A 57671-nucleotide genomic window follows, 5' to 3' on the forward strand; every position below is an offset into this window, starting at 1 on the left:
CGCAAATGGGGGTCGAGATCATGGCGCCTCCTGGTATGGAAGAAATGACCAACCAACTTCAAGGTATGTTCCAGAACCTAGCGGGCGATACCAAGAAGAAGCGCAAGCTGAAAATCAAAGACGCGATGAAAGCCCTTGCCGAAGAAGAAGCAGCGAAGCTTGTGAATCAGGAAGAGCTAAAAGAAGCAGCGATTTACAACGTTGAAAACAACGGTATCGTCTTCATTGATGAGATCGACAAGATCTGTAAACGTGGTGAGAGCTCTGGCCCTGACGTCTCTCGTGAAGGTGTTCAGCGTGACCTGCTACCTCTGATTGAAGGCAGCACTGTTTCAACCAAACACGGCATGGTAAAAACAGACCATATCTTATTTGTGGCTTCTGGTGCATTCCAGGTCGCGAAGCCTTCTGACCTTATCCCAGAGCTGCAAGGCCGTCTGCCAATTCGTGTTGAACTTGAAGCACTAAGCAGTAACGACTTCAAACGTATTCTGACCGAACCTAAAGCGTCATTGACTGAGCAATACATCGCGTTGATGAAGACAGAAGATGTAGACATTGAATTTACTGAAGACGGTATCACGCGAATTGCTGAAGCCGCATGGACAGTAAATGAAACCACCGAAAACATCGGTGCTCGTCGTCTGCATACCGTTATGGAACGTCTGATGGACGAAATCTCTTACGATGCAGCAGAGCAATCTGGCGCTAAGTTTGTGATTGACGCAGCCTACGTGCAAGCTCGTCTGGGCGATACCATTGAAGATGAAGATCTAAGCCGCTTTATTCTTTAATAAGCACCCTAATCAACAAAGCCCAGAGATTCCGTCTCTGGGCTTTTTAGTTCTGCATAGACAATTCAACATCAGTGTATTTGTGCAATCGCCGGGCAATCGTACTTGAAATGCTATTCTCATACTTCAAAGTCCAGAACCTCGCTTTTCAACCAACCCTCCACTTCCTGACTCTCTTTGACTTGCTTTAGGTCAATAGCGCATCTGCTTCTTTATGCTTATACTGGACACATCGGTTACTAGCACGAAATATCCATGAAACAATCTTTACAGATCTGGCTCGACGCCGCTCGTCCCAAAACATTACCACTGGCATTAGTCTCTATTCTTACTGGTAGTGTGCTTGCGTATGCTGCGGGTCAATTTTCTCTGCCTATTTCCTTGATGGCGTTTATCACCGCGACTCTGTTACAGATCCTTTCCAATCTGGCCAACGATTATGGTGACGCAGTAAAAGGAACCGACAATGAAAAACGTCTCGGTCCACTGCGTGCTTTACAGTCTGGCGCAGTAACGAAAGAGCAAATGAAGCAGGCAATTGGCTTCAACATCGTGCTCACCGTCATTTCCGGCCTGATCTTGGTGTTTTACTCTTTGAGCTCTCTTGAAAGTATTCTCACCTTCATCGGATTGGGTATTCTTGCCATCCTCGCCGCCATTGCCTACACCATGGGCAGTAAACCGTACGGTTATGTCGGACTGGGTGATATTTCTGTATTTCTGTTTTTTGGCTTGCTTGGCGTATCCGGCACCTATTTTCTGCATACCGGACATGTCGATACCACCCTATTCTTACCCGCTTTAGGGTGCGGCTTACTGGCCGTCGCAGTGCTGAATATCAATAACATGCGTGATATTGATAACGACCGTGAGTGTGGAAAACGAACCGTAGCCGTGCGTTTAGGGCAACAGAAGGCCAAACAGTACCATTTCATCTTATTAGGTGGCGCTATTCTCGCTTTCGCTGTTTACCTGCTTATTCAGGACAAACCGGTTTGGATCAGTCTGCCATTCTTATTGAGCATTTATTTTGTCGCCCACCATGGCAAAGCCGTTTGGGAAACCGAAAAGCCTGCACAGATCGCACCTATGATGCCAGTGATCGTAAAATGCTCGCTGGTTACCAACGTTTTATTTGCAACAATTGTGGTAGCTCAAACTCTGGTAAGTTAAAAAAGGATTGTCATTGCATTGACTTAATGCCCAGATATACTCAAAGACAACCAGTTTCTGTTTAGAAAGGTACGCTATGGAATACAATACCTCAGCACTCTGTGATATTTACCTCGAGCAGGTAGATGTGGTTGAACCAATGTTCAGTAACTTTGGCGGTCGCGCTTCCTTTGCCGGACAAATCACCACCATCAAGTGTTTTGAAGACAATTCTCTGATCCGTGAAACGTTAGAGCAAGATGGCCTAGGTCGCGTGCTGCTAATTGACGGTGGTGGTTCCTTACGCAAAGCCCTTGTCGACGCAGAAATCGCAACCATCGCAGAAGAAAATGAGTGGGAAGGCATTGTCGTATATGGCTGCGTTCGTGAAGTCGACGAACTCGAAGATATGAACCTTGGCATTCAGGCTCTCGCCTCTATTCCTGTCGGCGCATCTAGCCAGGGTATAGGTGAATTCGACGTACCTGTGAACTTTGGCGGCGTTAGCTTTCTACCAGAAGACTACATTTACGCGGACAGCACTGGCATCATTCTGTCTCCAGAACCGCTCAATATCGACCTAGAACTGGACGAGGAAGTTGAGGAAGAAGAGTTAGAGGAACAAGATCCTAGGCTTTAGCGCTTTTCCCTACACCAAATACACAAACACCCGCTTATAGCGGGTGTTTTCAATTCTGGACAGAAAAGTAGAATTATTCCACTTCTTCCATTTTGCCAAGTAGTGCACGAATGCGCTCTTGCCACTGCGCGTGCTCTTGCTGTGCTTGCTCAGCTTTTTGCTCAAGCTCTTCGCGCTGCGTACGAAGCTCGTTTGCTTGTGCTTCTAGCTTTACTTTATCTTCTTTCAGCTCTTCAACTTCCATTTGAAGAAGAGTGATTGTGTCAACTGCAGTTTGAATTTTAGATTCTAGTTGTGCTAATACTTCAAAAGACATCTTGGCCTACCTATGTTGTTCCGTTGGGATGATGCACGAGACAGGCGCGCACCTTACCTATATGAGGTTCATTCTACTCAGCGTTGCGACGAGAAACACTCACTATATTCGATATTTTGCATCATTCGGTTAAAAAACCGGCGCAATCTCACTAAATGCTGACTTTTCTGATCACCGAAGCATTTTTGAGCAAGGTATTTGCCTCTCGCCACGAGAAAAACGCACTCAGTATTGATCAAATTCAACTTAACCAAAGTAAAAGCTCGGCAAAAACGCAAACGTTTAACACTCGTTATGGTAAAATCGCCGCGCAAATTCTTCTTCCCTCTTGCTTACTTGGAGACATCATGAAACGTGATTTAGCAATGGCATTTTCCCGTGTTACTGAAGGTGCAGCACTGGCTGGTTATAAATGGCTTGGTCGCGGCGATAAAAACGCAGCGGACGGTGCAGCCGTTGAGGTTATGCGCACACTACTGAACAAAACAGAAATCAGCGGTGAAATTGTTATTGGCGAAGGTGAAATCGATGATGCACCAATGCTGTACATCGGTGAGCAAGTGGGTATTGGTGGCGATGAAGTCGATATTGCGGTCGATCCTATTGAAGGCACACGCATGACAGCCATGGGTCAATCAAATGCTTTAGCGGTTCTTGCGGCCGGTGAAAAAGGCAGCTTCCTTAAAGCACCTGACATGTACATGGAAAAACTCGTGGTTGGCCCAGGTGCAAAAGGCGTTATCGATTTGGAGAAGCCTCTAAAAGAAAACCTAGAGAACATCGCCAATGCGCTGAACAAAACTCTAGACACTTTAGTTGTGATCACGCTGGCTAAGCCTCGTCACGACAAAGTGATCGCAGAAATGCAGGCAATGGGCGTACGTGTATTTGCTGTGCCAGACGGTGACGTAGCCGCTTCAATCCTGACTTGTATGCCAGACAGCGAAGTGGACGTCATGTACTGCATTGGCGGTGCACCAGAAGGCGTAGTTTCTGCGGCGGTAATTCGTGCACTGGATGGTGACATGCATGGCCGTCTACTTCCTCGTCATGAAGTGAAAGGCAATACAGAAGAAAACCGCATCTACGGTGCAGCAGAACTAAAACGCTGTGAAGAGATGGGTGTGAAAGCAAACGTCGTGTTGAAAATGGACGACATGGCACGCAGCGACAACGTTGTTTTCTCAGCAACCGGCATTACCAAAGGTGACCTGTTAGAAGGTATTACTCGCCAGGGCAATATCGCGACAACCGAAACGCTACTTATTCGTGGTCGCTGCCGTACCATTCGTCGCATCAAGTCGATCCATTACTTAGAACGTAAAGATCAAGAAGTGCGCGATATTATTCTTTAATAAATATCAGAGATTTTAGGGCCTGGATAAACGGCCCTAAAATCTCGCTTCTCTCGCCAAAACTAAGTCAACACTTTTCTTTACAAAACCTATCGCGCATAATATGTCATGACATATAAATGGTGGGAATATGAAAACCGTAGATAGGATATTGCAAATCGTTAAGCGTGACGGCTCTGTCACGGCAAAACAACTCTCTTCTGAACTTGGAATGACCACCATGGGTGCACGTCAGCATCTGCAAGGTTTAGAAGATGATGGCATCCTGTCTATCTACGACGTCAAAGTCAAAGTCGGTCGCCCGACCAGACACTGGGCTCTTACTCAAAAAGGCCATGAGCAATTTGCCGATCGCCATGGTGAACTTACCGTACAATTCATCGAAGCCGTCGAACACATCTTTGGTAAAGATGGCCTCGAGAAAGTGACCTCTGAGCGCGAAAAGCTCACGTTACAAAACTATCGCCAACATCTTGAGCAATGCGACACGCTGGAAAGCAAATTGAAAACGCTCGTCTCATTACGAGAACAAGAAGGCTACATGGCAGAACTTGAGCAAGATGAGCACGGTTTTATCTTAATTGAGAACCACTGCCCTATTTGTAAAGCTGCTACACGTTGTCCTAGTCTCTGCCAGTCAGAACTGAGTGTGTTCCAAGCACTACTTGGCGATGAAACTCGTGTGGAACGCACTGAGCATATCATTAGCGGCCAGCGACGTTGCGTATACCGTATTCAAGCGTAGGCAATGATTAGAATCACGCAGTTCCTTCCTAGAACTTATCTATAAAACCGCACTCTTATATCTGAGACTAAAGAGTCATTTCGCCGTTCTCCCCTTCTCCGTGATATACGCTTTTAATATCGAAGTGTAACTATCCGTATGGATTGGGAGACAAACGATGGCCAATCTGCGTACTCACAAACCGCAACCTCTGCCCTCTTTCGACGAACTGATGAAAATGGCACAAGATGACCCGGAAGCTTTTGAGCAATTCCGACAAGATAAGGCCCGCGAAATGATAGAAGGCGCATCAGAAAGCATGCAGCCACGACTTTGGGCGCAGCAGAGCCATATAGACAGAGTGATCAACAACTGTAAAAACCCAAACCATGTCAACGTGGTATTGATGAATGAACTACAGAAACAAGTGATGAAGTTCAGAGAAGCGTTGCAAGGAACACCACAACCTGAAAAGACACGTAATGTGGTTCAGTTCAGCTCGCTGAGGGACAATGACGATTATTGTTGATGACTCTCGGATCCTGCAATAATCGCCCTTAAACTTACCAATCCGCTCACTGTCGCCCTAGCGAGCGGCATCATTTATCCAACAGGATCAGGGCCGTACTGATTAGGGCCTTTCGTTCCTTTTAATAAACCACATTCAACCAAAATCCATACGCCACAAATTAAAGATATAGAAGCAATGAACAATTGCGGCGTAGCCGACTCTTGTGAAACTGGGCTCGTCATTGGTGTAGCGAGTCGGCCCAAAACCAAAGGAATATTCAGCGATAACCAATAAATCGATTTATCACGATCGTGCCAGCGCTTCGTTGTGATCGCGAGATCAGGAATAAGCATGACCAAGAGAAAAATAGGCAGCAGAAGGTGAGAAAACGCCGGAAACAGCTGATTGATACCCACACCAAAACCTAAGATAGAAACGTAATAGACAATGTTCCATATCCAAAACGTTTTACGCCCGATGCGCCCTCGAAAAGAAAACAATAACTCTTTAGTCAACATTCATAATTACCCCGAAAATAAAAACTCTAGATTAGCCGAGCCCGTTCACTTTAGGAAGGAACAACGTAAAACTAAAGACACGAGAAACAAGCTGTTACTATCAATTCACTACTTTCTGAAAACTCTCCACATCCATATCACGAATGTTCACCGTTAGGCTGTGAACATGGCTGGCTTGTTCTTGAAGTACAACCATTAAGTCTCGGGATAACGCGCGTTTTTGTTCTGACGTTCTTCCTTCCAGTAACTCAAAGTTTACATGGATAAAATCCAGACTGTCGCCTTCTTCACCTATTAGCCAGTTATGACAGCGGAGTGTTCTTGACTTCACTGATGCCATTTCAAAAAGGCCGCAATCCAACGCTGCTCGATGTAAATCTTCTAGTAAACCTTGAACGTTGACGCGCTCTTCCACTGAGTTCGAATACTCTAAAACCAAATTTGGCATTTTGATTCCTTTCTACAACATTAAAATCCAGTGCGTAGTAATACCAATCCAAGCTGCAATTTCCGAGGAATGAACTATCATTCTGTCTACGTGATCACCAATCGATTGCTTTTGATAGAACTGACAGAAACAAGTGCTACGCTGACCAGATGTACAAAGCCGAACAAGACATGATACCAATCATGATCTGTTCAAATTATTCTGTTATATTCTTTCGTAGATTTTTTACATTAATCATTAATAGATAATACGGAGATATTCCTATGCGTCGTCCTGTAGTTATGGGTAACTGGAAACTAAACGGCAGCAAAGCAATGGTAACTGAGCTGCTAACTGGTCTTAACGCTGAGCTTGAAGGCGTTGAAGGTGTTGACGTAGCAGTAGCTCCACCAGCACTTTACATCGATCTAGCTGAGCGCGTAATCGCAGAAGGCGGCAACAAGATCATTCTAGGTGCGCAAAACACTGACCTAAACAACAGCGGTGCTTTCACTGGCGACATGTCTCCAGAAATGTTGAAAGATTTCGGTGCTACTCACATCATCATCGGCCACTCTGAGCGTCGTGATTACCACAACGAATCAGACGAGTTTGTTGCTAAGAAATTCGCTTTCCTAAAAGAAAACGGCCTAACACCAGTTTTCTGTATCGGTGAATCAGAAGCTCAAAACGAAGCTGGTGAAACTGAAGCAGTATGTGCTCGTCAAATCAACGCAGTTATCGACGCATACGGCGTTGAAGCTCTAAATGGCGCAATCATCGCTTACGAACCAATCTGGGCAATCGGTACTGGTAAAGCAGCAACAGCTGAAGATGCACAACGCATCCACGCTTCTATCCGTGCACTAATCGCAGCGAAAGACGAAGCAGTTGCTGAGCAAGTAATCATCCAATACGGCGGTTCTGTTAAACCAGAAAACGCAGAAGCATACTTCTCACAACCAGACATCGATGGTGCTCTAGTTGGTGGTGCTTCTCTAGACGCGAAGAGCTTCGCAGCAATCGCTAAAGCAGCGGCAGCAGCAAAAGCTTAATCTTGTTTAAAACAAGACAAATAACAAAGGGATGCGTGATGCATCCCTTTTTGTATTTCAGGTGTAAAAACAACCTAAAGTAAAACACTATGCGCTTAAAAAGCACACCTCTCTCGCATTTCGGTACTTTTCCAACTTATTACATCTAATCTACTGAAGCATAAGCCTTACTCTTTCACAGCCTGCTCGCCTATGCTGAATAGATAAGGAGAAAGCATGACGACACCGATATCAGACATAGCCAGTGTGATCCATCATGGCGGAAAGCACACCGTTACTGGTTCCTGTCATGAGCTTAAGCTCTCCAATGGCAGTATTTTGATTGATTGTGGACTCTTTCAAGGCAAGGATCTCAGCTTTGGGGGACGCAATGCCTCACTGAATATCGAGTTTCCTACCGAGCAGATAAAGGCTCTTGTTCTTACTCACGCTCATATAGATCACATTGGCAGATTACCATGGTTACTGGCTGCTGGATTTAAAGGACCAATATATTGCACGCAAGCAACGGCGGAACTCGTTCCCCTAATGCTTGAAGACGGCTTGAAACTGCAACTCGGCTTAAACTACCACCAGCGACAACAAGTGCTAAGTATCATCAAGAAACAGCTCAAACCCTGCGCTTATAAGCAGTGGATAGAACTCCCTGCCCTAGCTGATGTTCGCTTTCAACCTGCAGGGCACATACTGGGTTCTGCGTATGTCGAATTTAAACTCTCAAATAATGAAGTTGTCGTTTTCTCCGGTGACTTAGGGCCATCGAATACGCCACTTTTGCCTGATCCACAATCGCCAGAGCGCGCGGACTACCTATTTATAGAATCCACCTACGGCGATAGACAACATGAAGACATTGCGACACGTACAAAGCGCTTAAACGACATCATTGATCATGCGTTAAAAGATGGCGGTGTAATTCTGATCCCTGCTTTTAGTGTCGGTCGAACACAAGAGCTGCTATTTGATATTGAGCAATTGATTAACCAGCATGAATTGGCATTGTCATTACCCATCATCCTAGACTCCCCTCTAGCAAAAGAAGTGACAAAAACGTATCGACGTTTTAAAACCTTATGGAGTCAGGAAGCAAAACAAAGATTAGATAATCAACGCCATCCACTCGCGTTCGATCAGTGTATTACTGTACAGAGCCACACCGAGCATAAAGCCTTAGTAAACCGACTCGCTTCAACTGATGAACCCGCCATTGTTGTGGCCGCTTCCGGAATGTGTGAAGGCGGTAGAATCGTCAATTATTTAAAAGCACTGCTTCCGGATAAAAGAAACGATGTGCTATTCGCTGGCTATCAAGCTCAAGGTACGTTGGGTGAGGCGATACAATCAGGTAATTCAGAGGTTGAGATAGATGCTCAAGAAATTCAAGTTAATGCTCAGATTCATACTATTTCTGGTTATTCCGCCCATGCAGACAAAAGTGATTTACTCAAGTTTATTACCGGCATTTCCACACAACCAAAAGCCATTCATTTAATTCATGGGGAAGACGAGGCTCGACAAGCATTAGGGAAGGAGTTAGAGAAGAAAGGATTTAAGGTGGTTTATTGATGGGGGAGGCTATAGAGCCTAGGATTCTAGTACCTAGGCCCTAACGTAATTAAGCCACTTTTACTGCGGGTACGTCTTCAACCTGATTTTTCGAAGGTTTTTTGTAAATATTCTCGAAGCAGTAATTTGTCGCCTCAATGTAACCTTCTACGCTACCACAATCGAAACGCTGACCTTTAAACTTGTACGCCAATACACAGCCGTTTTGTGCTTGCTGCATCAGCGCATCCGTAATTTGAATTTCACCACCTTTGCCCGGCTCAGTATTTTCAATTAATTCAAATATATCCGGAGTCAAAATATAACGACCAATGATCGCCAGATTACTTGGTGCGGTGCCCGGCTCTGGCTTTTCAACCATATTGTCGATGCGGAAGATGTCATCTTTGATCATCTCACCGGCAATGACACCGTACTTATGCGTCTCTGTTTCTGGGACTTCTTGCACTGCAACAATCGAACAGCGGAACTGCTTGTACAACTCAACCATCTGCGCCAGCACACCTTTGTCTTCGTTAACACACAGGTCGTCGGCCAATACCACGGCGAATGGTTCATCACCCACTAGCTCACGCCCCGTCAGAATAGCATGACCCAAGCCTTTCATTTCACGCTGACGAATATAGGTATAGCTCGCTGAATCAATCAAACTACGGATATCATCTAAAAGAACTTCTTTACTACTTCCGCTGATTTGATGCTCTAATTCGTAGTTTTTATCGAAGTGATCCATCAGCGAGTGCTTGCCACGGCCTGTCACAATACACATGCCGTCCATGCCTGCTTCAATGGCTTCTTCGACGCCATATTCGATGAGTGGTTTGTTCACCACTGGCATCATTTCTTTTGGCATAGATTTAGTAGCAGGCAAGAAACGCGTACCGTAACCCGCTGCTGGGAATAGACATTTTTTTATCATTTTTAATTACCAACTGAAAAAAAGGCTCCTTTTAAGGAGCCCTTAGCGTTAAACAAAATTGAATTAATCGCTACCAAACAGATCACGTGTATAAACTTTATCAGCGACGTCAGCCAGTTCTTCTACCATACGGTTTGAAACGATCACATCAGCAGTCTGTTTGAACTCATTCAAGTCTTTTACGACACGAGAGTTGAAGAACTCCTCTTCTTGCAGAACAGGCTCATACACTACGACGTCAATGCCTTTTGCTTTGATGCGTTTCATGATCCCCTGAATAGAAGAAGCACGGAAGTTATCAGAGCCAGCCTTCATGATCAGACGGTAAATACCGACGACCTTTGGCTGACGCTTGATGATCGACTCTGCAATAAAGTCTTTGCGCGTGCGGTTTGCATCTACAATTGCGCCAATGATGTTATTTGGTACATCTTGATAGTTTGCAAGAAGCTGCTTGGTGTCTTTTGGCAAACAGTAACCACCGTAACCAAACGATGGATTGTTGTAGTGATTGCCAATGCGAGGGTCTAAACCCACACCTTCGATAATTTGACGTGCGTCTAAGCCATGCGCTTCCGCATAAGAATCAAGCTCATTGAAATACGCAACACGCATCGCTAAATAAGTGTTTGAGAAAAGTTTAACCGCTTCTGCTTCTGTTGAATCAGTAAACAGTACTTGAATGTCTTCTTTTACCGCACCCTCGACCAATAAACTTGCGAAAGTCTCGGCACGTTCACTTCGCTCACCGACAATAATACGAGATGGGTGTAGGTTGTCGTAAAGCGCTTTACCCTCGCGTAAAAACTCTGGTGAGAAGATAATGTTCTCGCAGCCTAGCTCTTGCTTAATACGAGCAGTGTAACCCACCGGTACCGTCGACTTAATGACCATCACGGCATCTGGATTAATCGACATCACGTCTTTAATCACGGCTTCTACCGAAGAGGTATTAAAGTAGTTCGTCGTCGGGTCGTAATCAGTTGGTGTGGCAATCACAACATATTGAGCACCACTGTAGGCCCACTCTCTATCTGTCGTAGCGACAAAATTTAACTGTTTGTTTTGAAGGAAGTGTTCTATTTCCGCATCCACAATCGGGGATTGCTTGTTGTTTAGCAACTCAACCTTTTCTGAAATGATATCCAACGCGACAACTTCGTGGTTCTGCGCTAGCAGCATGGCGTTGGAAAGCCCTACATAGCCGGTACCCGCAACTGCAATTTTCATTGATAAATCCTTGGTTTCTTTTTCTTCTTGGAGAATATCAGAATTTGAAAAGTTGGACTAGCCTGAAACTCTTTAGCGTAAATGATATAAATGTCAAGATCGAAACTGTCAAAAAATGACCAGTAAAGTGTCAAATCTTCTTTAGTCTACGTACTGTTTGAAGTAAAATCACACAATCAAAAAAAACAAAACCTATTAAACAAACGTTGGCTAAATCATGTTGTTAGAACTAAGTGCTATCTTCTTCTCTTCATTTGTCACCCTTTTCTTAATGCGGAAACTCGCCAAAAGGATCGGTTTGGTGGATAGACCGAACAAAAGAAAGCTCCACAATGGAGCAATCCCCTTGGTTGGTGGCATTTCAATTTGTCTCGTTTTAGCGCAGTACTTAGCGTTTCGGCCTGAAGCAGTTCAACACAGCGGGGTTTACTTAGCTTGTATTGCGATACTGACTTTGATTGGCGCAATAGACGATAAAATAGACTTAAACTTTAAAGCTCGAATGTTCGTACAGGCCGTCCTTTCGGTGATAATGATGTACGTTTACGGTATTGACCTACACAGCTTGGGCAATATGTTTGGCTTTGGCGACGTGTCTTTAGGCATCGTAAGCCCTGTGATTACCATTTTGGCAGTGATCGGCGCTATTAATGCCTTTAATATGGTGGACGGTATTGATGGTCTGTTAGGCGGGCTCTCTATTGTTTCTTTAGCTTCCATCGCCTTTCTATTGCAAGTCAATGGCCACCACAGCTTAGGCTATTTCTGCCTTGTGCTGATGGTTACTACGTTACCTTATATTATGATGAATCTCGGTATTTTTGGCCGTAAACGCAAAGTATTTATGGGAGACGCCGGCAGTATGCTGATGGGCTTTACCATCATTTGGCTCCTACTCGCTGCCAGCCAAACCCGCTCTGAGCCATTGATCCGCCCTGTCACAGCTCTATGGCTCATTGGCTTCCCACTGATGGATATGGTCGCCATTATGGTTCGCCGCATTCGCCGTGGAGACTCACCATTCAAACCTGACCGAGAGCACCTTCACCACATATTCCAACGTATTGGGTTTAACTCACGCCAGACGCTTGCCGCGATTTGTTTACTGGCGTCTCTGTTTGCCTTGTTTGGTATTTATGGTGAATTTAAGAACATCAGTGAGCCGGTGATGTTCTATTCGTTTATCGCACTCTTTGCCGTTTATTTCTATGTTCTGACGCACATTTGGCGCGTGACTAGTATGGTTCGCCGTATGATAGGGAAAAAAGAGCTCGAAATGGCTCATGATGTAAACGCACCATAACTTCTCTCATACCATTAGTGGGCATTATTTAATAAATACAGAGACGGCCAGCAATAAGGTCGTCTCCCATTTCCATCTAACTCGGTTTGTTTAACCAACATAAAGATAGAGTAAAAAACGTCACTTCCTAATACCGTACACTTGGCCTACAAAAATAAACTAAGCAGTATTACACTCATTTTTTCCTTCATCTATTTTTTACCTGTCGCCTTCTGCAGCCTTGCTCGCACCAACTTCGATGTGATACTGCTCTGTTTCATGAATTCAATGACCGCATTTTTTAGCTCTTAGAGCCATTGCTATTTTGACTTTGAGTTACACCGCCGCTATTCGGACCTACCGTTGATTAAATCTTGGCTTGCGTCGGCATCATGTTGCTGCCGAGAATATCCGGTTAATCAGGGAGACTTGTGGCTACAACACCTTCGATTGGCCCAGACCATGTGTCTTGCAATTAAGCCACTGTCTTATAGTCCAGATAATTTCGCTGGGTATTGCGAACAATTAGTCCTGCTCATGCATGTTGAAACTTAGTAGATTGCGATTTGCAGTGACAATCCATTTTTTCCGTTCAAGGCATTGGGGTGTCAATTTTGGCATTATTGCTATCCCTCATAAAACTGAGGTGACCGTGCGATAAGAAGTGCAGCGAGATACGATGGACAACAAAAAGGGAGGAAGGAGATAAAGAAGAAAGAGCACCAACCATTAAGTCGGTGCTCTGAATAGAATTAGGCGATTTCAGCCTCAAGCACCTTTTGCTCAGTTTTCTGAGACGTCATTGCCGAAGGCTGCTTGTAAATGTTTTCATAGCAATAATTGGTGGCTTCAATATAGCCTTCCACACTACCACAATCGAAACGTTGACCTGTAAATTTATACGCCAACACACAGCCAGATTTCGCCTGTTTCAGCAGCGCATCCGTAATTTGGATTTCACCACCCTTGCCAGGTTCGGTTTGTTCGATCAGATCAAAAATATCAGGCGTTAAAATATAGCGACCGATGATCGCCAAATTACTCGGTGCCGTCCCGGCTTCCGGTTTTTCGACCATGTCATCCACACGGAATAAATCGTCTTTGATCATTTCACCAGAAATCACACCGTATTTATGGGTTTCAGATTCTGGTACTTCTTGTACAGCAACGATTGAGCAGCGGAACTGATTGTACAGCGCCTTCATTTGAGCCAAAACACCTTGGTCTGGATTGACACAGAGATCATCCGCCAAGACTACGGCAAATGGATTATCACCGACTAATGGACGCCCCGTTAAAATCGCGTGGCCTAACCCTTTCATTTCACTTTGACGAATGTAAGTAAAGCTTGCCGTATCAATCAGTGAACGAATATCCGTTAGCAGGGATTCTTTGCTGGTACCGCTAATTTGATGCTCGAGTTCATAGTTCTTATCGAAGTGATCCATCAACGCATGCTTACCGCGACCGGTAACCACGCACATATCGGTCATACCCGCTTGAATCGCTTCTTCCACACCGTATTCAATCAGCGGCTTGTTCACCACTGGCATCATTTCCTTTGGCATGGATTTCGTCGCAGGAAGAAAGCGAGTCCCATATCCGGCGGCTGGGAATAGACATTTTTTAATCATAATTTTTTCTAGCCAATTGTTTGTTTTTTGTATTAGTCGTTGCCAAATAAGTCGCGAGTATAAACCTTCTCTGCGACATCGCTGATTTCATCCACCATACGGTTAGATACAATCACATCACAAGCCGACTTAAATTGCTCCAGATCGGTAAGAACCAGCGAGTTGAAAAACGTTATTTCTTTCAGTACTGGCTCATAAACCACCACTTCAATGCCTTTCGCTTTCAGACGCTTCATCACCCCTTGAATCGAAGATGCACGGAAATTATCAGACCCCGCTTTCATAACAAGACGATAAATACCGACACGTTGAGGGTTACGTTTTATAATAGAATCCGCGATGAAATCCTTACGGGTGGTATTCGCATCAACAATCGCGCCTATAATATTGTTTGGCACTTCCGCGTAATTAGCGCGCAACTGCTTAGTATCTTTGGGTAAACAATAGCCGCCGTAGCCAAACGATGGATTGTTATAGTGGTTACCAATACGCGGATCTAAGCTCACCCCTTCAATAATTTGGCGGGCATTAAGACCGTGTGTTTCAGCATAAGAATCTAACTCATTGAAGTAAGCCACACGTAGAGCTAAGTAGGTATTAGAAAACAACTTAACCGCTTCTGCTTCAGTTGAATCCGTGAATAGAACTTCAATATTCTCTTTCACCGCACCTTCAACTAATAAACCTGCGAAAGCCTTAGCACGCTCACTTCTTTCACCTACGATTATTCGAGAAGGATAAAGATTGTCATATAATGCGCGGCCTTCACGCAAAAACTCCGGAGAAAACAGCAAGTTTTCACAACCCAACTCCTCTTTAATGCGAGCCGTGTAACCGACCGGAACCGTCGATTTAATCACCATTACCGCGTCAGGGTTAATTTCCATCACATCTTTAATCACTGATTCGACTGACGAGGTATTAAAGTAGTTGGTTTTAACGTCATAATCGGTTGGCGTTGCAATCACGACAAAATCCGCATTTTTATACGCTAGCTCTTTATCCAGAGTAGCGTAAAAGTTGAGCGGCTTATTCGCTAAAAAGTCTTCAATCTCAACATCCACAATTGGAGATATCTTGTCGTTTAATAGTTGTACTTTTTCTTGAATAACATCTAAAGCAACGACTTCATGATGCTGCGCGAGTAACATCGCGTTTGATAAACCTACATAGCCTGTACCGGCAATAGCGATTTTCATTTTTCCTAGTCCAGTCCTATTTAATTTCTATATTATTTTTCTATGAGATGTATTGGGATCTCTTAATACCGATGGGATAACGTTTTGAGGATTATGATTACAACGCGCATTGAGATTAACAATAAATGATGATGGGCTTCGTGTTCCGCCAGAAATCAATCGCTGCTGCAATGACCTATTGGAGAACAACAACCACAGAAAAGTATCTCAACATCATCTTAGTCTGAGAGACTCTTACGCATAAATAACTGTTTATTCGCAACTAAAAGCTCATAATGGGCATATGAATAATATGCGGGGGCCTGTTGTTATTCTGGCTATCTTAACGTTTTGTATGCCCATTTTTTGATTGATGCCGGAGCTATTCTTAGCAAAAACAAACTAATAGTATGAATAATATTACTTAGGTTAAATACATCCAATTTTTTAAAAGCATAAATTCTTGAATTCAAATCGTTCATCGCTTTCTTAAAACCCCGTCTCGAATGAAAAGACTCGTTAATTCTAAACATTAAAAGTGGCTCGTTTATGTTAGCAAACATCTTCCCTGCGGCGAGTAAATCCACCCACAAGTAATAATCTTGTGTATTCATTAACTCAGATTTATAGCGAAAACCATCTTCAAATACAGACATCCTAAACATTACCGATGGGTGGTTAAATGGGCACCTCTTAATTATTTTTCTTTTAATAATATCATGTGAGGCATCCATTTTCTTATGGAATAACTCGTCACCAGATTCAGAAATCTCAAGTACATCAGAACCAACAACTGCAACCGTTGGATTGTTAATCAGAAAGTCGACTTGTTTAAAAAAACGTTCTGGTAAACAGATATCATCTGCATCCATCCTAGCCAAAAAACTATATTTACCCGCAAGTAAAGACTTTACAACAACATCATTCAATCGCGTTGCCAAGCCATTATTATCGTTATTAAAATTAACAAAAACATTGTCAACTTTTGAATAATCAACTAACAAACTATTTAAGCCTTCTCGTACTGGTCCATCTACTTCTATAAAAAGATCAAAATTTTCATACGATTGATTGAGGATACTTTCAATTGCTTGAGTAACGAATTCCACTGTATCTGCTTTGTAAATAGACATCGCAACGGCTATTTTATTATTCACTTTCTGCAACCTTTATATACTCATTAGACATAGCTAAATCACTAAAATATTTTTCAGCAACTTCTTGATTTTTATTTACCAAAGAAAAATCAAGAGCCTCAATTTCTCTCTTTAGACTATCGACATTTCCGACATCAAAAATAGACATTGAGATATTAGGAATATTTTTTAATTCCTTGAATATAGGAATATTTGAGCATATTGGATGCAAATTGGAAAATAATGCTTCAATAAATGCCATGGGCATACCTTCTGTTAAAGAAGGCATGATAAAATAATCAGACACCGCCATGTAGTCTGAAACATTAATAACTCGACCTTTTATGATTAAATTATCATGCTGAATATCCACATTTTTCATCGTGTCCATCAACGGGCCATCGCCTAAGATGACAAATTCATAATCTGGAAAAAATCTTGAGACTTCCTTTATTAATAAAGGTTGTTTTATTTCAGTGAGATGTCCACAGAAAACAAATCTCTTCTTTCCGTGTGATAAACCTAACTTAGTTTCTACTATTTCTCGCTGTTCATTCGAATTATAAAAGCTATCACCTATTACGCCATTATAAACCGCCGATATGTTTTTTGCGCCTTTACTAACTAAGCAAGTCTTAACATTATTTGAAACAGCCACTTTTGCTATATGAACACTTTTAAATACTTTGCTATGGAGAAACAACATAGTTTTCGCAACAAATGAGCTATACCTAGATGCATAATCCTCATAAGGCACATTATGTATAGTTGATATTATTTTTTTATCTAAGAATCTATTTAATAGAAATAGAGAAAAATCAGCTCGAATACCATGGGTATTTATAACATCAGGATTATTTTTATTTATGACTTTTTTGATAAACCTAAGTAAAGTATCACCTTTCCTCATATATTCGACTTTAGCACCTAATGACTCAAGTTTTTCAATATACGAAGTATCAACACGCGGTCTTAAGCTACAAACGACCACATCGACATCCATCTTACAAAGTCCACTAACAAGGGAAAGTATTACATTATTAGGCCCTGATGTTTTAAATTCAGAAGTTATTATCAAAAATCTCATAAAAATATTTTCTCTAAACGCCACTTTATAATATTGAAAAAAACATTAATGACTTCTAAAAGTTTAAAGTTACCAAATAGTAAAAATTTGAAAAACAAATTTATTTTTTTCGTAATCATACAAGCACTAAATATATTTTTTGACACATAAGAAATCTGCGACTCTTTAGTCATATATTTCTTATATTCATTAAACCAACAGATAAAAAATTCGGGTGACGCTTTTTTCTTCAAGAACCTATTAGAACTAGCATCCTCCACCCTCCAGAATGATACAGGCTTATCATCTTGAATAATTTTATACCCCAAGCATTCAGCTCTAAGCAAAAAATCATAATCCTGATGACGCGGTAACTTAGGGTTGAACAAAATATCTAATGCAATTTTTTTTGACATGAAAAAGGTACTAGTTTGAATCAGTTTGTTAGATAAAAACAACGCATCTGATACGTACTCGTTTTCTTTTTTAGAAAGTAAAGGCAATATTGTTCCACAATTAATATTTTTTCCCTTTATAACCTTCCCTGTTAATACTGAACTTTCATTATATATTTTTAACTGATGACTAATTTTATCACAAAGCCAAATATCATCAGAGTCTAAAAAAGAAACATAATCACCACTTGATTCTTTTATTCCTATATTCCTTGCTTCTCCACCACCTACATTTTCAGGCAAATAAATATCGACAATATTTACATTTGAATTTGTGCATTTAAAGTTTTTAATTTTTTCATTTAAACACTCTTGGTCTTTTGAACCATCATCTATAATTACTATCTCTATATATACATTATTCGTATCAAATTGTTGTTCGATGACACTTTGTAATGCTTCAGATATAGTAGATGATGAATTATATGTGGGAATCACTACAGATATTGTTATATTATTCATTTGAAAACCTTTTAAAAAAACCAACAAAAAGCAATAGAACGTACATAACAACTAATGCTTGGATAAATATAATATAATCATTAAACCAACCATGACCCATATATAGGATAGTTAAAATCCAAGACATCTCCAACAGCCCTTTGTTACTTGTAAAGTGTTGAGATATAAAAACCAACAAGAACATTAACGCCACTGAATATAAATAATAAAAAATCATTCCTTCTGGATTAATGATAGGCCATCCAAAATACCCTATATGTGTTTGCCAAACATAATAAGGATTATAAAATCCAGCAATATATCTCTGAGCATAAACCTGCGTAATATCATATATCGAATTGTAAGAAAGAATCTTTTCTAAAGTCTGAGGTATCCAATGATATAAATAAAATGGCAAAAAATTATGATCTTCATACATAGTTGATAATATATCTTTATTATCAACTATGTAGTACGTGGCAGATACTGACTCAAAACGCTCAAAGGTCCTAAGTAAAAAGTCTATATATAGTGAAAAATTAGAATCACCATTCCGATTGCTAATAATTATTTGCATAGATTCAGCCATACTAGCATCATCAGAACCAATACTATATAAAACCACGTTTTTCAAAAGCCTAACTAGAGGTGATATTAACAATAAAAATACCAACAAAAAAATCATTTTCCAACTAATAGACTTTCCAGAAGATAAAATCCTAAAAACCCATAAAAACCCGATAACCAAGATAATAAAAGTATAACCTTTATAAAAGTTAAATAGTACGAAGACCAGAAGGTTAACAAAATAAATTATTCTTTTACTATCATAGAAAATGGCTATGTAACAGTATAATAAATATTGTGGCACTAAAAATTTATTAAACAAAGAAACAAAACTAGGAGCTAATGAGTTTTCATTTCCGACCCGACCATACCCATAAACTATAGAGAAAGTAAAAGCTATCGATAATATAATAAAAATAAAATAATGAATAACAGTTGAGTCAGTACTAACTTTATAACTCTTAGCCATGTTTATTTTTTCAAAAAATTTAAAAACAGCATGAAGAATAAAGAATGATGAGAGGACCAGCACTAAACAATACAAAAGCGTGTAAGGAAAATAAACTATATAACCATCATAATCACTACCCAAGCTTCCAGAAAAAAAATAAACAAAACAAAATAAGATATTAGATAAAGAGTAAAGCCATAATATCATGCTTCTTGGAATATGTTTTATATTAAGCATTTTACCACACTCCTTTTAAAGCATATTAAAGAGAGTAGTGAAATGAATAAATTAGAAAAGAGTAAAACAATCTCTCCAGATATGATTATATTTAAAAAATATGATAAAACACAGTACATTAATATTATTGGTAATATGTTAACAACAACCTCACCTAACCCTTTATAAAAATCAAATGATGATTCTAAAAACCCATACTTAAATAACAATACATATGTAATGAAAAAATTAATAGTAAATGAAATAACCAACATTTTTGCCACATAAATAGCATCACCAAGCATCACACCAAGAACGATAAAAGACACATTAATAATTGCCGATAAAACTCCAGACAAAAATAATAGTTTAGGTTTATTCACCACTTGAAAAAACGCTCCACTAGTAGATAATACCGCCTGAACAGGGATAATAAATGAAAACACTTTAATATACTGAGAAACCTCTAACCAGTCTGAACCAAATAAAGTAAAAACTATCGACTTGCTGTTAACAAATAGAAATACGGAACATAATGTAGAAATATAAAAAAGTTTTTTCGCCAGAGAATTATGTTCTTTAATAATATAACTTTTGTTATCTCTATACTTTGTTAGGATAGGCTGAATTGCCGGAGTCATTGCAAATGTCGTTAATAGTAATGGATACCTCATCAATTGGTAACTTTTATCATATATACCTAAAGCATGCATACCAAAAAACTTTGCAATTAAAAGGTTGTCTATATTTCTTGAAAAGAAGTTAATTGCATTAAAACCAAGTTGATATAAGGAAAAACTCAAAATCTCAAGAAAATAAGAAATTTTCGTTCCTAAAACTGGCCTGCCTACTGTGGTTTTATTTGAAAACAACCATAGTAAACAAAACTTACAGACAGAAAATGCTAAGTACCTAGACGCTAACGCGACAACACCGAACTTATATTTATATAATAGGAATACAACTAGAAAAGATATAACTTCAGCTATTATAATAAGCATAGATAAAAGGACAAATTTTGCATCCTTATTAAAAGCAGTTATAGGTATTGTTGTACATGTATTGAAAAATAAAGATAAGCTTATAACAATTATTACACTTTCATTTGTCTTGCTAGGTTCAAAATCGTAATAATATCCGATAAAAAAAGAGAAATAGAAAAAAATTGTAGCAGTACATATCCCTAAAAGAAGGGTAATAGAAAAAACACCATCACGCCTTTGACTGCAAAAGTTTTTATGGTTAATAATTGCAGGCCCAATTCCCACATCACCTATTAACTGAAAAAACATCATAAAAATATAATAAGTTGCAATGACACCAAAATCTTCTGGGCTAAACAACCTAGCATAAATAGCTAATACTAGGAACTGGATAATATAAAGCCCTAGTTTACCCATAACACTTTGGTAAATTGCATTATATAATTTATTCTTCATTTTACTTGGAATAAAATCCTAACGAAAATTTAATGGCAAAAGCCACGCCAAGCTTATTAGAAAAAATAAACTTAACCCGATCAAACCAGCGCTGGACAGTCATGTTTTTCAATCTGGACTCGTTTATAACTCCACTTTTTCTAATTCGTTTTATGTATACGTTAAGATAGTAATTTACGTTTGCATCTTTTATAATCTGGCTTTTTTGTTCTAATAAATCTGCTGTATCATAAAACCCCTGAGCATTTCTAAAGCTTTTGACACTAGTCATTATTGAACCAGGTCTAATTCTTCTATTAAATAAAGAGTCTTTAATTATAACTACGTTTACATTCTCAAGAAGAAGAGACGTTGTAAAATAGTTATCCTCATGTAGCATGCCTGGTATAAATTTTATATGTTTAAATCGTTTTCTTCTAAACATATAACAGCAAGATTGAACTATGTAATTACCAAAAATAAATTGTTTAAATAACTCTCCACTGGGGTATTCTCCTTCTTCAACTCCTCTTACGTAATTGAACTTCTCTAGCTCCTTACTATCCATCCCATCACAAAAAGCATTAGCATTAAACATCACTAAATCTGCATCATTAAGTTTAAACATAGACAGACATCGTTCTAATGTATTATTTTCAATAGTATCATCACTATCTAAAAAATAGACATACTCTCCCGAAGCTGTTTCTAACCCACGATTTCTGGCCATGGACAAGCCTTTATTTTCCGTGTTAATAATTTTTAATTTATCAAAAAAAACACTCTTGTAATCTAAAAGAATATTTAAACTTCTATCTGTCGAACCATCATTAACCGCTATAATCTCATAATTGGTAAATGTTTGCCTATTAACTGAATCTAAACAGTCTCTCAAATATTTTTCAACATTATATACTGGTAGTATAATAGAAACTTCAACTTGATCATTCATAATAATAACCTTTATACCAGTCAACAAATTCCTTGATTCCACGTGTAACATCGAATTTTGGCATATATCCTACAACCTCAAACAATGCCGCCGTATCAGCATAGGTCTGATAAACATCACCTGGTTGCATAGGCATAAAATTCTTCTTCGCTTCAATACCTAATGACTCCTCCAAAGCATGGATGTAATCCATCAGTTTCACGGGTTGACCATTACCAATGTTATACACGCAATAAGGAGCAGAACTGGTTGCAGGCGAACCATCTTCTACAGTCCAATCAATGTTCTTTTCAGGTATAACATTTTGGATACGGATAATACCTTCCACGATGTCATCGATATAAGTAAAGTCACGGCTCATGTCGCCATCGTTATAAATATCGATGGTTTCACCTTTCACGATTTTATGGGTGAACTTGAGCAGCGCCATGTCCGGACGCCCCCATGGACCATAAACCGTGAAGAAACGTAATCCGGTTGTAGGAATGTTGTAAAGGTGGGAATAGGTGTGCGCCATCAACTCGTTAGATTTTTTGGTCGCAGCATATAGAGAGATAGGATGGTCGACAGAATCATCGGTACTGAAAGGCACCTTCCCATTTAGACCATAAACAGAACTGGAGGAAGCATAAACGAGGTGTTTCACTTTATTGTGGCGACACCCTTCTAAGATATTTAGATGACCCACTAAATTACTGTCTGCATAAGCAAGCGGGTTATCTAGTGAGTAGCGTACACCTGCCTGTGCAGCTAAGTGGATAACTCGATCAAATTGCTCACTGGCAAATAGCTCTGGGATCGCCACGCGGTCGGCAATATCCAGTTGGATAAACTTAAATAGAGGGTGTTCGATTCGCTCTAACCGAGCGTACTTCAAGTTAACGTCGTAATAGTCGTTAATGTTGTCGATGCCAACGACATCGTGACCCATTTCTGTCAGGCGCTCTACAACCGCACTACCAATGAATCCAGCAGCGCCTGTTACTAAGTATTTCATCTTATTTTCCTAGACAACTTAATGACCCTAGACGTAAGGGACATATAATATATTTACATTTATCAACACAAGACACGCACAGAAAACTTACTGGCGTTATTAAGCTCAACGTTTGTAGCCAGCGTTTTTCTTATTGATTTTTGTTGTCTGTGTTTATTGCCGCATGCCCATTGTGTTAAATAGAAGCGGCTTTTCGAGAAGTGTCTGTAGAATTCTTCATCTTCAATCGTGAAGTTTTTCTACATTTCATCTCAGACTTCGGATGAGCTTGAGAGAGTTTTTATTCATTTTGAGACAGTCAGTTTTCACTAACTGCCTGTAATTGCTTGATTTGACCTATTTTGGCTAACCCGCCCCAATAGACCATTCTTATCTTAAATATATTTCAACTCATTAAACTTTATTACTTGAATACTCATAGTTGTAATACCCATAGCCATAAGAGCTTGAAGCTTTTTTCTCGGTTGCGTTAAAGATAACGCCTTTCACCTCAATGCCTGATTGCTCGAAGCGATTGCGCGCTACATCTATTTCTTTTGCTGTATTCTGACCAAAGCGAGCAACCATTAGGGTCGTCCCTGCAAAAGCACCGACAATACTTGGGTCTGTCACGGCTAACACTGGTGGAGTATCGAAGATCACCAAATCATAGTTTTGGCTTGCCCATTCAACTAGTTCTTTAAGTCGAGGGTGCATTAATAACTCTGAAGGGTTTGGAGGAAATTGACCACGAGTAATAACGTCCAAGTTCTCAAATGTGGTAGCTTTGACTGCTAAGCTAGTATCAATTTTCCCGCTTAATAGATCCGATAAGCCATTTTCCGCACTCACTCCTAACGAGTGTTGTAAGTGGCCCTTACGCATATCTGCATCAATCAGCAATACTTTTTGACCAGTTTTTGCTGTCACTGCCGCGAAGTTAGTTGAAATAAACGACTTACCAATGCCTGGAGCTGGTCCAGAGATCATTAATACGTTGTTTTTGGCTTCCATCATTGCAAAGTGGAGGCTGGTGCGTAGCCCGCGTAGTGCTTCAATAGAAAGATCTGCTGGATTAATCTCTGCCAATAATGACTGCTCTTTGCTTTGCTTTTTACGTTTAGCTTTATTGGCTATATCAAGTTGCAACACTGATTTTGGTACACTGGCGTATACTGCTAAACCAATTGCTTCGATCTCATCCGGAGATTCCACACCTTTATGAAGTGCAGCCTTAACGAGTACAAATGCAACACTCAGCATCCCACCCACTAAAATCGCTAACACAACAATTAGCGGTTTTTTCGGCTTCACAGGTTTAGCATAAGCTTGCGCGTTATCAAGAATACGTACATTACCCACTGTACCCGCTTTAATAATGCTCAGTTCCTGCACTTTATTCAGTAGTTGAATGTAAATTTGTTGGTTTACTTCAACATCACGCGTCATGCGCAGTACTTCGCGTTGAGTTTTTGGTAACTTTTGAATTTGCTGATTTAAACGCTCTTTTTCACTTAGCAACGTTACTCGCTTATCCAGTAAAGATTTGTACGCTGGGTGATCTTTGGTAAAGCGCTGACTAATCTCGCTCTCTTTGAAGGTCAGTTCGTTCAACTGAGCTTCAAGCTCAACCATTACTTTAAGCGTCGACTGAGCTTCCAACCCTAAGTCGATAGATTCGTTAGCCTGACGAAATTGATTCAGAGAATCTTCTGCTGTCGTTAAACTGTTCTTGATATCAGGTAAACGCTCTTTTAGAAAAACCAAGCTTTTTTCGGCTTCTGCTGACTGTCTCTCTACATTTTGTAGGAAGTAAGTTTGGCTAATATGATTCAGGATATCGGTGATCTGGGCACGGTTTTCACCCGTAAAACTTAGTTGCAATATTCCAGTCTGCTTACCACGCTCACTAATCGAAAGGTTTTGCTTTAGCCACTCAATCGCATCTAAACGGCTACGCTTAGAGATGTTAAATTCTTGACCACTATTAGCGTGGATTGAAGTGACAAACAGCTCATAACCATTGTTCTTAGACAACTTCCCAGCTTTTCCTTCCAAGACCACCTGATCATCTTCACGAATTAACTGATAAGTTTGTTTTTCAGCGTCGACTAACACTAAACGATGCTTTAATTCCATTGCGAAGTCAGGCATTACATAACGACTGACCGCAACCTGTTTAACTTCGCCTGACATACGTGCCAAGCCTTTACCTATAACAGGAAAGTAATCAGGCGTAACCACTGTGGTTAAGTTAAACTTATCAACCGTGTCGCCCAAGATCATACGTGATTTGATGATCTCTATTTCTGTCGTGGCAGACGACTCTTGGGCGAAAAGTTCACCCATGTCTCCAACCAAAGAGCCAATTCCGCCTGTGTTTTTAGACTCAATTTGCAGTAGTGAGTCCGCTTTATAAACGGGCGTAGATAGAAGAGCGACAGCTACCCCTCCGACTGCAAATAAAAAGGTGGTGGTTAAGATGATCCATTTCGCGTCTAACAAGATGCCAAACAGCTTACCTAAATCGACTACGTCGGAAGCGGCTTCAGCAGAGGGTCTTTGTTGTGGTGTTGTCATAATCGATGCTAATTCTTATTTTTAAACAATCGCTCCTAATGGAACAATTGGGTAGATAACCTTAAGGGTTTAATTCGGTGAGTTAAGTGCTATTTCAACTTTGCCGCCCAAGAGTGAGCAGATTCTTCGATAAGCTTGTGTGCGTGAACAAACGCCTCTCTGCTCTGACGATAGGGGTCTGGGATATCAATTTGCCCAGACCATTGACCAAATAGCATCGTTTTCCCTCGAGCTTCTGGCGCAATCTCGGTCAACGCTTCTTTATGTGCTTTTTCCATTACAAGAATAAGATCATACTGAGCACACAACTCCGAGGTAAGTTGCTTAGCCTGATGGTCTGTTAAATCCAAACCATGCTCAGCAGCTACTTGCTGAGCCATAGAGTCTGCTGGTTTACCAACTAAGCCACTCTTTTGGGCGGCAATGCCTGAAGAGTCTACCGTTTTATTTGGTAATAGTTTTTTGAGAATCGCCTCGCCTGTTGGAGAACGGCAAATATTCCCAACACACACGACTAAGATCTTGTTAAACATGAATCACGCCTATAGTGAAAAAAGGTCTAGAATAATCCGGTACCAAGTCGGGTGGGACCTGGTACCACTTTTGCTCTATGGCCAATTTCGAACTCGTAACACCCCTTCCGTCAGCTCATTAAAGCCAGAGATTGTTGGGATAAGCTGAGTGACAACTCGGTTCCAGCGTGTAATCGGCGCTGCAGTCACGTAAACCACATCATAAGGCTTGAGATTAAATTCAGTACCTACTACAAGTGCAGACGCATCTTGAATGTTTAACTGGTAAATATCGGCCATACGCTCAGACTTATTGTCGGATGTACGTATCACAAACACACCAGTCGCATCAGCAGAAAGCTGGTCAATACCTCCGACATTACTCAATGCTTCAGTTAAGCTCATCCCAGCTCGATCAATTTTCAATAGCTTAGGGCTATTTACTTCGCCCATAACAAAGACTTTTTGTCCATCATTACGTGGCACGTGAATAATATCACCGGCTTCTAGCAAACGGTTTTGAGTTAGATCACCGCGTTGCATTAAGGCATAAAGAGAAATTGGTTGTTCTTCGCCGTTTCGAGTTAAAGTGACGTTTCGCCAGTCAGCGTTTTCTGCTAGACCGCCAGCGCGGTTCACTGCGTCTAATATCGTTAGTGGGATATTGGTAATAGCTTGTTGACCCGGCAGGCCGACTTCACCTGTCACATAAGCTTTTTTAGAGCGAAAAGCCGCGACGTTAACATCAACCTGAGGGCTCTCAATATACTTCGCAAGGCGAGCAGCAATATCAGCACGAATCTCACGTACCGTCTTTCCTGCCACTTTAACTACGCCAATATAAGGATAGAAAATGGTGCCATCAGCATGTACCCAGTTACCAGCCTCTGAAGCGCTTCGGTAAGAACCCGCAGGAATGGTTAGCTCTGGGTGGTCCCAGATCGTCACGTTAAGGATGTCACCCGCCCCTACTCGATATTCATATTGGGCAATCTGTTGATCAAGCTCAGAGTTGGCTTTAGAAGAAAAGTTGGTCATTCCACCGTAGGTAGCGACTGTCTTAGCATTGAGTGTATGCAGATTAACGACTTCGGAAATGTCAGCCTTCGGATTCGCCTCAATGAGAGTTACAACGTTTTCACCATTTGGAGACAGATGCGAGCCCGGCAAGGTACAGCCAACTAACAAGGTGGGTGCTAGCATCACTAGCAATAATTTTGATTTCAGTTCCATGTAAGCCAAATCATCAAGAGTTGAAGAGTATCAGTGGGTGATCTTACAGAAAATACACCTACATCAGCTATAGTTAAGTAAAGGCAAGGCTGAGCGCCATCTAAAGTTTTGAAGCTCATCGAAAAGAGTCTTCAAGACGAGCCATAAGTAATGGGGTTTAAATGAAGGAAGTAGTTTGCATTAGTTCTCACCGAAAAGTTTACCAAGAATTTACATTAATTGATATTTTTCAAAATAATGTAAAAACACTAGAGTCAAGCTTGTTTACACGGGTTCCATGTGTAAATATTCAGCGTGTAAACTTCTTGAGACGCTACCGCCCATTGGCTGTACGCAAACCACATAGCGCTAAACTCATCACCAATATCAAAGTTGGGTTTGAGTTTTACTGACGTTTCTGTTTTTAAGACGCTGAAAAATAGCGCCAATTTCTTATAGTTTTCAAGCGCAAACATTATCCATATTCAGCTCAAGATCACAACACCTTTTCTTGATGCACAAAAATTTCGGTTTCCAGAGCCCCTATTGAGTTGATATATCTCTTCATGGTAATCCCTACCGAAAACACCTCTGATATACAGATATACTCTGGACTTTCCACACGGCATTTTGTTGCTCTAAAGGTAACGAAGAGATAGTTTGTGATTTGTATTAAAAGGAGTTCAATTGAGTCGAATTATCTTGTGAGGTGGGATTTACATTGTAATAGCTGACTCGAATTATGGTGCTTACTGGAGCTAGACTATTCGGATAGGGATTGGGGAAGTAAGACTAATATAACAATTATGATTTTAATATTGTTCGCATTTCAATATCTTATCTCGTGCTTTCAGAAGTAAGAATAAAATACGCTAACTAGCAAATAAGTTAACAAATTACATTAACTTCTTATACCGAGTGTTGTTCTCGGTATAAGGTAAGAACGTTTTTGAATAATAACCGCAAGTACTTTCTGTTTTTCAACTAAAAGCCTTAAAGTGGGCAAATCATTATATGACTAAGCATTCACAATATTATTAGGCTCAGTTGATTTAACTAAATGCAATTGGCTTATCTGATTTTGATTCCAAACCAAATCACCAATACCATCTGTTGGATTAAACCCCGTTGGCGCTTCTAACAGTAGCTCTCGTATACGCTCGTGGTCCACTCCATGGCATGCTAAATCCAGTTTATCAAGTAAAGATTCATATTGATTTAGAGGTAAGTAGGTTTCATGAGCCGTCATAATACGCTCATGCGCTGTTTTCTTGACGTTATCGCCAATTAACAACTCTTCGTACAGTTTCTCACCGGGTCTTAAGCCAGCAAACAGTATTTCGATATCACCGTGAGGATTAGATTCGGATTTCACTTCGAGACCAGAAAGGTGGATGAGGTTAGTAGCAAGATCAGTAATTTTAACCGACTCTCCCATATCTAAAACAAATACATCTCCTCCCTTACCCATTGCACCCGCTTGTATCACTAGTTGTGCCGCTTCAGGAATAGTCATAAAGAACCGAGTAATTTCTGGGTGTGTGACGGTCACTGGTCCACCCGCTGCGATCTGCTTTTTGAACAAAGGAATGACCGAACCAGAAGAGCCTAATACATTACCAAAACGTACCATGCAGAATCGCGTACCATTGGTTTTCTTACTTTCCTGTTCCGCTAATGCTTGCAAGCCAAGCTCTGCCATGCGCTTCGTAGTGCCCATTACATTGGTCGGACGAACCGCTTTATCGGTCGAAATCAATACGAATGACTCAACACCTGCTTCAATCGCAGCACATGCGGCATAGTACGTACCATAAACATTATTACGCACACCTTCAACGACGTTATACTCAACAAGAGGAACATGCTTATAAGCGGCGGCGTGGTAGACTGTCTGAACTTTGAAAGACTTCATCGCGGTTTCTAAACGATGACGACGCTGAATGGAGCCTAGCAACGGAATAATATCGCAAGTCAAACCATGCTCTACTTTCAACTGGTTCAGCTCTCTATCGATTTGATATAAACCAAACTCAGATAACTCAAATAAGACTATTGACGTCGGATTCTGCATTACTATTTGACGACATAGTTCAGAACCAATGGAACCACCCGCACCAGTGACCATCACCACTTTATTCTTGATATTGGCTTCAAGCAATATTTGTTGCGGTGCAACTGGATCTCTACCTAGTAAGTCTTCAATCGCAACGTCTTTCAACTCATCAATTTTTGCTTTACCGGAGACAATGTCTGTCATATCAGGGACAGTAAGAACCTCAACTGGTAACTTAGCCAAATCATCCAGAATCAACTTACGGCGAGCACGAGTTGCACTCGGTACAGCAAGCAAAACTTGAGAAACATCATGTTTATTAATGAGTGGCATAGCTTCGTCTAAAGCAATTACCGGAAGCCCCAGAATCACAGTATTCGTTAGAGTAGGATCTTTATCGATAAATGCTCGTACTCTATAATCACCAGAGCTACGAAGCGCGTTTGCTAACTGACGCCCACCGGATCCAGCACCGTAAATTAATACTTCCTTGCTTTGATGTGGGTAGCTTTGAGCAACAAGAGAACGCACAACAAGTCGTGAACCACCACATAACAACGCCAAAAATGCACCATAAATAATTGGCACAGTTCTTGGAAAAGGGTCGCTCATATAAAAACTAAGCGCTGCAAGAAGTAAAGCTGATACAAACGCCCCAGCACTCACCACAAACAACGTTTGAAAAGTTAAGTAACGCAGCACTGCACGGTAAAGACCTAAACGTGTAAATACCACCACTGTCACTACTGCCAAAGCAATGAAAAGCCCTAAGACTGAAGGTTTTGAAAAATACTTGACGTCACCTAGTCGAACTAATAACGACAAGTGAAGTGCAATAAAAATCAACCCCATATCAATCAGTACGCTTACTGTACGCTTGCTCGTACGGGATAACTGCCAAAGAAATTGTAGACGTTGCATATAGTAATATTATTTTTAGTTATTAAAGATAAAAGAAAACGTTGCCGTCCATCTTATTAGTATAGTAGTTAGACTTTTGGAAAAAGGTCAATATGACTTAGCGAAGATTATAATTAGACCCCTGCCACATAATTTGGGGATTCATCCAAAAAACGGACGAATAACCAGTGGCCCTTTTGAGGCTCACTTCATCTAACTCTATTTCACGGCATCACCAGCACCACTACCGGTTGCAGTCATCAAGATATACTTAAAATAGTCTTTTACGGTCAGCGTATCTATCATTCGCTTGTCCGTTTGAGCGAGCAATGTTGGTGTAGACATATCAATATTTTGCACCTGAGCTAATCCCGTAATACCTGGTAAAACATGATATACACCTAAAGCGTCACGCTCCGCAATCAACTCTTCTTGATTGAAAAGATTCGGTCTTGGTCCTACAAGACTCATTTCACCTTTTAATACATTGATAAGCTGAGGTAGCTCGTCAATCTTAGTTTTGCGCAAAAACGCACCCAACTTAGTGATGGAAGTGTTACTCGCCAAATGACTAGCAACTGATTTTGTATCAACAGACATGGTGCGAAACTTAATCAGCTTAAATGATTTTTTGTTACGCCCTACACGCTCTTGCACAAAAATAGGAGAGCCAGTATCAAACAGACCGATAATGGTCACAACCAGCAGTACAGGCCATAAAAACAACAGACCAAAAAAGGCTGCTAAAAAATCTAAAATACGGATCATGATTCACCACTATTTTTATTGGATTGTAGAAACGCTTCTGCAGTTTGTTTGAAGCCATCCTGCAAGGTTTGAGGCGGATTCCAACCTAAGGTTTCTTTTGTATGAGTAATATCAACTTGTAATGAACCCGTTAGCCTATCCACAACATCTGATTTGTTGAATAGTTTACCTGCTAACTTGTACAGCCAAACAGGGACTGGCATTTGCCATGTAGGCTTCGCTAGAGCAATTGTCATTTCACTCACCATCTCTGAAGTAGACACATCATGATCATCCGACACTAAGAACACTTGGTTGGCAGCCTTCGGGTGATCAATACAAGTGATAATCAAATCTACCAAATTATCGACTGAAACCAGGCTGCGCTTGTTATTGGTAATACAACCAAACGGAAGCGGTATACCTTTTGAGACTAAATTCATCAATGAGGCGAAATTGGCTTTCACCCCAGGTCCATAGACTAGCGTTGGACGGATTACGACAATTTCTAAACCAGTTTCATCAGATAACTTCAACAGTTCTAACTCGGCTTCTGATTTGGATTGCCCGTAATAGTCTTGAGGTGAGTGAACATCTTTATGTGTGAACGGTCGTTCGTGGTTACTCGACTCGCCGTTAACTTTTATACTACTGACAAAGATAAATCTTTTTACACCAAATTTTGCTGCTTGCTTAGCTAAGTTAACTGTCCCATAGGTGTTAACCTCGCGGTACTCCTCACGTGGATCTGTTGCGTTGTCTTCCATGACATGAACACGCGCAGCTAAATGAACAACAGTATCAATATTACACAAAACCTCAGAGTAACTAGTACAGCCATCGATATTATGTTTATAAAACTGAGAACAGGGAAAACCCGCTGGTAAATCTCGTCCTAATACTTTAACTAATGAAAGATCTAGTCTATCGAGTAGCTTACTGCCGATAAAGCCTGAAGCGCCTGTTACGAGCACATTCATTTTAGTAACTCCCGGATGATACTATGGCCAAAAAACTTCTCACAACGATATGGTTCGAATCCAATATCTTTAGCCTTATTTATACAGTCTCGAATTTCATCTAAATCAAAGCATGACATCGCAAAGTTATTATCTTGGACATATTTGGCGAGTTCAAGCTGATGATCATCAGCTCGTGTCAAGTTTGGCACAACAATTAGTTTCTTATTGTTTTCAAGCATGGAATAAACTGAGCCAGCTCCTGCATGGGTAACAATTAAATCAGCAGCGTCAACATATGACTGGAAGTTCTGACTAAACTGAAACGATTTAAAATTCTGGGGAGTATAATTTGAACTAGATGAAATTTGTGCAATGATGCTAACAGTCTTATCACCTTCAAATAAATTATCCATAGTTTTTATCAGCTCATCAAACGCTGTCGTTCCAACTGTGACTAATATATTCATTCTAAAATCTACCCACGTACTTTCCGTAAGGAATTGAGTCCTTTAATTCTACATTCTGTATAAATATGTTCTTTGTCAGATATTTCATCACCTTTGTAGTCATAGTTGGTGAATAAAATTTGGACCACGTTTCGAAATGGATAATAGAGCAACCAGCCAGCTTCGCTGCAATCCCGACAAAAATCGCCACACCGGGTCCAAAAGAAACCAAGGTAGAAATATTGTTACTACGTAAGAATTTGTGTGCTTTCCGTATATTGGATATAAACTTTATCGGTGAAACCACTTTCCCGGAATACTTATCTCTAAACGGTTCCAAAACCAGAAATGCTTTACACCAACCTGGGGCTTTCCCTTCATCTGTAATACCATAAAAGTCAGCATTTTCATCTTGAGCAAAGGTCTGGTAAAACCTATTTGCTTGCGCTCTATGCCCACCACAGCCAAATACAATAGCGATTTTTTTCATTTACTTTACCTATTACTAAAACGGGTCTCAAACACACGGTAAAGATCTTCAATCACCTTACTAGAAGAGTAATTACTCGCAACATCTATAGCTAGCTTACTAAGTTGTAAATACTCTTCATCTGAGATTTCATTGGCTTGATTTAATACAACCTCTAGGCCTTTAACGTTACCTGGTTCAAAAGACAGTTTACGCATACCTAACGTGATGTACTCTCCTGTTGCGCCTGTAGTCGAGGATAAAACAGGCACACCGCACATCATAGCCTCAATAGGTATTAAACCTAAGCTTTCAGAAGCTCGAGAAGGGAAAACCAAATAGTTAACTGAGTTATAAATTTCAACCAATTGATTTTGACTCATTCCTTGCAGCAAAGTTACCCCTGTCATAGAATCTACAATTTGCTTGAGTTGAGCTTCACAACTGCCGCTGCCCACTATTAGGAGCTTTGATTGTGGGTTGTCGCGTTGGCTTAAACGAAAACTCTCAAGAAGATCAAAAACGCCTTTATCTTCCTCAAGCCTGCCCACATACCCGAAAGTATACTCCTTCTTTATAGCAGGTAAGACATAAAAAATTGAAGCATCTACCCCTCCAGATGGGCTAACCACAACCTTTCCTTCTAACACTCCGTATTTTTCGAATAAAACGCTTTTGAAATAATCAGACGGAGAAACAACCAGTGTAGATATGTCCAATATTTTTTTTGAAATAATCACCTTGAATTTAGAGAAGACGCTGTCGTCCCCAGGAAGAATATCGCTTCCGTGAACATTAGACACAACAACAAGCTTTTGCTTTGGCTTAAATAACGATGCCAGTATAAGTCCAAGAGAAGAGTGAGATGTGTAATGAATATAGTGCACATCCCCTTCCTCAGACTTCAAACCAGAGACAAAAGCACTCCAAGTAAACTGCAAGTAGTTTGCGAGTTTACTTAGCCGGCTAGGACCACTATCAGACAAAGAAATCAAAGAAACCTGACAACCTCTACTTTTGAAACCTTCAAAAATATTCCTAACAAAAGTTCCCTTAAAGGGCTTATCTCTAGACGGGTAGAGATTTGATACAATTTTTATTTTCATCGTCTAAACTTACTTTGATATCTGCCCAGAATACATTTAACAAAAACTTTAAAATCCAAGTTTAAAGGGTATTTATAGCACTGCTCTTTGACAAAAAGACGAAAAAGAGAAATTCTAGGAAGTGAATTTGATGAATAGTTTATAATTCGATTAAATGTAAACACAGATATAGTTTTTTCTGTTAGTAAGTGTTCAATTTTATCTAACCAGAATATAGCAGGGAGAGGATCTACTGAAGAAGATATACGAGAGCCTTTGTCATAATCACTCATATACACTAAGACGTCGTTAACAAGAGTGAACCTTGCACCGTGAAGCTTTTGAGCTCGAATTATAAAGTCGGTATCTTGAAAACGTTTAAGGGATGGATCAAACATGACACGCGTTGCGAGCTCTGCCTTCATAAACAACGAAGAAGTTTGCATAGATTGCCTCTCGACAAGCAAATATTCATCTACATTTAAGTTATTATCAAAAGCATAATTGGGGTAAACTTTTTCGCGATCTAAAATCTTTGAATAGAGAATCTCATTGCCATCCACTCCATATCTTATACAGGATTCAATTTTATTCGGAGCCCACAAGTCATCAGAATCTAAAAATGCTATATAATCTCCAGATGACGCTTCGATCCCGGTATTCCTAGCTGCACCACCATGCTTATTGGTTTCATGTCGAATGTATTTAATATCTAAATCATAATCGTCGAGTTTAGCTTTAAGCTCTTCACTATCATCTGAGCAGTCATCGACGACAATAACCTCAATATTTTTGTATGTCTGAGCTGCAACGCTGTCAAGTGTACGACAAATTATTTTCGCTCTGTTGTAAACAGGAATTATTACTGAAACTAACATTTTACAACCCGTTGACTAAAGGTAAAACCTATCATTGATGCATACGCGACAGACAACATTCCTGAGGTCCAAACGTGCCCAAAAAATATTGCTATTAAAGTTAAGGCCAAATGTACATATAGCGCTTCCTTCCAAATTTTACCATTCTTTTTAGATGACAATATAATATAAGCAAAATAAATAGAAATGCTAACCACGATAAAAACACCAATCACTCCAGATAAAGTATATAAATCAAGTAAATCAGACTCTATTAATTGCTTTCCTAGCGTTGCTTTTGTACTATAGTAAAAGCCAGAACCAAAAATAACAGAAAAATACACTGACGATACAAGACCATGCTCATACAAATAGTTCATATACATTTCAAACCAAATTTCTCGACCAGAAAATATTGCATTAATAATATGATGACTATCTAATTTATATATAATTCTTTCTATCGTTGAAATACTCTGAACATTCTCTCCAAAATGATAAAAAAATAAAGCAAAAGCTGATATAGGAACAAATAAAATCAAACTAACTTTCAACGTAGAAAAATACTCTCTATTAATCAGCTTAGCATACAATGGATATATAAACATCGTCAGAGTAAGAAGCAGCACCGATGACTTAGTACCAATTAATATAGAAATAAAAATAGAAAAAAGTATAAAAATAGAACTTATAAATCCTCTGTCTTCACCTATTAGTCGACCATATATAAGAATAGTGAACAGTATAAATAATGCGCTCAGTTCGTTTCCAGCTACAAAGAATCCCTTAAATCCTGTACTTGTATTCGGATATGTATATCCACCAATCCCGAAAAAGCCTAGTGACACATTGAGAACAATTATCCAATATGATATGTACACTAATCGATAAAATGGCTTGTAACTATCTATAACATTAGAGTAATAATTGTAGAAATAATATATAAAAATCAAAAATGAGATGTACTTAAGCAAGTAATTCAATTCGATAAAAAAAAACTCTTGAGAAAGAAATAACGCTCTAAAAAATATTGGGAAAACAAACACTATCACTAAAGAAAAAAGAGATAAAATCTTATTCTTACATTTAAATATAACAACCAATGACATTAACAATATTAAAGACTTAATAGATAAAGATATTGGAAGGTGAATACCTAAAGTACCTATGAAAAAACCATTAATAGAGTCAAATAGCACATAAAAACAAACAATTAATGAAAATATCATGTCATTAATTTTGATTGACAAAATTCGCGAACGAGGTTTTTCTCTATTAGTCATTACTCATTACTCAAAACCACACAATCCAAAATTACGGCAAGCCTTAAAACCTGCCGGATAATCTTAGGTAATATTGTTAAACACTCTATCCCACATTGCATTGACTTTTTGTTTTTGTACTAAACTAGACTCTGAAATCGCAGACGCGACTTTCTGATGATAGTCATGATCCGTCAATAATTGGCTAATTAGCTGATCTGTGGACTCTTGTTCTGAAGTATTTACTAGGAACTCTGAGACGTTGTAGTCCTTTAGTAAGCATTGGTATTTGTGGCTCCATCCAGTGGCAATCACTGGCACACCTTGACTTAGAGCACTAACTAGCCCGTGGAAACGTGAACTTATAACGAGGTGTGATTGACCAATAACCCACTTAATTTTAAGGGGGTCTACAGGTTCTAAGATATCAATATCGATTGAGCATCTATCAGAAACTTGTTTCGCTAGTTTTCTATCCGCCTGGCCTTCATGCACTAACAAAAAAGGTTTCTTCCCACAAGCATCCACCTTCTCAATAGTTCGTACGAGGAAATCAATATACTCTTCACCTAGCTTGGTTTTTTCCAACATTTTTGTATTTGGAATTACACTAACTTGGTGTTTTTCTGGATTGTACTCATTAAAAGGAGTTCCTTTTACTAAGTTAGTAAAATCTGGACATTCCTGTAGTTCAGTGTTCCCGCAGATGGGTTTAGCAAAAGAGTAAGACTGCGGATCACGCGCAAATATAAGATCTGCGTTACTAAAAATATGTTGTGCACTTGTACGAGTTTGGGGGTTTTCAAAAGGACCCAGAGCTTGAGGAAGCAAAATAACTTTCTTTCCTTTATTTTTCAGCCACTTGATCGTTGTACCAAGGCGATAGTCTACCAGTTCAGGCCCCCACTGATCACCATACGAAAAGCCAGAAGCATCTAATACCACATCTATATCCTTAGATTTTACAATACCAAATACGTTGAGCAGTTTATTCGGCAGCAAACCGACTAGTGATCCGATGTTAATCCCGAACTTTCTTACACGAGCCTTCTGATACAGACCATGGTAAGCCCTTAACTGATAGTCGCCGTATGGTTCTACAGCAAAGCGAGCTTCTACTTCACGCTGCTTGAATTGCTCTATGATAGCGACAAGCATTAGCTCAGCCCCCTTATTTGGAAAACCAATACCTTTTACTTCTACAGTTATTTTACTCATTTGTAATTCTCTAACGTTGTTTTCATAACGGAAAGCGATTTTTTAGACGAGTAGGCGATGAATGACGTAGGGTCTGCATATCCTACACTAATCATCATCACTACTCTTTTGTGTTTAGGCAGCGCGATTTTGCTTCTTAACTTAATTTCATTTGCTTCATTTACAGGCCAATTAATAGGGCAACTACTCAAACCTATCGTTTCAAAAGCTAACATCAATTGCATACTAGCAAGACTAGCATCAATGTAGATGACATTTTTATCTGCCTCTGTTGGGTAACAAGATAGATCTCCCACAGCTAATATGAGACAAGGTACTTGATGGCTAAATCCTGATGTCCCTGCCGCAATACTTGTAACTTCTGGCGCAATTTTTGGGTCGTTGATAACTAAAAATTCAAACGGCTGTCTGTTACATGCACTAGGTGCTGTTTTTGCTAATTCAATTGCTTGATTTATTAGTTGCTCCGGGACAGCCTCTTCGGAGTACCAACGTACCGACCTTCTTTGTTCAAATAGAGTTCTTAGATCATCCACACTAATAGATGATTTGTTTGCTATATTAGCGCGTTGGTATGGCACATAAGCATTTTCGGAGTCTATTGCTTTATCTATGGCACTATATTTATTTCTAGCAAAATCAATCACCTCACTACTTCCGACTGTTTTAAAGTACATCGAAAGGATATCTTCTGCCCATTGTTTTTCTTCTCGACACCAGTTAGGTGAGTCGTAAGCACTTGCGAAAAGCTCAACTGTTTCAAGAATAAACGCCTCTCCAAAGATGTCTCTTCTTGTTTTCATAATTAGGCCTTTTTCCAATCGATGGATGTTTCTTCGTAACTGGGGGCTGGATTCGTTTACTGTATTTTTGTTTCGGTTAAACTCGACCCTACCAGACAGCACAGCACGTTGTTCATTCTTGAATGATCCATTGACAATAGAGTAATAGATGCTAGTAAACACTTTGTTTTTTGACGCAACTGTAATCCCTTTAGCTTGTAATATATTTATCAATCGTCTTATAGAACGTCTATTATCTACACTAATAAAATTACGAACAACACTTTTCATCATTACACTCTACTCTTCAAATTTTTAAAAACTCTTCTTACCGCACTAATAAAATTAAAACTTCTTGTCATAACAATGAAATAACTTCTAGTTCGTTTATTTAAAGCAAGAAAAAAATAATAAGCGATTAAATATCCCAAGACTGTTGCCCATGCAGCCCCTATCGCTCCATAACTGGGGATTAGAATTAGATTTAATACAACATTAGATAGTGCCGCTACAGTATGGTTTATTAATGAAAAATGATATATACCCTCATTTATAATCCACTTACTAAAAAGCGCCCTCGAGAATACAAATATTCCACCGAATACATGTATTGATAAAATAAGCCCTGAATCCGAATACTCTGGCCCAAATAATAAAACAACCAATTGATTTGCTAAAAATGCGATAAATATTGCAATCACAGATCCAACTATAACTAAGAAATCATTAATTTCTTGAAGTCTACCAGTATATTCATTTTTACTATTCTTTTTTGCTTTGATAAGCTTCGGAAAGTATGAAGCAGCTATAATGTTAGGTAGAAAGTACCATACTTCTGAAAGCCTGACCGCCACAGAGTATATACCAACCTCTTTATCTCCTTTCATTTCAGCCAACATGAACTGATCAATTTTCAGACAAATAACGCTAGCAATTGTAGAAAACAAAAGCCATTTTGACTTACGTATCAGTTGAATTGCATAATCGATCTGGATGCATCCTTTATCTGAACTAAATTTTGAGATTTTTAGAGCGACCATATACCAGAATGATAAAAATGTAGGTTCCAATATTGCGATATAAAAAAAGTAGTCTAGCGGAGAGTTAGAAAATATTAAGAAGCATTTTATCACAAAAAAAAGTATAACATTAATAACTCTAGCGAGAACCGCATACTTTGATTCAACCTTAGCTTGAAATAAAAAATCAGCTAAATAGAAAGCTGATGCCAATGCCGAAACTATAGTAAGCCTAATCCAATAACTGTCAATCGAAGAAACTAAAGATGAATGAGCAACGAAAAGCAAAACTACGGAAAAGAGCACTCCTCCCATAAATCTTACAAATATAGAAGTAGTTATAACATCACTTTTAGCCTTTGAGTTTAAGTACTCTTTAATAAAAATGGCGTTAACACCTATCGGCGACAACAATACGACCATACTATTGATACTTATTAATAAACTTAATTTACCAAAGTTATCTGGCCCTAAGTACCTAGCGATCAAAACATTGGACAATAATACAAGAAGGAGATTAATACCTTTCTCCGATAATAGCCATAGAATATTGCTATTTTCCTTAGATGATATAGATCGACTGATTATTAGTGGAATTTTCATAAATTTATTTAATTAAACTATAAATAAGGAAATACAAGATTACTAAGTTCACTAGTCCATTTAGGATTACGATAACAAGCAGATTTCTCTGCACTTCAACTGCCCAGGGGCTTGGCTATGTCAACAATAACTTTGGTGTACTTATCGTTAATGAACTTAATTGATATGGATATAGCAATTTACATCGTGAATCTAGGTTGTCAGCTATTATTACCACCGTATTGATTGTTGGCTAAGCATCTTCAAATCACTCAATATAATCATCTCATCACAAACGAGCACACCACAGATTTCTACTTGGATTTGGGTTTGCTGACATTTTAAAGCACTTTTATGGCTGTAATCCATTCAAAGCTGAACTTAATATCAAACTCTCGCATGACTTAAGATTAATCTTCTTCTTTTTGATACAGCCATTTTTAATAAACCATCGACACTTATCGTTGTACGCTACTTTTCTATGCTCTAAACGTAAACCGTATTAAAACTATTGCTAGGCCCAACATAACTCCCAGTAAAGTACCTATAATACAAAGTAAAGCTCGTTTAGGGCCATCTTTTAGCTCTGGTACTACAGCTGGATCTACAGTCTTGAAAACAAATTCTTCCTGAACCTCTGCCAGCATTAAGCTTTTTGTTTGTTCTTCTATGAGCTTGTAAAACGTGCTTTGCATATCGGCTACAGCGGTTTTCTGTAATTGCGTATTTAGGTAGTCTAGATTTTGGGAAGTTTCTGCGATAGTTCGTTCACGCATCACTTTATTGATATCTTCAATCAGCCAGTTAACCCATTTTTGAGCCACATAAGGAGAATAGTGTTTAATAGAAACTGTGTACAGGCCGCTTTCTTTATCTTGGTTTACAATAAGAACATCTTCAGTAAATACCTTAAAAGCTTCCTGCGCAGTAGGTTTTGCACCGCGAAGACCTTCTGGCTCACGTAACCACTCATCAGTATTTGAGTTATATGAGTCTTCATTTATGACTAACTTATTAGTAGCGATATCCCAGTCTTTTGCGGCCATCAACGGTACAAGTAAGTCATGCTTGCTAATAAACGCATCTACAAACTGGCGAGATTTCATTACTTGTACTGCAAGATCAGTTTGGGAAGTGTCACCTCCGCCGAGATTAACCCCTGCTAGTGCTGCTAACCCCCCGAGCTGGCCAGCCATTTTGGATAAACCACCACCGCTTGAGCTTTCAGCAGGAGCTAATAAAGCATCGGCTTTGTAAATATTTGGTAGGCTTAGTGCGTACAATACTGAGGCAACAGCAAAAATAAACGTTGTGGCGATGATGATCCACTTTCCTTTCCAAACGGCCTTGAACAATTCACGCAGATCTATTTCATCATCAGATATCGCGGGAGCTTGTGGAGGATATGGTAAATAGTTTGGTTGCGGCTTTTTTTGTGGTTCCATTGGATTAACAAGGTCCTAGGATCCTAGATTCTAGATCCTAGATAAAAGCTAGGTGCTAGGCATAGGATCGAGTTTAAATTGAATTACAGATTACGACAATTAGGTCCTAGGAAGCTCTCCTAGGACCTATAACCTTTATTTAAGCGCGTTGATCGCCACACCCGTTTGATACAAGATTTGTGTTGCGGCGGTCCAGGTGCTTAAAGCATCACGGTAATCGGTATCGATTGGTACAACAATAGTATCACCAGCACTTAGCTCTTCATTGTTGTTGCCAAACCAGTAGCCTGAAGTTGGATTGTAGACTGAGCCGTCGGCACGGACGACGAAGATGCGGTCTTCATCCGCTTGTTTTTTCGCACCGCCCGCTTTATTCAGGTAATCGTCTACATCCAGCTTATTATCTAGCAGATAGGTAATAGGAACTTGAACTTCACCCATAATCGATACTGTGTTACGGAATGTGGGAACAAATAAGAAATCGCCATCTTCTAACATAAAGTCCGCAGAACGCTCATCTTTAATAATACGATTGAGCTGAACAACCATACGGCCAAGTGCTTTGCTGCGACTAGCTTCCTCAACAAATTTCAGTGTTTTATCTGGATCAGAAATAACGGAACCTAAGTTGCTGTCGGCACGGAAAGTCTTCTTGGCTGTTTCTGCACGCATGTCAGCAGCATACTCGTTAAGTAGCTTCTGCTCTTGTAGTCGAAGTGCTTCACGAGTAAATATTGCCCCTTGAGGGTGAGCAAACTCGGTAAGGCCACCAGCTCGTTCAAGTAGCTCGCCTAGCGTCTCTCCTTGGCGAACTGTATAGGTGCCCGGGAAACGAACTTCACCCTGCAAAGTGACTGTGCTTTGCAGTTTCACGCTTGGTTTCTCTAAGATGTTCAAACGGTCACGCCCTGCGATAATTGTATCATCAGCAGTGTTACCTTGAATTGCTTTGCGAAGGTCGATTCGTTCTACATCAATATAAGCGCGTTCATCGACACTATTAATCACTGTACGAGCCAATTCCGCATTGATAGTAAATGCGTTATAAGTTAACCCACCAGCGGCTTCAACTAGAGCTGAAACTGTCATTCTTGGTGTAATTGGGTAACGGCCCGGATGTTTAACCTCGCCAAACACCTCCGTAATTTGCGGAGCCAAGCCAAGCTTAGACTGCTGCTGGAGTTGCAGAAGTACAGGCGCCAGCAAAGTTCGGCGAGTGTTTTGCTTCATTGCCTCAAAGTCTTCTTTCGTGATCTCTTTACCACGGAAAATGATCTTTGTTTGTCGAGTGCTGGCTTTTGACTTGCTATCTATCGCCGTCACCGCAACCAAAGGATTTAAGACATCTTGCTCTTGTTTAAGATCTTGCTGCGCTTGTGATTGAGCTTCTTCTAGTGTTTTTGCTTTGGTAACAACCTCGTCCTCAGCAAAGTTATCTAGGTCTTCATTATTAAAACGGTTAAAGACCAGAACGCGGTCGCGAGATTTTAATTGCAGGTTATCTTTACTTTCTGGCGATAAAATCGCTTTGGCTAGGTTAACTTGATGTACTTCTATATCTCGTTGAGGATTGATTTCTCGAACTACTACGGCGTAGTTTACATCTGCAGTTGAATTAAATGACGAGTCAACCGATTGGAATAAATCAGCGACTCGGATGCCATTATTCCATTCCACAAAGCCAGGATGGCGTACATCACCTTCGATTTGAACATATCGAGTCAACTCTTCGCTTTTCTTCAGCACGTTGACTTCATCACCTACTTTAACTTTCGCTTGTTGGTCTTGGGAATTCACAAAGTTCAGCGTTAATGCTTCTCGGCTACCTTCAGTACCGTAGCGTTTTATATCGATCTTTTCAAAGAAGGCATTAGCAGTAAAACCACCCGCCATTTGAATTAATTGTTTGTAGGTTTCACCCGGTTTTACTTCATAAATCGCAGGGCGGTTTACTTCACCATCAACTGAAACGGTTTGTGCAACCGAACCAATGAAGACTACATCTCCAGGTAACAAACGAACATCGTTACGTGCATCACCTTTCAGCAATAAATCGTACATATCAAGCTTGCGAATCACTTGACCATCACGTTTTAGCTGAACATTACGCAGAGCGCCGCTCTCACTAAAACCACCACTGTAGTAAATCGCCTGTGAGATAGTCGTTAATGCACTAACCGTGTAAGCACCAGGCTTGTAAGCATCACCCATGATAAATACTTGCATGGTACGCATTTCACCAAGGGAGATATCACTGCGTACACCAATCATCTGTTCCTGCACACGTTGGTTAAGTGAGTCGCGCACTTCGGAGAAGCTCATACCCGCAACCAGTACCGGACCTAGCGATGGAAAATTGATGATACCCGCACGGTTAACACGCAGACGATGAGTAGTGTTCTCTTTACCGAATAGCTGGATCACAATTTCATCACCCGCACCAATCGTATAGTCAGCAGGAACAGGGACGTCACTAATAGGAGCAAAGGTAGTTGGTGAGCCAGCAAATAACTCCAAACCGAAACGTTTCAGTTTTTGCTCTTCATCAGGCTTTAGCCAGTCAAATTGCTCACTGTCCATATCGGCTGCTTGTGGACGCTGCTCAATGACTTGTGGATTCTCATAGCTGGTTGATTGAGGGGCCCCTGAAGGCAGTGTAATACCATATTTACTTGCCAATGCTTGTTGCTGCTCGACTGGTAAGCTCTTAAACATTTGTAGCTGTTCTGGGGTTGGGTTTTGCGCCAAGGTGTATGGCGCAAACATACTGGCCAATACACAAACCGCAATGGAGAAATATCCTTTAAGCATGATCAATCGCTATAAATATTAATGAAGTGAAAAACCTAGACACAATGACCTAGGCACTAGGTCTTTAATTAAAATCGGTGCTGGAAGCCCAGTGAGACTCCGTTCAAGCGGACTTTATCTTCAGCCAAGCTGTCAATGAACTCAAAGACAACAGCACTTTGTTTATCGAGAGCGTAATGTGCTCCCATACCAAAGCTGAAGCCCTGATCTTTACCAGATCCAACATTCTGCTGATCGATTTGCACACTGGAGTAGCCAGCTAACCCATATAGGGCGACTCGCTGAGAAACTGGAATATTAAACTTGGCGAAGCCGCTTGCAATACTATCGACTGCTAGGCCACTATCTCGTTCGAGAGAAGTACCATAGCGGGCTTCTAAGGCAAGATAATCATTGAAGAAGTAGCCAGCTTGCGCTTGAAGAAGAAAAGGACTTCCTTCAGCTACTGAAGATGAGGAGGAGTGGTGATATTCGGCGTTAGAGTAACTCAATAACGCACCAGCATAAAAATTAGCCGAGGCAGAAAAAGAGCACAAGCCTAAACTGATTGCGCTCAACGCCCCTAGCCATGGTCGTTTGTTAATCACGTAATTGTTCCCTAGGTATCGACCAACCGCTGCGCAAATGCGAGCAGTAAGGCCTGTTAAACATCTCTCGCGTTCCACGCTACCGCCCTGCGGCACTTACGCGTTAGCCACTGTTCGCTGATTACCGATTTATTCTATTCGGTTTATTGATAGAAATACTGTTATTTAAGCCAATTTTTTGTGAATTTAAACCCAAAAATCATGATCTAAAGATCAAAACAAAGCTGCCAAATTATGCATGTAAAGACATTAAACGGCAAGGGGGCGAATGAGACCATAATGTAAGAATGGGATGCTCGCTTTTAGCAAAGAAAGGTGTAGATGGATCAGATTATAATAAAAGACAATTTCGTTGGAATGCGGAGTTTATTCTAGGATAGCTATTGTCCTTCTCCGATTTCCTTCTCCCTAGTTCTTTTATTTTCTTAAAATTAACAACCAAATAGATACGAAACTGTTTACATGCTGATGATTTTTTATCTAGAATAGGTTTTGGAGCATTAATTTATGCCCAAAACATCGATGTTTTATATACCGGATATAAAAAAGGATAAATAATGAAGAATACAGCTCTGGCTATTCTTATGGCTCTAAGTGCGTCAACAGCATTTGCAGCTCCTGAAGCAGGCACAACTGAAGGCGCATCTGCTCTTGCTAGTGGTGAAGTTGCGGTAGGTGTTGGTGCAGCAGCTGCAGCAACTGTAGTAGCAGTAGCAGCAACAGATAGTGACTCAAGCACTACAACTACTTCTACTTCTACTTCTACTACTTCTAACTAATAGATTTCAGTATCAAGTAGATAATCGCCCTGATTTATTCAGGGCGATTTTATTTTTAAGAGGGAATAATGAATATCTTTCTAACAAAAAAGTGGAAGCGCCTACTTCTTATCCTACCTGTATCTAGTTTAATGTTCGGATGTACTCAAAAATTCAATGATGTGTCCGCAACCGTTCAGGAAGCCTATGGTAATTACATCGATGTAGAACTCACACCTCAAGAAATTGAAGCCGTACCGTACGCCAGCGCATACCTTAAGATAGGTAATCAAAAACAAATTTTCGTTGTTTTAGCCTTCGCAGAGCAAAACCCTCTTACCGGTAAAACTCAACAGAAGTGGGTCAGCTCAGATAAGGCGATGGTAGTAACAGAGAACGGCCAAATCGTTAAAACCGTAAACTTACAGAACAACAATATTGCGGGCGTCTATGGCCAGGTCCCTGAGTATAACGCATTAAACACTGAGTATATGCTTTCGTATGACTGGGCTGAACAATATCGTTACGGCTTTCCTGCTCACATTACTCGAACCTATCAAGGTAAAGAAGTGGTCACAACACCACTGTCCTCCACGTCAGCCGATGTATATCGCGAAGCCGTTGAGTTCCTCAGCCTATCGGAAACCATCGAAAACTTTTACTGGGTAAATGATGAAGGGCAAGTCGTGAAGACCCGACAACATTTAGGGCCAAATATGCTACCGATTGAGTTAACGATTTTGAAAGGATACAGCAAATCATGAGTAATCGACTGTTCCCTTTATTAAGCTTCGCTATGTTAGCAAGCGCAAGTGTTGTACCTGCTTCCGCTCAATCCATCCCAGATAAATCCGCATATTTAAACGTTGAACTAGTTGGCGTGAGTAAACAGTTGCAATTTCAACAAAAAGCTCGTTTGGCGGATGTTCTAAAACAGGCACAACAGCAAGACCTTGTTTTACAATACCCTCTCGGCACAACGTTATTTGATGATTCCGAAGAAGCATTACGTAAATCAACTGCGCTGAAAAACTCAGTGTTGAACCAAATGATTCAGCACAACCTGGTCTCCCACCCGTTATATAAATACGTCCAAAAGCATCAATTTGCGCCGCGTGTGTTCTCTAACGTTGATGTGGATGACGTCCGCTTGGATAAGTTTAACAACCCTCTGCTTGATGGTGATTTATCTCTTGTATCAATACAGCGAGAAGAAAAAGTCATTTATCTAGGAAACTTAGACAAAGTCTACTCAGTTAAAGAACAAGCAGGCATTCCACTAAAGCAACAAATTGCAAACCTAGAAAGTGACATTGGTGAGCTTGCCCACCCTCCAATCCTAATTTATCCCGATGGCAACGTTGCTCAGCCACACTACGGTTCTTGGTTGACGACTCAATATTACCTGCCACCATTGACCATGGTTTATATCCCATTCGAGAAGTTTGAAACCTCTGAAATGGATCAGGATATTGTGAAGTTACTAACACAACTGAAGCCAACATCAATGAAGAGCCCACTATGACGCTGATTAGAAATACTTTAACCCTTTCTTTAATGGGTCCGGCATTGGTTTGGGCTCAAGATATGCCATTTGAAGTACCACCGCTTCAGCCGTCACAGATGGACTTTGGCGGTGTAGGCTTGATGCAAATGCCGACTGGCCGTATGGCGCCAGAAGGTGAATTTAACTTTGCCGTAAACTTCAGCAACGAGTATCAGTTTTACAATGTCACCCTACAAATAATGCCTTGGTTGGAGACAACCCTTCGTTACACATTGGTCAATGACGTTTTATATACTGAGGACTATGACTTTTCTGGAGATAATAAGTTCTCTGATAAAGGTATCGATTTTAAAGTTCGGCTTTTAGAAGAATCCCAATATTTACCAGAGCTTTCGGTTGGCGTTCGTGACTTTGCTGGTACAGGTCTATTTGATGCCGAATTTATCGCTGCCACCAAGCGCTATTCTAACCCTAACTTAGGTACGTTCGACTTCACTTTAGGTTTAGGTTGGGGTTATTTAGGCACTCGTGATAATATCAGTAACCCGGCATGTAAAGTTTCAGAACGCTACTGTGACCGACCATCTGATTACAAAGGTAATGGCGGTAGCGTGGACTTTGAGCGTTGGTTTAAAGGTTCGACAGCTTTATTTGGTGGTGTGGAATATCAAACACTTTATGCCCCACTGCGCTTTAAACTGGAGTACGACAGCAACGACTACAGTGAAGACTACCCAGTCGCTCGCGGAAAAATAGACATGACACCACACACGCCATGGAACTTCGGTGTACTTTACCGTTTGGGGCACATGGCAGATCTGCGCTTAAGTTATGAGCGTGGGGATACCCTCGTAGCAGGTTTAAGTCTATATACCAACTTCAATAAGATGCCATCTTTCTGGCGTGATACACCAACGCCAAAGGCAGAAGATAACCAACCAGCCGAGCTTTCTCAGGTCGATTGGGAACGCGTAACAGAAGACCTGGATAAGATTGCGGGTTATCAAAATACCAAAATCTATGCGAAGGACGATACCGTATCGATTGTCGGTGAGCAAAAGAAATACCGTGATCGCAGCGAAGCACATGAAAAAGCCGCCGCCGTGTTGAGCAACCAAGTGCCAAAAAGTGTTGATACGTTTACCATCAATGAGCGCAACCGTGGTTTAATCACGAATCAAACGATTATCTCTAAAGATAAATACCGAGATTACGCACAAGTAAACTACGTCAACCCACAAATCGATGATGCGGTTTCAACATCGAACAGCAAACCACAAGGTAAAGCGACCAATGATGGCTTTAAGCGCTTCGACTGGAGTTTTGCACCTAAATTAGTTCAAACGCTGGGCAACGCTGAAGACTTTTACCTGTTTAGCGTCGGTTTAAATGGTAATGCCTCTTACTGGTTAACTGACAACCTGGAAATAGGCGGTTCGCTTTACTGGGATTGGTATAACAACTACGACAAGTTTAATTACGTTACGCCACCGGATGGTACAACGATTCCGCGTGTGCGTACCATGTTCCGTGCTTACCAAAACGAGCACGATGTGTCTATGTCAAATCTACAGTTGACCTGGTTCCAGGAATACTCGGACACGATAGATCAGCAGTTTTATGCAGGTTACCTGGAAAGTATGTTTGCTGGTGTGGGTACAGAGTTCTTATACCGCCCTCAAGGTTCAAACTGGGCAATTGGTGCAGACGCTAACTTGATCTCTCAGCGTGACCCAGAGAGTTACTTTGGTGTTTACACCGACAAATGGCAAAACGTTCCAAAATACGGTGATCCGTTCCAAGTTATTGATAAAGGCTTTACTGGCTTTGTGTCTGGCTATTACTTCCCGCAATGGGAGTTCTTGTCTAACACAATGTTCCAGTTGGATGTTGGTCAATTCCTGGGTGGTGATAAGGGCGCTCAGTTGAACTTTTCCAAGCAATTCAAGAGTGGTGTCATCGCAGGTGTCTTTGCATCAGTGAGTGACCTATCAGCCGATGAGTTTGGTGAAGGTAGCTATACCAAGGGCTTCTATATTTCCATTCCATACGACATCATGACCGTTAAGCCAAGCAACAACCGTGCGAACTTCAGCTGGCAACCACTGACCCGTGATGGTGGTCAGAAGCTGGGTCGCAAATACAGCTTGATCGAACTAACAGATGAACGAAACCCTTGGTACCAGCGACCAAACCATTCGGATGAGAAGTAACTAACGCGAGGGCCTAGACTACTAGGCCCTACTCCCTATAACCTTTCTTTACCGCTTCAATAGCGCGGTATAACGTTTCTTGCTAAAATTCCTGAGAAAATTTTAATCTATGGTGGAAGTTCTATGATCATCGTAACTGGTGGTGCTGGCATGATTGGCAGCAACATTGTTAAAGCTCTCAACGCAGCTGGTATGAACGATATTCTGGTTGTCGACAACCTAAAAAATGGTAAAAAGTTTAAGAACTTAGTTGATCTGGACATCACAGATTACATGGATCGTGACGACTTCCTTACCCAAATTATGGCCGGTGATGATTTCGGTCCTATCGAAGCAATTTTCCATGAAGGTGCTTGTTCTGCAACCACCGAGTGGGATGGTAAATACATGATGCTAAACAACTATGAGTACTCAAAAGAGTTATTGCATTATTGTTTAGACCGTGAAATTCCATTCCTTTACGCCTCTTCTGCAGCCACATACGGTGAGACAGATACCTTTGTTGAAGAACGTGAATACGAAGGCGCACTTAACGTTTACGGTTACTCGAAGCAGCAGTTTGATAACTACGTACGTCGCTTATGGCAAGACGCTGAAGAGCACTGTGAGACCCTATCTCAAATTACTGGCTTCCGTTACTTCAATGTTTACGGCCCTCGTGAAGACCATAAAGGAAGCATGGCATCCGTTGCCTTCCACCTAAATAACCAGCTAAATGCAGGTGAAAACCCGAAACTCTTCGCAGGTAGCGAGACCTTTAAACGTGATTTCGTTTACGTCGGCGATGTATGTAAAGTAAACCTATGGTTCTTCGAAAATGGCATATCAGGCATTTTTAACTGTGGCACAGGACGCGCGGAGTCGTTTGAAGAGGTCGCGAAAGCGGTGATCACTCACCACGGAAAAGGTGAAATCGAAACGATTCCTTTCCCTGAGCATCTAAAAGGCGCTTACCAGGAGTTCACTCAAGCTGATCTGACTAAGCTACGCTCAGCAGGCTGCGACGTAGAATTTAAAACGGTTGCAGAAGGTGTCTCTGAATACCTAGCCATCCAAAATCGCTAAATATCTTTGTTCGCAATTATGAGGTGGTGGTGATTATGACCTGCCACCTTTACTCATTCCTAATAGCCTGTATCATTTCCTTTATCTACATTTAAATCACTCGTCTCCATACGTATAGGTAACAAGACACCCCATGACCAATAAACGTGATGATTTCGATCCCAAAGCCTATAACCCTGAGTTTGAACGCCACTTTCTATCGCCTAAATATTGGGGGACTTGGTTAGGTGTCCTTCTCTTTTTGCCTTTAGCGTTGATGCCGTTAAGTGTGCAAAAATGGTTAGCAAAAACAGTTGCGAAGAAACTATCAAAATCACGTAAAGGCCCTGCTCACCGAGCTCGCGTAAACTTCGAGTTATGTTTTCCAGAAAAAACATTTGAAGAACGTGAAATCCTGATTGAAAAAACAATCTATACTGCAGCACTGTTCTTTTTCCGTTTTGGACTATTAAGTTTGCGCTCTCCGATATGGCTGCAGAAACGTTGTCAAATCATAGGGTTGGACATCTTACAAAACCATATTGATAACAATGAAAATGTAATCTTAATGGTCCCGCATTCTTGGGCCATTGATATCCCGGCTATTTTGCTTGCTTCAAAGGGAATGCCCGTATCTGCCATGGCGAAAAAACAAAAGAACGACGTTACAGACTGGCTGATGCACAAACAACGCGTCCAATATGGCGGACGAGTTTATGAGCGTTCTGGCGGCATCAAGCCATTCTTAAAATCTATCCGCGATGGTTATGTGGGTTATTATTTACCCGATCAAGATCATGGTCCTGAACATAGTGTGTTTGTAGACTTTTTTGCAACACGTAAAGCGACACTGCCGGGCTTAGGTAAAATTGCAAAACTATCTCGCTCCAAAGTATTACCAATGTTTGCTTCTATGAACACAGAAGATGGCACGTTTGATATCGAAATCCTGCCGGCATTCGAATTGGATAAAGGTGACGAGCAAGACGCACGTACCTGCAACCAAGCAATTGAGTACTTTGTGGGTAGCAAACCGGAGCAATACATGTGGGTACTCCAATTATTGCGTTCGCAAGAAGACGGCAATAACTATTACAATATCTTTAAGCCGAGATACGACACTGACTGGCAAGTTAAAAAATGAAAAAGATCTTAATTATTGGTCCTTCTTGGGTTGGCGATATGGTGATGTCGCAATCCTTATACATTGTTCTAAAGCAATTGAATCCTGATAGCGAAATTGATGTCATTGCTCCCGGATGGTGTAAACCAATCTTAGAGCGTATGCCTGAGGTAAACCAAGCGATACAAATGCCGATTGGCCACGGTGAGTTTAACCTTCTGGGACGCCGTGAAATTGGTAAGACACTGCGTGAGAAGAAATACGACCACGCTTATATCCTGCCAAAATCGGCTAAATCTGCACTGATACCGTGGTTTGCTAACATTCCTCTTCGCAGCGGCTGGAAAGGCGAAATGCGCTATGGCTTGCTGAATGACATTCGTCCTAACATGAAGTCGTTCCAATACATGGTGGAGCGTTATGTGGCTTTGGCTTATCCACAATCGGAGATGGTGGACTCATCATCACTGGGTGGACTAGAGACACTGCCGCGCCCTCGCCTAGCTATCAATACTGAAGAGCAACAAGCCACTATCCAAAAGTTCAACCTAAATAAAGAACGCTCGATTATTGGCTTGTGTCCAGGTGCAGAATTTGGCCCGGCGAAGAAGTGGCCAGAAACGCATTATGCGGAAGTTGCCACACAGATGTGCAAAGAAGGCCATCAAATCTGGTTATTTGGTTCACAAAAAGATCTTGAGACATGTAACGGAATTCGAGCACTGGTTCCGCCACAGTTCCAACAGCATATTCATGTTCTAGCCGGACAAACTAGTTTGATTGAAGCCGTTGATTTACTGGCTGTATGTAAAACCGTCGTAGCAAATGACTCAGGCTTAATGCACGTTGCAGCAGCAGTCGGTTGTAATGTCGTCGCTGTGTATGGTTCAACATCTCCAAAATACACGCCGCCACTTGCAGACAAAGTCGAGATTGTTCATACCGATATTGACTGTCGCCCATGTTTTCAACGTGAATGCCAGTTTAACCACCTTAAGTGTTTGACGGAATTGTCACCAAAACAAGTGTTGAATAGCATCCAAAAACTCGAAGCGATTACCATTAGCTCATGTTAATTCGACTCATATATACCCTGTTGCTGGCTTTGGCTTCACCGATTCTTTTGTTTGGTTTGTATAAAAGCAAACCAAACAAGCCTAAATTTGGTCCGCGCTGGAAAGAGCATTTTGGTATTACACCAAAGCTTAACACGGACCAACGACCAATATGGATTCATGCAGTATCCGTTGGTGAAAGCATCGCTGCAGCACCGCTAATAAAAGCGTTAAAAAAGCAAAACCCTGAACAAACGATTCTGGTTACCACGACAACCAGTACCGGGGCCGAGCAAGTAGAAAAATTAGGTAGTTTAGTCGAACACCGATACATGCCAATCGACTTTAGCTTTGCGGTAAAAGGATTTTTGAAAGCGACAAACCCAAAGCAAATGCTGATTATTGAAACTGAACTTTGGCCTAATACTCTAAATACAGTGCATAAAGCCGGAATTCCAATCACTGTCGTTAATGCACGCCTGTCTGAAAAGTCATATAACAACTACGCCAAAGTTCAAGCGCTGTTTAACTTGCTGCATCCTTGCTTAACTCAGGTACTTTGCCAGGCAGAATCCGATGCAGACAGATTTGAACGCTTGGGCGTTGAACGAAACAAACTATCCGTAACTGGTTCAATAAAATTTGATATCCAAATCTCAGACGATGTGAAAGCTAAGGGTAAGGCGTTGCGCTCTGCTCTTGGCGAACACAGACCCGTCTGGATAGCAGCAAGCACGCACAAAGGCGAAGACGAGCAGGTATTGGATGCTCACAAGCAAGTGCTTGAATCACATCCAAATGCCTTGTTGGTTCTAGTACCACGGCACCCAGAACGTTTTGATAGTGTCTTTGAACTTTGCCAAAACCAAGGTTTTCAAACGGTTCGCCGCACGTTAAAGTCAGAAGTAACGGAGTCTACTCAAGTCTACCTAGGCGATACTATGGGTGAGATGTTGATCTTGCTTGGTGGTGCAGATATCTGTTTCATGGGAGGTAGCCTGATAGGAGATAAAGTCGGCGGACATAATGTTCTGGAACCTATCGCACTCGGTCTACCTGTATTGACAGGCCCAAGCTACTACAACTTTCAAGACATCGTTGAAGCACAAATCGAACTTAACACTGTCAAAGTTGTTTCTGCTAAGCACCTAAGTAGCGTGATTGTGTCTAGCTTAAAGAAATCAAGAAACAATAAAGGTGGACGCAACCTTCTAGTCCTCAAACAGCAAGGTGCTGTCGATTTGACCATAAATTGTATTTTAGAGCGAATGTAAGTCATTCGGATTTAATAACTATTAACTTAAACGAGCTCTTATGAAGAAAAATGAAACATATCTAAAGCTGAGAAGACGGTTAATCAAGCGTTTCATTAAACTTACTCATCCTAAATCACAACGTTACAAAGCCGATTACTGGCCTGACGTTAAGGTTCGAAAAGAAGGGACTTTTTTTCGCGGTAAAGCCGTCTCATTGGTTCCACTGTCAGAGCTTGTTGGATTTGATCAGCAAGTCAATATTATTGGCTCAGGTCCAAGTGTGAAATCCCTCGATCATGCAAGAATCGAAGGAAAGAATGTGTTTTTAAACGGAGCAGTTGCACTGGCTTATGAGCACCAACTAGGCATTGATGCGTTAGTCATTATGGATGCCAACTTTGTTTATAATCGCTTTGACTTACTTGCTCAACTCAAACAAAAAACACACCTAATACTTAGCCTTGGTGCATTGTGTGCGATTGGAGAACGAGATTATTCGCTTCTCGTCAATCATGACGTTTCTCTCTTCCATCAGACGAAGTTTTCGCCACAAATGCCTTTTAGCAATGATATCGATAATTACGTCGTCGATGGTGGTACAGTGATGGCTATTGCTATCCAGATTTTCGCTCGACAACAACCTAATATCATGAACTTGCTCGGGCTGGATATATCGAACGCCCACCAACCGAGGTTCTATGAAGCTCAAGGGAAGCAGCAAAAAAGTGGTCTACAAAAAGACTATGAAGAGAAAATTCTTCCATTTATGACCGAGGCCAGTCAGCAATTGCGAGGCCGTATTTTTAACTGCTCACCTATCTCAAAGCTTCCGTTTGATGTGATCCCGTACAGTGACTGTTATGAATCAATCAACTAATACCGGTGGCTAGTGACTCATCAATGATTAGTCGTTAAACACCGAGTGATAGAAGGTACGCATGTTCTTGCGTCCTTCTGAGAGGAAGGCTTCAATCTTCACAACATCCTCATTCGTCAAGGGCTCAATTCCCTCAAAGTTTTCAAGCTGCGACGAGGCGATGATCCGTCTTTGTAAACCGATATCCTCCATCAGCCCCTCTACTTTGTGGCTGTTAGAGCTGACGGCGAGAAATGGCGTCAAACTGTTGATAGCATAACAAATCGCGTGGTAGCGCCCCGTGATGATACCGTTGGCATGAGCGATCTCTCGATGATATTGCTCCGGAGTCATCTGCTCACGTGCTATAAATAGGTTTCTGGTCTTGAATTTGGTGAAGTCAAACTTGCGCAGACCTTTGAGAATATAACGATTGACTTGCTCCCAGCGATTCGACGTATAACAGATACGATTCACGCTGAAGTCGGCTTTATTGTGGAATAGCTGGTGCATTTTCCACGCTAAACGGAAATTAACACTGTCTCCGTAGAGAAACCCTTTTCTATCCGTCGACGTACACAACTCACTGTACAAGGACAAGTCTGGAATAACGATAGAATCGATCCCCTGCTCCTTAAGCTGGCGTTGACTGCGAGTCTCTCGCACTGTCACGCCATCGAAGTTCTTGAGTAATTTTGCAAATATGTCAGGGTTACTGTCGTAGGTCGCGTTAACCAAATATTTTTTCAGGGGAAGATCAGCAACAAGCTTAAGCATATCATGCGCACGTTGTGCACCGTGATGAAAGGTTCCTTCTCCATTAATAATGACAATATCAGCTTGCTGTAGGTATTGCTTGGTCTCTGAGTTAAAGATCTTCTGATCAATTTTTAACGAGTGGGTCACTATCCCACCAGACTCTGCAATCAAGGTATTTAAGTTATTGATGACTCGAGTACATCCATAGTGATTGTCTGGCGTAGTATCGTTCAGCAATACGACTTTTCTCATTGCATTGTTCTCACTTTCTATTCTTTGATATTTGTAGTTGCAGCTCATAACCCTTCAGAACAATTGCAAAATCGTTTGTCGTCCAGTGAATGCTCAACTTATTGAATTCTTTAATAAAAGAGCGATTAAACCTTTCAAGGTTATACTGTTTAACTTGCTCACTCGCATCTAAATGGCACTTATCAAAATCAATAATCCACACTTTATCTCTATCATCGATCAAGATGTTGTGAATATTTAAGTCGGTATGGTTAACGCCCGCATTGTGCATTTTGGCAATTTCTTGTCCGATTTTTTTATACATATCTTTCGATAACGAACGCTCTTGCAAAATGCTAACCAAATCTCTGGCATTTGGAATCCGCTCACTTAACAAATCGGCTTGGTATGAGAGTCCGACTTTAACAACGCGTGCCGCAATTGGTCGAGGGACGTTAACTCCTGCTTGTATCAACGTAAGTAAAAGCTGGAACTCTTCAGCACTGCGTGTTTTATCCCAGCCAGAAAACCAATACTGGTCTTTAACCAATTTACCGAACAATCCGCCCCGACGATAATGACGCAAGGCAGCTTGCATAGTATCAAGCTGAACAAACCACGTCGTACCGCGTCCCGTTGCACTGCCAACAATCTTATTCACTGACTGCCAGTATTCTGGGTCAAAAATAGGCTGGCTGGGGTTTGTAATGAACTCATCATCAAACCAAATGACCTGATTGTTATCTTGATACTGTTGAATCATGTTTTAAATCTCTAGCCCAAGTAGCGACTGGTCAATATATAAAGCCAGGTAAAGCCAGCAAATGTTAACGCAACCATAACGGCTGCGGACCCTATATCTTTAGCGCGACCACTTAACTCATGGCGTTCAACACCGATGCGGTCTACTACTGCTTCTATGGCTGAATTCAGCAGTTCGACAATCAGTACTAATACAACCACACCAATCAATAAGATACGCTCGATCATCCCGACATCAACCAAGCATGCCAAGATCACAGCAATACTCAGCAAAGCGAGCTCTTGCCGAACCGCGGCTTCATGTTTAAAAGCGGCTTTTAATCCCTGTATAGAGTAACCTGTTGCTTTGATAATGCGTTTTACGCCCGTATTACCTGGCTTCCCTGATTCTTGCGATTGATCTGGTGTAGTCTTTGACATTGCAGAATACTTATCGGTATTTCGTTATATTGGAGCTGTGTATTTTACATTTATTGGGGATGTCTGCATAATTTACCTGCCTCTATTTCGCTAATCAGACAATAATTATGTTCACTTCTGCCCCATCATCATTATGCATCTTGCGTTTATCCGCTATTGGAGACGTTTGTAATACCATCGCTACCGTGCAAGCAATTCAAAAACAATGGCCAAGCACTCAAATCACCTGGATTACAGGCAAACTAGAGTCTCAATTGTTAGCGGCTATTGATGGTGTCGAAGTCATCGTATTCGATAAAAAAGCAGGCTTAGAAGGCTATAAAGCTCTGTGGAAACAGTTAAAAGGTCGCAAATTTGATGCCCTTTTGCACATGCAATATGCTATTCGAGCTAGCGTATCGACATTAGGTATTAAGGCAAAATATAGGCTGGGTTTTTCTTCTGACAGAAGTCAGGATTTTCAGACACTGTTTACCAATGTCAAAGTACCTTCGCCACAATCTCTGCATGTCGCGGATGGTTTAATGGCTTTTGCCCATCAAATTGGGGTTCCCAACACAGAGCTAGATTGGACACTTACTTACCCAGAGCAGGATAGAGAGTGGGCAGAGGCTCATATTTCTGGTGACAAACCAAACCTATTACTCGTACCTGGAGCCAGTAAAGCTTATAAAAACTGGAACGCTGAGGGATACGTTGATGTTATTGAGCACGCGAGAGCGAAAGGATGGAATGTCATTCTTGCTGGTAGCCCTGCACAAGTAGAGTTGGACCTCGCCGAGAGCATACAGTCTCGCTTGGAAGAACCATGCCTGAATTTAGTGGGCCAAAGTTCTATTCTACAAATGCTTGCTTTGATTGATAATGTAGAAATGGTCATCGCTCCAGATACTGGGCCGGCACATATGGCAAATGCGATGAACACTCCGATTATTGGTTTGTATGCCCACCATAACCCAGTTCGCGTGGGCCCTTACCGCTACTTACAATATGTAGTATCAGTTTATGAAGAAGTCATCTTGGCTGAAACTGGAAAAACCAGCCAACAACTTAGCTGGCGAACTCGTGCAAAAGATGAAACTGCAATGAATCGCATCACAAGCGATCAAGTGATAAGCATGTTCGATCACGTCGTAGAAGATTTGTACCCGCAATATCAGTAAACTTACGGTATTG

The 57671-nt window shown here is 40.8% G+C and carries 53 protein-coding genes and 1 pseudogene (1 of these 54 cut by a window edge); 19 read left to right on the forward strand and 35 right to left on the reverse strand.

Features of this window, described 5'->3' with window-relative positions:
• From hslU to rraA, 3 genes are all read left to right on the forward strand, one after another.
• Positions 1 to 794 carry the 3' portion of an HslU--HslV peptidase ATPase subunit gene (gene hslU, locus V1U08_RS11760; RefSeq protein ID WP_014230657.1) on the forward strand. 538 nt of this gene lie to the left of the window's left edge, so 794 of the gene's 1332 nt are visible here — the last part of the coding sequence; its start codon lies off the left edge, out of view; its stop codon occupies positions 792 to 794.
• A 255-nt stretch (positions 795 to 1049) separates the two neighbouring features.
• The gene (locus V1U08_RS11765) at positions 1050 to 1967 is read left to right on the forward strand and encodes a 1,4-dihydroxy-2-naphthoate polyprenyltransferase (RefSeq protein ID WP_014230656.1); all 918 of its coding nucleotides are present in this window, start codon (positions 1050 to 1052) and stop codon (positions 1965 to 1967) included.
• A 76-nt stretch (positions 1968 to 2043) separates the two neighbouring features.
• Positions 2044 to 2586 (forward strand): ribonuclease E activity regulator RraA, encoded by a 543-nt coding sequence (gene rraA / locus V1U08_RS11770; RefSeq protein ID WP_330470631.1) that lies wholly within the window; start codon positions 2044 to 2046, stop codon positions 2584 to 2586.
• A gap of 73 nt (positions 2587 to 2659) precedes the next feature.
• Here the strand turns inward: rraA and zapB are convergent, their stop codons facing one another.
• A complete protein-coding gene (gene zapB / locus V1U08_RS11775; protein ID WP_014230654.1) occupies positions 2660 to 2902 on the reverse strand; it encodes a cell division protein ZapB in 243 nt (80 codons plus the stop codon).
• Positions 2903 to 3249: 347 nt separating this feature from the next.
• Here zapB and glpX point away from each other — a divergent pair, with 347 nt between their 5' ends.
• The 3 genes from glpX to V1U08_RS11790 all read left to right on the forward strand — a co-directional run bounded on the left by glpX (position 3250) and on the right by V1U08_RS11790 (position 5510).
• Positions 3250 to 4257, forward strand: coding sequence for a class II fructose-bisphosphatase (glpX, locus tag V1U08_RS11780; protein ID WP_330470730.1), 1008 nt, complete (start codon positions 3250 to 3252; stop codon positions 4255 to 4257).
• 130 nt (positions 4258 to 4387) lie between these two features.
• A complete protein-coding gene (locus V1U08_RS11785) occupies positions 4388 to 5002 on the forward strand; it encodes a helix-turn-helix transcriptional regulator (RefSeq protein ID WP_065296274.1) in 615 nt (204 codons plus the stop codon).
• Between the two features lie 157 nt (positions 5003 to 5159).
• A complete protein-coding gene (locus V1U08_RS11790; protein WP_330470632.1) occupies positions 5160 to 5510 on the forward strand; it encodes a DUF3135 domain-containing protein in 351 nt (116 codons plus the stop codon).
• Between the two features lie 74 nt (positions 5511 to 5584).
• Here V1U08_RS11790 and V1U08_RS11795 read toward each other — a convergent pair whose 3' ends face one another.
• Together V1U08_RS11795 and V1U08_RS11800 are read right to left on the reverse strand one after the other, a co-directional pair.
• Positions 5585 to 6010 (reverse strand): DUF805 domain-containing protein, encoded by a 426-nt coding sequence (locus tag V1U08_RS11795; protein ID WP_330470633.1) that lies wholly within the window; start codon positions 6008 to 6010, stop codon positions 5585 to 5587.
• 100 nt (positions 6011 to 6110) lie between these two features.
• On the reverse strand, positions 6111 to 6458 hold the full coding sequence (locus V1U08_RS11800) for a 5-carboxymethyl-2-hydroxymuconate Delta-isomerase (protein WP_330470634.1): 348 nt from the start codon (positions 6456 to 6458) through the stop codon (positions 6111 to 6113).
• Positions 6459 to 6721: 263 nt separating this feature from the next.
• Between V1U08_RS11800 and tpiA the strand changes: the two genes are divergently transcribed.
• Together tpiA and V1U08_RS11810 are read left to right on the forward strand one after the other, a co-directional pair.
• Positions 6722 to 7492: a triose-phosphate isomerase gene (tpiA, locus tag V1U08_RS11805; protein ID WP_176290768.1), complete on the forward strand. Its 771-nt coding sequence runs from the start codon at positions 6722 to 6724 to the stop codon at positions 7490 to 7492.
• Positions 7493 to 7708: 216 nt separating this feature from the next.
• Positions 7709 to 9058 carry an MBL fold metallo-hydrolase gene (locus tag V1U08_RS11810; RefSeq protein WP_330470635.1) on the forward strand — a complete coding sequence of 450 codons (1350 nt, stop codon included), beginning with the start codon at positions 7709 to 7711 and terminating at the stop codon, positions 9056 to 9058.
• 49 nt (positions 9059 to 9107) lie between these two features.
• On the opposite strand, the gene galU (V1U08_RS11815) is transcribed toward V1U08_RS11810, so the two are convergent.
• Together galU (V1U08_RS11815) and V1U08_RS11820 are read right to left on the reverse strand one after the other, a co-directional pair.
• Entirely contained in the window at positions 9108 to 9977 is an 870-nt protein-coding gene (gene galU, locus V1U08_RS11815) for a UTP--glucose-1-phosphate uridylyltransferase GalU (protein ID WP_330470636.1), read from the reverse strand.
• A gap of 63 nt (positions 9978 to 10040) precedes the next feature.
• On the reverse strand, positions 10041 to 11207 hold the full coding sequence (locus V1U08_RS11820; protein ID WP_330470637.1) for a nucleotide sugar dehydrogenase: 1167 nt from the start codon (positions 11205 to 11207) through the stop codon (positions 10041 to 10043).
• 217 nt (positions 11208 to 11424) lie between these two features.
• On the opposite strand from V1U08_RS11820, the gene wecA reads away from it, so the two are divergent.
• Positions 11425 to 12510, forward strand: a complete 1086-nt coding sequence (wecA, locus tag V1U08_RS11825; protein ID WP_330470638.1) for a UDP-N-acetylglucosamine--undecaprenyl-phosphate N-acetylglucosaminephosphotransferase — start codon at positions 11425 to 11427, stop codon at positions 12508 to 12510.
• Between the two features lie 731 nt (positions 12511 to 13241).
• On the opposite strand, the gene galU (V1U08_RS11830) is transcribed toward wecA, so the two are convergent.
• From galU (V1U08_RS11830) to V1U08_RS11960, 27 genes and pseudogenes are all read right to left on the reverse strand, one after another.
• Entirely contained in the window at positions 13242 to 14123 is an 882-nt protein-coding gene (gene galU / locus V1U08_RS11830; RefSeq protein WP_330470639.1) for a UTP--glucose-1-phosphate uridylyltransferase GalU, read from the reverse strand.
• A gap of 32 nt (positions 14124 to 14155) precedes the next feature.
• Positions 14156 to 15322, reverse strand: coding sequence for a nucleotide sugar dehydrogenase (locus tag V1U08_RS11835; protein WP_330470640.1), 1167 nt, complete (start codon positions 15320 to 15322; stop codon positions 14156 to 14158).
• 317 nt (positions 15323 to 15639) lie between these two features.
• A complete protein-coding gene (locus tag V1U08_RS11840; RefSeq protein ID WP_330470641.1) occupies positions 15640 to 16458 on the reverse strand; it encodes a glycosyltransferase in 819 nt (272 codons plus the stop codon).
• The gene (locus tag V1U08_RS11845) at positions 16451 to 17524 is read right to left on the reverse strand and encodes a glycosyltransferase family 4 protein (RefSeq protein WP_330470642.1); all 1074 of its coding nucleotides are present in this window, start codon (positions 17522 to 17524) and stop codon (positions 16451 to 16453) included. Before V1U08_RS11845 ends, V1U08_RS11840 begins: the two co-directional genes overlap by 8 nt.
• On the reverse strand, positions 17521 to 18420 hold the full coding sequence (locus V1U08_RS11850; RefSeq protein WP_330470643.1) for a glycosyltransferase family 2 protein: 900 nt from the start codon (positions 18418 to 18420) through the stop codon (positions 17521 to 17523). Before V1U08_RS11850 ends, V1U08_RS11845 begins: the two co-directional genes overlap by 4 nt.
• On the reverse strand, positions 18413 to 19654 hold the full coding sequence (gene wzy, locus V1U08_RS11855; RefSeq protein WP_330470644.1) for an oligosaccharide repeat unit polymerase: 1242 nt from the start codon (positions 19652 to 19654) through the stop codon (positions 18413 to 18415). Before wzy ends, V1U08_RS11850 begins: the two co-directional genes overlap by 8 nt.
• Positions 19642 to 21072, reverse strand: coding sequence for an oligosaccharide flippase family protein (locus V1U08_RS11860; RefSeq protein ID WP_330470645.1), 1431 nt, complete (start codon positions 21070 to 21072; stop codon positions 19642 to 19644). Before V1U08_RS11860 ends, wzy begins: the two co-directional genes overlap by 13 nt.
• 1 nt (position 21073) lies before the next feature.
• On the reverse strand, positions 21074 to 22003 hold the full coding sequence (locus V1U08_RS11865; RefSeq protein WP_330470646.1) for a glycosyltransferase family 2 protein: 930 nt from the start codon (positions 22001 to 22003) through the stop codon (positions 21074 to 21076).
• The gene (locus V1U08_RS11870; RefSeq protein WP_330470647.1) at positions 21996 to 23000 is read right to left on the reverse strand and encodes an NAD-dependent epimerase; all 1005 of its coding nucleotides are present in this window, start codon (positions 22998 to 23000) and stop codon (positions 21996 to 21998) included. Before V1U08_RS11870 ends, V1U08_RS11865 begins: the two co-directional genes overlap by 8 nt.
• A 393-nt stretch (positions 23001 to 23393) precedes the next feature.
• Positions 23394 to 25559 (reverse strand): polysaccharide biosynthesis tyrosine autokinase, encoded by a 2166-nt coding sequence (locus tag V1U08_RS11875; protein ID WP_330470648.1) that lies wholly within the window; start codon positions 25557 to 25559, stop codon positions 23394 to 23396.
• Positions 25560 to 25648: 89 nt separating this feature from the next.
• Positions 25649 to 26092: a low molecular weight protein-tyrosine-phosphatase gene (locus V1U08_RS11880; protein WP_330470649.1), complete on the reverse strand. Its 444-nt coding sequence runs from the start codon at positions 26090 to 26092 to the stop codon at positions 25649 to 25651.
• 75 nt (positions 26093 to 26167) lie between these two features.
• A complete protein-coding gene (locus tag V1U08_RS11885; protein ID WP_330470650.1) occupies positions 26168 to 27304 on the reverse strand; it encodes a polysaccharide export protein in 1137 nt (378 codons plus the stop codon).
• A 254-nt stretch (positions 27305 to 27558) separates the two neighbouring features.
• Positions 27559 to 27759 carry a hypothetical protein gene (locus V1U08_RS11890; protein ID WP_330470651.1) on the reverse strand — a complete coding sequence of 67 codons (201 nt, stop codon included), beginning with the start codon at positions 27757 to 27759 and terminating at the stop codon, positions 27559 to 27561.
• A 542-nt stretch (positions 27760 to 28301) separates the two neighbouring features.
• Complete coding sequence (locus tag V1U08_RS11895; RefSeq protein ID WP_330470652.1) at positions 28302 to 30260, reverse strand: polysaccharide biosynthesis protein; 1959 nt, start codon at positions 30258 to 30260, stop codon at positions 28302 to 28304.
• Between the two features lie 198 nt (positions 30261 to 30458).
• Positions 30459 to 31007: a sugar transferase gene (locus tag V1U08_RS11900; RefSeq protein ID WP_330470653.1), complete on the reverse strand. Its 549-nt coding sequence runs from the start codon at positions 31005 to 31007 to the stop codon at positions 30459 to 30461.
• The gene (locus V1U08_RS11905) at positions 31004 to 31966 is read right to left on the reverse strand and encodes a UDP-glucose 4-epimerase family protein (RefSeq protein ID WP_330470654.1); all 963 of its coding nucleotides are present in this window, start codon (positions 31964 to 31966) and stop codon (positions 31004 to 31006) included. The genes V1U08_RS11900 and V1U08_RS11905 overlap by 4 nt, the downstream gene beginning before the upstream one ends.
• Complete coding sequence (pssE, locus tag V1U08_RS11910) at positions 31963 to 32415, reverse strand: PssE/Cps14G family polysaccharide biosynthesis glycosyltransferase (protein ID WP_330470655.1); 453 nt, start codon at positions 32413 to 32415, stop codon at positions 31963 to 31965. The genes V1U08_RS11905 and pssE overlap by 4 nt, the downstream gene beginning before the upstream one ends.
• 1 nt (position 32416) lies before the next feature.
• Entirely contained in the window at positions 32417 to 32884 is a 468-nt protein-coding gene (gene pssD, locus V1U08_RS11915; protein WP_330470656.1) for a PssD/Cps14F family polysaccharide biosynthesis glycosyltransferase, read from the reverse strand.
• Positions 32885 to 32889: 5 nt separating this feature from the next.
• Positions 32890 to 33969, reverse strand: a complete 1080-nt coding sequence (locus V1U08_RS11920; RefSeq protein WP_330470657.1) for a glycosyltransferase family 4 protein — start codon at positions 33967 to 33969, stop codon at positions 32890 to 32892.
• Positions 33966 to 34826: a glycosyltransferase family 2 protein gene (locus tag V1U08_RS11925; RefSeq protein WP_330470658.1), complete on the reverse strand. Its 861-nt coding sequence runs from the start codon at positions 34824 to 34826 to the stop codon at positions 33966 to 33968. The genes V1U08_RS11920 and V1U08_RS11925 overlap by 4 nt, the downstream gene beginning before the upstream one ends.
• Positions 34820 to 35653, reverse strand: a complete 834-nt coding sequence (locus V1U08_RS11930; RefSeq protein WP_443089734.1) for a hypothetical protein — start codon at positions 35651 to 35653, stop codon at positions 34820 to 34822. Before V1U08_RS11930 ends, V1U08_RS11925 begins: the two co-directional genes overlap by 7 nt.
• Positions 35654 to 36151: 498 nt before the next feature.
• Complete coding sequence (locus V1U08_RS11935; RefSeq protein ID WP_330470660.1) at positions 36152 to 37285, reverse strand: polysaccharide pyruvyl transferase family protein; 1134 nt, start codon at positions 37283 to 37285, stop codon at positions 36152 to 36154.
• Positions 37282 to 38361, reverse strand: a complete 1080-nt coding sequence (locus tag V1U08_RS11940; protein ID WP_330470661.1) for a nitroreductase family protein — start codon at positions 38359 to 38361, stop codon at positions 37282 to 37284. The genes V1U08_RS11935 and V1U08_RS11940 overlap by 4 nt, the downstream gene beginning before the upstream one ends.
• The gene (locus tag V1U08_RS11945; protein ID WP_330470662.1) at positions 38361 to 39689 is read right to left on the reverse strand and encodes a flippase; all 1329 of its coding nucleotides are present in this window, start codon (positions 39687 to 39689) and stop codon (positions 38361 to 38363) included. Before V1U08_RS11945 ends, V1U08_RS11940 begins: the two co-directional genes overlap by 1 nt.
• A gap of 458 nt (positions 39690 to 40147) precedes the next feature.
• Positions 40148 to 41113 (reverse strand): Wzz/FepE/Etk N-terminal domain-containing protein, encoded by a 966-nt coding sequence (locus V1U08_RS11950; protein ID WP_330470663.1) that lies wholly within the window; start codon positions 41111 to 41113, stop codon positions 40148 to 40150.
• Between the two features lie 135 nt (positions 41114 to 41248).
• Positions 41249 to 43648, reverse strand: a pseudogene (locus V1U08_RS11955) (SLBB domain-containing protein); the annotation flags it as partial.
• Positions 43649 to 43992: 344 nt separating this feature from the next.
• Complete coding sequence (locus V1U08_RS11960) at positions 43993 to 44511, reverse strand: outer membrane beta-barrel protein (protein WP_330470665.1); 519 nt, start codon at positions 44509 to 44511, stop codon at positions 43993 to 43995.
• A gap of 557 nt (positions 44512 to 45068) precedes the next feature.
• Here V1U08_RS11960 and V1U08_RS11965 point away from each other — a divergent pair.
• The 9 genes from V1U08_RS11965 to V1U08_RS12005 all read left to right on the forward strand — a co-directional run bounded on the left by V1U08_RS11965 (position 45069) and on the right by V1U08_RS12005 (position 54344).
• Positions 45069 to 45290, forward strand: coding sequence for a hypothetical protein (locus V1U08_RS11965; RefSeq protein ID WP_330470666.1), 222 nt, complete (start codon positions 45069 to 45071; stop codon positions 45288 to 45290).
• Between the two features lie 68 nt (positions 45291 to 45358).
• The gene (locus tag V1U08_RS11970; protein WP_330470667.1) at positions 45359 to 46033 is read left to right on the forward strand and encodes a YjbF family lipoprotein; all 675 of its coding nucleotides are present in this window, start codon (positions 45359 to 45361) and stop codon (positions 46031 to 46033) included.
• A gap of 32 nt (positions 46034 to 46065) precedes the next feature.
• The gene (locus V1U08_RS11975; protein ID WP_443089735.1) at positions 46066 to 46794 is read left to right on the forward strand and encodes a capsule biosynthesis GfcC family protein; all 729 of its coding nucleotides are present in this window, start codon (positions 46066 to 46068) and stop codon (positions 46792 to 46794) included.
• Entirely contained in the window at positions 46791 to 48989 is a 2199-nt protein-coding gene (locus V1U08_RS11980) for a YjbH domain-containing protein (protein ID WP_330470669.1), read from the forward strand. The genes V1U08_RS11975 and V1U08_RS11980 overlap by 4 nt, the downstream gene beginning before the upstream one ends.
• Positions 48990 to 49112: 123 nt before the next feature.
• A complete protein-coding gene (gene rfaD / locus V1U08_RS11985; protein WP_330470670.1) occupies positions 49113 to 50054 on the forward strand; it encodes an ADP-glyceromanno-heptose 6-epimerase in 942 nt (313 codons plus the stop codon).
• Between the two features lie 133 nt (positions 50055 to 50187).
• Positions 50188 to 51177, forward strand: coding sequence for a lauroyl-Kdo(2)-lipid IV(A) myristoyltransferase (gene lpxM, locus V1U08_RS11990; RefSeq protein ID WP_330470671.1), 990 nt, complete (start codon positions 50188 to 50190; stop codon positions 51175 to 51177).
• Entirely contained in the window at positions 51174 to 52232 is a 1059-nt protein-coding gene (gene waaF, locus V1U08_RS11995; protein ID WP_330470672.1) for a lipopolysaccharide heptosyltransferase II, read from the forward strand. The genes lpxM and waaF overlap by 4 nt, the downstream gene beginning before the upstream one ends.
• Positions 52226 to 53485, forward strand: a complete 1260-nt coding sequence (gene waaA, locus V1U08_RS12000; protein WP_330470673.1) for a lipid IV(A) 3-deoxy-D-manno-octulosonic acid transferase — start codon at positions 52226 to 52228, stop codon at positions 53483 to 53485. The genes waaF and waaA overlap by 7 nt, the downstream gene beginning before the upstream one ends.
• A 40-nt stretch (positions 53486 to 53525) precedes the next feature.
• Positions 53526 to 54344: a hypothetical protein gene (locus V1U08_RS12005; protein ID WP_025533176.1), complete on the forward strand. Its 819-nt coding sequence runs from the start codon at positions 53526 to 53528 to the stop codon at positions 54342 to 54344.
• A gap of 27 nt (positions 54345 to 54371) precedes the next feature.
• Here V1U08_RS12005 and V1U08_RS12010 read toward each other — a convergent pair whose 3' ends face one another.
• From V1U08_RS12010 to V1U08_RS12020, 3 genes are read right to left on the reverse strand one after another with little or no spacing between them, the layout of a single operon-like run.
• Positions 54372 to 55334, reverse strand: coding sequence for a polysaccharide pyruvyl transferase family protein (locus tag V1U08_RS12010; protein ID WP_330470674.1), 963 nt, complete (start codon positions 55332 to 55334; stop codon positions 54372 to 54374).
• 10 nt (positions 55335 to 55344) lie between these two features.
• Entirely contained in the window at positions 55345 to 56076 is a 732-nt protein-coding gene (locus tag V1U08_RS12015; protein WP_330470675.1) for a 3-deoxy-D-manno-octulosonic acid kinase, read from the reverse strand.
• 11 nt (positions 56077 to 56087) lie between these two features.
• Positions 56088 to 56495 carry a diacylglycerol kinase gene (locus V1U08_RS12020; protein WP_065296220.1) on the reverse strand — a complete coding sequence of 136 codons (408 nt, stop codon included), beginning with the start codon at positions 56493 to 56495 and terminating at the stop codon, positions 56088 to 56090.
• A gap of 107 nt (positions 56496 to 56602) precedes the next feature.
• Between V1U08_RS12020 and V1U08_RS12025 the strand changes: the two genes are divergently transcribed.
• Complete coding sequence (locus V1U08_RS12025; RefSeq protein ID WP_330470676.1) at positions 56603 to 57658, forward strand: glycosyltransferase family 9 protein; 1056 nt, start codon at positions 56603 to 56605, stop codon at positions 57656 to 57658.
• Positions 57659 to 57671 lie beyond the last annotated feature (13 nt).

The organism is Vibrio sp. YYF0003 (assembly GCF_036350715.1).
Taxonomy (GTDB): Bacteria; Pseudomonadota; Gammaproteobacteria; order Enterobacterales; family Vibrionaceae; genus Vibrio; species Vibrio natriegens.

Bases quoted from the DNA above. Each gene is read 5' to 3' on its own strand.
- V1U08_RS11765 (WP_014230656.1), top strand. From the start codon at position 1,050: ATGAAACAATCTTTACAGATCTGGCTCGACGCCGCTCGTCCCAAAACA.
- rraA (WP_330470631.1), top strand. From the start codon at position 2,044: ATGGAATACAATACCTCAGCACTCTGTGATATTTACCTCGAGCAGGTA.
- zapB (WP_014230654.1), bottom strand. From the start codon at position 2,902: ATGTCTTTTGAAGTATTAGCACAACTAGAATCTAAAATTCAAACTGCA.
- glpX (WP_330470730.1), top strand. From the start codon at position 3,250: ATGAAACGTGATTTAGCAATGGCATTTTCCCGTGTTACTGAAGGTGCA.
- V1U08_RS11785 (WP_065296274.1), top strand. From the start codon at position 4,388: ATGAAAACCGTAGATAGGATATTGCAAATCGTTAAGCGTGACGGCTCT.
- V1U08_RS11790 (WP_330470632.1), top strand. From the start codon at position 5,160: ATGGCCAATCTGCGTACTCACAAACCGCAACCTCTGCCCTCTTTCGAC.
- V1U08_RS11795 (WP_330470633.1), bottom strand. From the start codon at position 6,010: ATGTTGACTAAAGAGTTATTGTTTTCTTTTCGAGGGCGCATCGGGCGT.
- V1U08_RS11800 (WP_330470634.1), bottom strand. From the start codon at position 6,458: ATGCCAAATTTGGTTTTAGAGTATTCGAACTCAGTGGAAGAGCGCGTC.
- tpiA (WP_176290768.1), top strand. From the start codon at position 6,722: ATGCGTCGTCCTGTAGTTATGGGTAACTGGAAACTAAACGGCAGCAAA.
- V1U08_RS11810 (WP_330470635.1), top strand. From the start codon at position 7,709: ATGACGACACCGATATCAGACATAGCCAGTGTGATCCATCATGGCGGA.
- galU (WP_330470636.1), bottom strand. From the start codon at position 9,977: ATGATAAAAAAATGTCTATTCCCAGCAGCGGGTTACGGTACGCGTTTC.
- V1U08_RS11820 (WP_330470637.1), bottom strand. From the start codon at position 11,207: ATGAAAATTGCAGTTGCGGGTACCGGCTATGTAGGGCTTTCCAACGCC.
- wecA (WP_330470638.1), top strand. From the start codon at position 11,425: ATGTTGTTAGAACTAAGTGCTATCTTCTTCTCTTCATTTGTCACCCTT.
- galU (WP_330470639.1), bottom strand. From the start codon at position 14,123: ATGATTAAAAAATGTCTATTCCCAGCCGCCGGATATGGGACTCGCTTT.
- V1U08_RS11835 (WP_330470640.1), bottom strand. From the start codon at position 15,322: ATGAAAATCGCTATTGCCGGTACAGGCTATGTAGGTTTATCAAACGCG.
- V1U08_RS11845 (WP_330470642.1), bottom strand. From the start codon at position 17,524: ATGAGATTTTTGATAATAACTTCTGAATTTAAAACATCAGGGCCTAAT.
- V1U08_RS11850 (WP_330470643.1), bottom strand. From the start codon at position 18,420: ATGAATAATATAACAATATCTGTAGTGATTCCCACATATAATTCATCA.
- wzy (WP_330470644.1), bottom strand. From the start codon at position 19,654: ATGCTTAATATAAAACATATTCCAAGAAGCATGATATTATGGCTTTAC.
- V1U08_RS11860 (WP_330470645.1), bottom strand. From the start codon at position 21,072: ATGAAGAATAAATTATATAATGCAATTTACCAAAGTGTTATGGGTAAA.
- V1U08_RS11865 (WP_330470646.1), bottom strand. From the start codon at position 22,003: ATGAATGATCAAGTTGAAGTTTCTATTATACTACCAGTATATAATGTT.
- V1U08_RS11870 (WP_330470647.1), bottom strand. From the start codon at position 23,000: ATGAAATACTTAGTAACAGGCGCTGCTGGATTCATTGGTAGTGCGGTT.
- V1U08_RS11875 (WP_330470648.1), bottom strand. From the start codon at position 25,559: ATGACAACACCACAACAAAGACCCTCTGCTGAAGCCGCTTCCGACGTA.
- V1U08_RS11880 (WP_330470649.1), bottom strand. From the start codon at position 26,092: ATGTTTAACAAGATCTTAGTCGTGTGTGTTGGGAATATTTGCCGTTCT.
- V1U08_RS11885 (WP_330470650.1), bottom strand. From the start codon at position 27,304: ATGGAACTGAAATCAAAATTATTGCTAGTGATGCTAGCACCCACCTTG.
- V1U08_RS11890 (WP_330470651.1), bottom strand. From the start codon at position 27,759: ATGTTTGCGCTTGAAAACTATAAGAAATTGGCGCTATTTTTCAGCGTC.
- V1U08_RS11895 (WP_330470652.1), bottom strand. From the start codon at position 30,260: ATGCAACGTCTACAATTTCTTTGGCAGTTATCCCGTACGAGCAAGCGT.
- V1U08_RS11900 (WP_330470653.1), bottom strand. From the start codon at position 31,007: ATGATCCGTATTTTAGATTTTTTAGCAGCCTTTTTTGGTCTGTTGTTT.
- V1U08_RS11905 (WP_330470654.1), bottom strand. From the start codon at position 31,966: ATGAATGTGCTCGTAACAGGCGCTTCAGGCTTTATCGGCAGTAAGCTA.
- pssE (WP_330470655.1), bottom strand. From the start codon at position 32,415: ATGAATATATTAGTCACAGTTGGAACGACAGCGTTTGATGAGCTGATA.
- pssD (WP_330470656.1), bottom strand. From the start codon at position 32,884: ATGAAAAAAATCGCTATTGTATTTGGCTGTGGTGGGCATAGAGCGCAA.
- V1U08_RS11920 (WP_330470657.1), bottom strand. From the start codon at position 33,969: ATGAAAATAAAAATTGTATCAAATCTCTACCCGTCTAGAGATAAGCCC.
- V1U08_RS11925 (WP_330470658.1), bottom strand. From the start codon at position 34,826: ATGTTAGTTTCAGTAATAATTCCTGTTTACAACAGAGCGAAAATAATT.
- V1U08_RS11935 (WP_330470660.1), bottom strand. From the start codon at position 37,285: ATGAGTAAAATAACTGTAGAAGTAAAAGGTATTGGTTTTCCAAATAAG.
- V1U08_RS11940 (WP_330470661.1), bottom strand. From the start codon at position 38,361: ATGATGAAAAGTGTTGTTCGTAATTTTATTAGTGTAGATAATAGACGT.
- V1U08_RS11945 (WP_330470662.1), bottom strand. From the start codon at position 39,689: ATGAAAATTCCACTAATAATCAGTCGATCTATATCATCTAAGGAAAAT.
- V1U08_RS11950 (WP_330470663.1), bottom strand. From the start codon at position 41,113: ATGGAACCACAAAAAAAGCCGCAACCAAACTATTTACCATATCCTCCA.
- V1U08_RS11965 (WP_330470666.1), top strand. From the start codon at position 45,069: ATGAAGAATACAGCTCTGGCTATTCTTATGGCTCTAAGTGCGTCAACA.
- V1U08_RS11970 (WP_330470667.1), top strand. From the start codon at position 45,359: ATGAATATCTTTCTAACAAAAAAGTGGAAGCGCCTACTTCTTATCCTA.
- V1U08_RS11975 (WP_443089735.1), top strand. From the start codon at position 46,066: ATGTTAGCAAGCGCAAGTGTTGTACCTGCTTCCGCTCAATCCATCCCA.
- V1U08_RS11980 (WP_330470669.1), top strand. From the start codon at position 46,791: ATGACGCTGATTAGAAATACTTTAACCCTTTCTTTAATGGGTCCGGCA.
- rfaD (WP_330470670.1), top strand. From the start codon at position 49,113: ATGATCATCGTAACTGGTGGTGCTGGCATGATTGGCAGCAACATTGTT.
- lpxM (WP_330470671.1), top strand. From the start codon at position 50,188: ATGACCAATAAACGTGATGATTTCGATCCCAAAGCCTATAACCCTGAG.
- waaF (WP_330470672.1), top strand. From the start codon at position 51,174: ATGAAAAAGATCTTAATTATTGGTCCTTCTTGGGTTGGCGATATGGTG.
- waaA (WP_330470673.1), top strand. From the start codon at position 52,226: ATGTTAATTCGACTCATATATACCCTGTTGCTGGCTTTGGCTTCACCG.
- V1U08_RS12005 (WP_025533176.1), top strand. From the start codon at position 53,526: ATGAAGAAAAATGAAACATATCTAAAGCTGAGAAGACGGTTAATCAAG.
- V1U08_RS12010 (WP_330470674.1), bottom strand. From the start codon at position 55,334: ATGAGAAAAGTCGTATTGCTGAACGATACTACGCCAGACAATCACTAT.
- V1U08_RS12015 (WP_330470675.1), bottom strand. From the start codon at position 56,076: ATGATTCAACAGTATCAAGATAACAATCAGGTCATTTGGTTTGATGAT.
- V1U08_RS12020 (WP_065296220.1), bottom strand. From the start codon at position 56,495: ATGTCAAAGACTACACCAGATCAATCGCAAGAATCAGGGAAGCCAGGT.
- V1U08_RS12025 (WP_330470676.1), top strand. From the start codon at position 56,603: ATGTTCACTTCTGCCCCATCATCATTATGCATCTTGCGTTTATCCGCT.